The sequence below is a fragment of the Shinella zoogloeoides genome, assembly GCF_003574625.1.
Classification (GTDB): Bacteria; Pseudomonadota; Alphaproteobacteria; order Rhizobiales; family Rhizobiaceae; genus Shinella; species Shinella zoogloeoides_A.
Genome location: NZ_QNUJ01000003.1, coordinates 56,762 through 111,387, shown reverse-complemented (window position 1 = coordinate 111,387; position 54,626 = coordinate 56,762). Strand labels below are relative to the sequence as shown.

57 protein-coding genes and 1 riboswitch (1 of these 58 cut by a window edge) are annotated in these 54,626 nt (G+C 65.4%); of the genes, 29 read left to right on the top strand and 28 right to left on the bottom strand.

Annotated features, from left to right (window positions below; translation table 11 throughout):
• Positions 1-78: 78 nt before the first annotated feature.
• Both DSD28_RS06590 and DSD28_RS06585 read right to left on the bottom strand, forming a co-directional pair.
• Positions 79-609, bottom strand: coding sequence for a gluconate 2-dehydrogenase subunit 3 family protein (locus DSD28_RS06590; RefSeq protein WP_119255586.1), 531 nt, complete (start codon positions 607-609; stop codon positions 79-81).
• 56 nt (positions 610-665) lie between these two features.
• Positions 666-1,061, bottom strand: coding sequence for a VOC family protein (locus DSD28_RS06585; protein WP_119255585.1), 396 nt, complete (start codon positions 1,059-1,061; stop codon positions 666-668).
• A gap of 212 nt (positions 1,062-1,273) precedes the next feature.
• Between DSD28_RS06585 and DSD28_RS06580 the strand changes: the two genes are divergently transcribed.
• Positions 1,274-1,582: a ribbon-helix-helix domain-containing protein gene (locus tag DSD28_RS06580; protein ID WP_119255584.1), complete on the top strand. Its 309-nt coding sequence runs from the start codon at positions 1,274-1,276 to the stop codon at positions 1,580-1,582.
• 3 nt (positions 1,583-1,585) lie between these two features.
• Here DSD28_RS06580 and DSD28_RS06575 read toward each other — a convergent pair whose 3' ends face one another.
• On the bottom strand, positions 1,586-2,401 hold the full coding sequence (locus DSD28_RS06575) for a MerR family transcriptional regulator (protein ID WP_119255583.1): 816 nt from the start codon (positions 2,399-2,401) through the stop codon (positions 1,586-1,588).
• Between the two features lie 202 nt (positions 2,402-2,603).
• Here DSD28_RS06575 and DSD28_RS06570 point away from each other — a divergent pair, with 202 nt between their 5' ends.
• Both DSD28_RS06570 and DSD28_RS06565 read left to right on the top strand, forming a co-directional pair.
• A complete protein-coding gene (locus DSD28_RS06570) occupies positions 2,604-3,881 on the top strand; it encodes a 4-aminobutyrate--2-oxoglutarate transaminase (protein ID WP_119255582.1) in 1,278 nt (425 codons plus the stop codon).
• Positions 3,882-3,977: 96 nt separating this feature from the next.
• The gene (locus tag DSD28_RS06565) at positions 3,978-5,459 is read left to right on the top strand and encodes an NAD-dependent succinate-semialdehyde dehydrogenase (protein WP_119255581.1); all 1,482 of its coding nucleotides are present in this window, start codon (positions 3,978-3,980) and stop codon (positions 5,457-5,459) included.
• Positions 5,460-5,494: 35 nt separating this feature from the next.
• Here the strand turns inward: DSD28_RS06565 and DSD28_RS06560 are convergent, their stop codons facing one another.
• Genes DSD28_RS06560 through DSD28_RS06545 form a run of 4 tightly spaced genes read right to left on the bottom strand, consistent with a single transcriptional unit; the run spans position 5,495 to position 7,856 of the window.
• Entirely contained in the window at positions 5,495-5,890 is a 396-nt protein-coding gene (locus DSD28_RS06560; protein ID WP_119255580.1) for a type II toxin-antitoxin system VapC family toxin, read from the bottom strand.
• A 3-nt stretch (positions 5,891-5,893) separates the two neighbouring features.
• A complete protein-coding gene (locus DSD28_RS06555) occupies positions 5,894-6,133 on the bottom strand; it encodes a type II toxin-antitoxin system VapB family antitoxin (RefSeq protein ID WP_119255579.1) in 240 nt (79 codons plus the stop codon).
• A gap of 57 nt (positions 6,134-6,190) precedes the next feature.
• Entirely contained in the window at positions 6,191-6,835 is a 645-nt protein-coding gene (gene maiA / locus DSD28_RS06550) for a maleylacetoacetate isomerase (protein WP_119255578.1), read from the bottom strand.
• Between the two features lie 4 nt (positions 6,836-6,839).
• The gene (locus tag DSD28_RS06545; RefSeq protein ID WP_119255577.1) at positions 6,840-7,856 is read right to left on the bottom strand and encodes a fumarylacetoacetate hydrolase family protein; all 1,017 of its coding nucleotides are present in this window, start codon (positions 7,854-7,856) and stop codon (positions 6,840-6,842) included.
• A gap of 113 nt (positions 7,857-7,969) precedes the next feature.
• Between DSD28_RS06545 and DSD28_RS06540 the strand changes: the two genes are divergently transcribed.
• Positions 7,970-8,530 (top strand): DUF2585 domain-containing protein, encoded by a 561-nt coding sequence (locus tag DSD28_RS06540; protein ID WP_119255576.1) that lies wholly within the window; start codon positions 7,970-7,972, stop codon positions 8,528-8,530.
• Between the two features lie 2 nt (positions 8,531-8,532).
• Here DSD28_RS06540 and hmgA read toward each other — a convergent pair whose 3' ends face one another.
• Entirely contained in the window at positions 8,533-9,861 is a 1,329-nt protein-coding gene (gene hmgA, locus DSD28_RS06535) for a homogentisate 1,2-dioxygenase (RefSeq protein WP_119255575.1), read from the bottom strand.
• Positions 9,862-9,942: 81 nt separating this feature from the next.
• Here hmgA and DSD28_RS06530 point away from each other — a divergent pair, with 81 nt between their 5' ends.
• Positions 9,943-10,401: a MarR family winged helix-turn-helix transcriptional regulator gene (locus DSD28_RS06530; RefSeq protein WP_119255574.1), complete on the top strand. Its 459-nt coding sequence runs from the start codon at positions 9,943-9,945 to the stop codon at positions 10,399-10,401.
• Positions 10,402-10,445: 44 nt separating this feature from the next.
• On the opposite strand, the gene DSD28_RS06525 is transcribed toward DSD28_RS06530, so the two are convergent.
• The gene (locus DSD28_RS06525; RefSeq protein ID WP_119255573.1) at positions 10,446-11,006 is read right to left on the bottom strand and encodes a DUF488 domain-containing protein; all 561 of its coding nucleotides are present in this window, start codon (positions 11,004-11,006) and stop codon (positions 10,446-10,448) included.
• Complete coding sequence (locus tag DSD28_RS06520; RefSeq protein ID WP_119255572.1) at positions 11,006-11,467, bottom strand: DUF1810 domain-containing protein; 462 nt, start codon at positions 11,465-11,467, stop codon at positions 11,006-11,008. The genes DSD28_RS06525 and DSD28_RS06520 overlap by 1 nt, the downstream gene beginning before the upstream one ends.
• Before the next feature lie 371 nt (positions 11,468-11,838).
• Between DSD28_RS06520 and DSD28_RS06515 the strand changes: the two genes are divergently transcribed.
• Positions 11,839-12,432, top strand: a complete 594-nt coding sequence (locus DSD28_RS06515) for a dihydrofolate reductase family protein (RefSeq protein WP_119255571.1) — start codon at positions 11,839-11,841, stop codon at positions 12,430-12,432.
• A gap of 113 nt (positions 12,433-12,545) precedes the next feature.
• Complete coding sequence (locus DSD28_RS06510) at positions 12,546-12,851, top strand: hypothetical protein (protein WP_119255570.1); 306 nt, start codon at positions 12,546-12,548, stop codon at positions 12,849-12,851.
• 96 nt (positions 12,852-12,947) lie between these two features.
• Here the strand turns inward: DSD28_RS06510 and DSD28_RS06505 are convergent, their stop codons facing one another.
• Positions 12,948-13,139, bottom strand: coding sequence for a DUF3008 family protein (locus tag DSD28_RS06505; RefSeq protein ID WP_119255569.1), 192 nt, complete (start codon positions 13,137-13,139; stop codon positions 12,948-12,950).
• Between the two features lie 222 nt (positions 13,140-13,361).
• Positions 13,362-13,832, bottom strand: coding sequence for an Lrp/AsnC family transcriptional regulator (locus DSD28_RS06500; RefSeq protein ID WP_119255568.1), 471 nt, complete (start codon positions 13,830-13,832; stop codon positions 13,362-13,364).
• 138 nt (positions 13,833-13,970) lie between these two features.
• Between DSD28_RS06500 and putA the strand changes: the two genes are divergently transcribed.
• The 3 genes from putA (at position 13,971) to purN (ending at position 19,760) form a co-directional block, all read left to right on the top strand.
• Positions 13,971-17,633 (top strand): trifunctional transcriptional regulator/proline dehydrogenase/L-glutamate gamma-semialdehyde dehydrogenase, encoded by a 3,663-nt coding sequence (gene putA, locus DSD28_RS06495; protein ID WP_119255567.1) that lies wholly within the window; start codon positions 13,971-13,973, stop codon positions 17,631-17,633.
• 391 nt (positions 17,634-18,024) lie between these two features.
• Entirely contained in the window at positions 18,025-19,098 is a 1,074-nt protein-coding gene (purM, locus tag DSD28_RS06490; RefSeq protein ID WP_119255566.1) for a phosphoribosylformylglycinamidine cyclo-ligase, read from the top strand.
• A complete protein-coding gene (gene purN, locus DSD28_RS06485) occupies positions 19,095-19,760 on the top strand; it encodes a phosphoribosylglycinamide formyltransferase (protein ID WP_119255565.1) in 666 nt (221 codons plus the stop codon). The genes purM and purN overlap by 4 nt, the downstream gene beginning before the upstream one ends.
• Positions 19,761-19,942: 182 nt before the next feature.
• Here purN and DSD28_RS06475 read toward each other — a convergent pair whose 3' ends face one another.
• A complete protein-coding gene (locus tag DSD28_RS06475; RefSeq protein ID WP_119255564.1) occupies positions 19,943-20,719 on the bottom strand; it encodes a L,D-transpeptidase in 777 nt (258 codons plus the stop codon).
• A 234-nt stretch (positions 20,720-20,953) separates the two neighbouring features.
• On the opposite strand from DSD28_RS06475, the gene DSD28_RS06470 reads away from it, so the two are divergent.
• The 4 genes from DSD28_RS06470 (at position 20,954) to DSD28_RS06450 (ending at position 26,344) form a co-directional block, all read left to right on the top strand.
• A complete protein-coding gene (locus tag DSD28_RS06470; protein WP_119255563.1) occupies positions 20,954-22,348 on the top strand; it encodes a methylmalonyl-CoA mutase family protein in 1,395 nt (464 codons plus the stop codon).
• Between the two features lie 205 nt (positions 22,349-22,553).
• Complete coding sequence (scpA, locus tag DSD28_RS06460; protein ID WP_119255561.1) at positions 22,554-24,683, top strand: methylmalonyl-CoA mutase; 2,130 nt, start codon at positions 22,554-22,556, stop codon at positions 24,681-24,683.
• Between the two features lie 325 nt (positions 24,684-25,008).
• Positions 25,009-25,968, top strand: coding sequence for a glutathione S-transferase family protein (locus tag DSD28_RS06455; protein WP_119255560.1), 960 nt, complete (start codon positions 25,009-25,011; stop codon positions 25,966-25,968).
• 1 nt (position 25,969) lies between these two features.
• Positions 25,970-26,344: a hypothetical protein gene (locus DSD28_RS06450; protein WP_119255559.1), complete on the top strand. Its 375-nt coding sequence runs from the start codon at positions 25,970-25,972 to the stop codon at positions 26,342-26,344.
• On the opposite strand, the gene DSD28_RS06445 is transcribed toward DSD28_RS06450, so the two are convergent.
• From DSD28_RS06445 to DSD28_RS06430, 4 genes are all read right to left on the bottom strand, one after another.
• Positions 26,341-27,966, bottom strand: a complete 1,626-nt coding sequence (locus tag DSD28_RS06445) for a cisplatin damage response ATP-dependent DNA ligase (RefSeq protein WP_119255558.1) — start codon at positions 27,964-27,966, stop codon at positions 26,341-26,343. The genes DSD28_RS06450 and DSD28_RS06445 overlap by 4 nt on opposite strands.
• 187 nt (positions 27,967-28,153) lie before the next feature.
• A complete protein-coding gene (locus tag DSD28_RS06440; RefSeq protein WP_119255557.1) occupies positions 28,154-29,164 on the bottom strand; it encodes a ligase-associated DNA damage response exonuclease in 1,011 nt (336 codons plus the stop codon).
• A gap of 50 nt (positions 29,165-29,214) precedes the next feature.
• Complete coding sequence (locus tag DSD28_RS06435) at positions 29,215-29,661, bottom strand: MarR family winged helix-turn-helix transcriptional regulator (RefSeq protein WP_119255556.1); 447 nt, start codon at positions 29,659-29,661, stop codon at positions 29,215-29,217.
• 63 nt (positions 29,662-29,724) lie between these two features.
• Entirely contained in the window at positions 29,725-32,025 is a 2,301-nt protein-coding gene (locus DSD28_RS06430; protein ID WP_119255555.1) for an EAL domain-containing protein, read from the bottom strand.
• 232 nt (positions 32,026-32,257) lie between these two features.
• Here DSD28_RS06430 and DSD28_RS06425 point away from each other — a divergent pair, with 232 nt between their 5' ends.
• Positions 32,258-33,628, top strand: a complete 1,371-nt coding sequence (locus DSD28_RS06425; protein ID WP_119255554.1) for a TIGR03808 family TAT-translocated repetitive protein — start codon at positions 32,258-32,260, stop codon at positions 33,626-33,628.
• A 95-nt stretch (positions 33,629-33,723) separates the two neighbouring features.
• Here the strand turns inward: DSD28_RS06425 and DSD28_RS06420 are convergent, their stop codons facing one another.
• Positions 33,724-34,224, bottom strand: a complete 501-nt coding sequence (locus DSD28_RS06420) for a copper chaperone PCu(A)C (protein ID WP_205536180.1) — start codon at positions 34,222-34,224, stop codon at positions 33,724-33,726.
• Between the two features lie 107 nt (positions 34,225-34,331).
• The gene (locus DSD28_RS06415) at positions 34,332-34,703 is read right to left on the bottom strand and encodes a hypothetical protein (protein WP_119255552.1); all 372 of its coding nucleotides are present in this window, start codon (positions 34,701-34,703) and stop codon (positions 34,332-34,334) included.
• Positions 34,704-34,919: 216 nt separating this feature from the next.
• On the opposite strand from DSD28_RS06415, the gene DSD28_RS06410 reads away from it, so the two are divergent.
• Positions 34,920-35,579 carry a glutathione S-transferase family protein gene (locus DSD28_RS06410; protein ID WP_119255551.1) on the top strand — a complete coding sequence of 220 codons (660 nt, stop codon included), beginning with the start codon at positions 34,920-34,922 and terminating at the stop codon, positions 35,577-35,579.
• Here DSD28_RS06410 and DSD28_RS06405 read toward each other — a convergent pair.
• Positions 35,539-36,480: a LysR substrate-binding domain-containing protein gene (locus tag DSD28_RS06405; RefSeq protein ID WP_119255550.1), complete on the bottom strand. Its 942-nt coding sequence runs from the start codon at positions 36,478-36,480 to the stop codon at positions 35,539-35,541. The genes DSD28_RS06410 and DSD28_RS06405 overlap by 41 nt on opposite strands.
• A 103-nt stretch (positions 36,481-36,583) precedes the next feature.
• Between DSD28_RS06405 and DSD28_RS06400 the strand changes: the two genes are divergently transcribed.
• The gene (locus tag DSD28_RS06400) at positions 36,584-36,781 is read left to right on the top strand and encodes a hypothetical protein (protein WP_119255549.1); all 198 of its coding nucleotides are present in this window, start codon (positions 36,584-36,586) and stop codon (positions 36,779-36,781) included.
• A 53-nt stretch (positions 36,782-36,834) separates the two neighbouring features.
• Positions 36,835-37,179, top strand: coding sequence for an MmcQ/YjbR family DNA-binding protein (locus DSD28_RS06395; protein WP_119255548.1), 345 nt, complete (start codon positions 36,835-36,837; stop codon positions 37,177-37,179).
• Between the two features lie 12 nt (positions 37,180-37,191).
• On the opposite strand, the gene DSD28_RS06390 is transcribed toward DSD28_RS06395, so the two are convergent.
• Positions 37,192-37,587, bottom strand: a complete 396-nt coding sequence (locus tag DSD28_RS06390; RefSeq protein WP_119255547.1) for a VOC family protein — start codon at positions 37,585-37,587, stop codon at positions 37,192-37,194.
• Positions 37,588-37,696: 109 nt separating this feature from the next.
• Positions 37,697-38,704 carry an asparaginase gene (locus DSD28_RS06385; RefSeq protein ID WP_119255546.1) on the bottom strand — a complete coding sequence of 336 codons (1,008 nt, stop codon included), beginning with the start codon at positions 38,702-38,704 and terminating at the stop codon, positions 37,697-37,699.
• 81 nt (positions 38,705-38,785) lie between these two features.
• Between DSD28_RS06385 and DSD28_RS06380 the strand changes: the two genes are divergently transcribed.
• A complete protein-coding gene (locus DSD28_RS06380; protein WP_119255545.1) occupies positions 38,786-39,523 on the top strand; it encodes a DUF3750 domain-containing protein in 738 nt (245 codons plus the stop codon).
• A 74-nt stretch (positions 39,524-39,597) separates the two neighbouring features.
• Entirely contained in the window at positions 39,598-40,023 is a 426-nt protein-coding gene (locus DSD28_RS06375) for a GFA family protein (RefSeq protein WP_119255544.1), read from the top strand.
• Positions 40,024-40,041: 18 nt separating this feature from the next.
• On the opposite strand, the gene DSD28_RS06370 is transcribed toward DSD28_RS06375, so the two are convergent.
• Positions 40,042-40,905: a sigma-70 family RNA polymerase sigma factor gene (locus DSD28_RS06370; protein ID WP_119255543.1), complete on the bottom strand. Its 864-nt coding sequence runs from the start codon at positions 40,903-40,905 to the stop codon at positions 40,042-40,044.
• A gap of 108 nt (positions 40,906-41,013) precedes the next feature.
• Between DSD28_RS06370 and DSD28_RS06365 the strand changes: the two genes are divergently transcribed.
• A complete protein-coding gene (locus tag DSD28_RS06365) occupies positions 41,014-41,472 on the top strand; it encodes a carboxymuconolactone decarboxylase family protein (protein ID WP_119255542.1) in 459 nt (152 codons plus the stop codon).
• 106 nt (positions 41,473-41,578) lie between these two features.
• Positions 41,579-43,003, top strand: a complete 1,425-nt coding sequence (locus DSD28_RS06360; protein ID WP_205536179.1) for an MFS transporter — start codon at positions 41,579-41,581, stop codon at positions 43,001-43,003.
• A 6-nt stretch (positions 43,004-43,009) separates the two neighbouring features.
• Here DSD28_RS06360 and DSD28_RS06355 read toward each other — a convergent pair whose 3' ends face one another.
• The 5 genes from DSD28_RS06355 to DSD28_RS06335 form a co-directional block, all read right to left on the bottom strand.
• The gene (locus DSD28_RS06355) at positions 43,010-44,011 is read right to left on the bottom strand and encodes an NAD(P)H-quinone oxidoreductase (RefSeq protein ID WP_119255541.1); all 1,002 of its coding nucleotides are present in this window, start codon (positions 44,009-44,011) and stop codon (positions 43,010-43,012) included.
• Positions 44,012-44,106: 95 nt separating this feature from the next.
• The gene (locus DSD28_RS06350; protein WP_119255540.1) at positions 44,107-45,897 is read right to left on the bottom strand and encodes a GGDEF domain-containing protein; all 1,791 of its coding nucleotides are present in this window, start codon (positions 45,895-45,897) and stop codon (positions 44,107-44,109) included.
• Between the two features lie 122 nt (positions 45,898-46,019).
• The gene (locus DSD28_RS06345) at positions 46,020-46,457 is read right to left on the bottom strand and encodes an EamA family transporter (RefSeq protein ID WP_119255539.1); all 438 of its coding nucleotides are present in this window, start codon (positions 46,455-46,457) and stop codon (positions 46,020-46,022) included.
• A complete protein-coding gene (gene crcB / locus DSD28_RS06340) occupies positions 46,454-46,843 on the bottom strand; it encodes a fluoride efflux transporter CrcB (protein ID WP_119255538.1) in 390 nt (129 codons plus the stop codon). Before crcB ends, DSD28_RS06345 begins: the two co-directional genes overlap by 4 nt.
• A gap of 99 nt (positions 46,844-46,942) precedes the next feature.
• A riboswitch (Fluoride riboswitch) is annotated at positions 46,943-47,006 on the bottom strand.
• 62 nt (positions 47,007-47,068) lie between these two features.
• Positions 47,069-47,617 carry an HdeD family acid-resistance protein gene (locus tag DSD28_RS06335; protein ID WP_119255537.1) on the bottom strand — a complete coding sequence of 183 codons (549 nt, stop codon included), beginning with the start codon at positions 47,615-47,617 and terminating at the stop codon, positions 47,069-47,071.
• Positions 47,618-47,768: 151 nt separating this feature from the next.
• Here DSD28_RS06335 and betI point away from each other — a divergent pair, with 151 nt between their 5' ends.
• The 7 genes from betI to DSD28_RS06300 form a co-directional block, all read left to right on the top strand.
• Positions 47,769-48,404 (top strand): transcriptional regulator BetI, encoded by a 636-nt coding sequence (gene betI, locus DSD28_RS06330; protein WP_119255536.1) that lies wholly within the window; start codon positions 47,769-47,771, stop codon positions 48,402-48,404.
• Between the two features lie 38 nt (positions 48,405-48,442).
• Complete coding sequence (betC, locus tag DSD28_RS06325) at positions 48,443-49,972, top strand: choline-sulfatase (RefSeq protein ID WP_119255535.1); 1,530 nt, start codon at positions 48,443-48,445, stop codon at positions 49,970-49,972.
• A gap of 1 nt (position 49,973) precedes the next feature.
• Positions 49,974-51,437, top strand: coding sequence for a betaine-aldehyde dehydrogenase (gene betB / locus DSD28_RS06320; protein ID WP_119255534.1), 1,464 nt, complete (start codon positions 49,974-49,976; stop codon positions 51,435-51,437).
• Positions 51,438-51,640: 203 nt separating this feature from the next.
• Entirely contained in the window at positions 51,641-53,293 is a 1,653-nt protein-coding gene (gene betA / locus DSD28_RS06315; RefSeq protein ID WP_119255533.1) for a choline dehydrogenase, read from the top strand.
• A 169-nt stretch (positions 53,294-53,462) separates the two neighbouring features.
• The gene (locus DSD28_RS06310; RefSeq protein WP_348627904.1) at positions 53,463-53,717 is read left to right on the top strand and encodes a toxin-antitoxin system TumE family protein; all 255 of its coding nucleotides are present in this window, start codon (positions 53,463-53,465) and stop codon (positions 53,715-53,717) included.
• Positions 53,692-54,051: a transcriptional regulator gene (locus tag DSD28_RS06305; protein WP_119255531.1), complete on the top strand. Its 360-nt coding sequence runs from the start codon at positions 53,692-53,694 to the stop codon at positions 54,049-54,051. The genes DSD28_RS06310 and DSD28_RS06305 overlap by 26 nt, the downstream gene beginning before the upstream one ends.
• A 201-nt stretch (positions 54,052-54,252) precedes the next feature.
• Positions 54,253-54,626, top strand: partial view of a phosphoadenylyl-sulfate reductase gene (locus tag DSD28_RS06300; RefSeq protein WP_119255530.1) — the beginning only. The gene runs 379 nt beyond the window's last position; the window shows 374 of its 753 coding nt (coding positions 1-374); the start codon lies at positions 54,253-54,255; its stop codon lies off the right edge, out of view.

Here is a 54,626-nt window from a genome sequence, read left to right as displayed (position 1 = left end):
CCTCCCGAAACATGTGCGGTCGGCGTCGTGGACGCCCTGCGGCCGCGCCTCCTCCGGCGCGGGGCCGTCAGACCGCCGTCAAAGCCATTCGATGTCGTTGAAGCCGCGGGCGATATAGCCGCCCTTGGAATAGGATTCGCCCTCGTAGCCGAAATGCGGCCAGAGCTCCTTCTGGTTATAGAAGGAGACGACGAGATCGCCGCGCACCGCCTGGAAGAAGGGCGTCGTCTCGATGTCGCGCAAGATTTTCACGCGGTCGTCTTCCCAGCCGAGGCCACGATAGCCGCCCTCGCCCGCCCGCTTGTCGAGATCGGCGATGCCCGCCTCGATCAGTTCCTTGTGCTTGGCGTCCGTGCCGGCCTTGGTCTCGTGCCCCTTGACCGCGATGGCGTAGAAGCGGTCGGGGACCGCGTCGTGCGGGTAGATGTCGCGGGCAAGCTTGATGAGGGTCGCCATGGCCTCGGGCTTGAGGGCCGTCGTCTCCATGCCCCAGGCCCGGTCGGGGCTGATCACCGCATTGCCGGTGATGATGAGCGCCGCGCCGAGCGTGCCGCGCTTGAGAAGCTCGCGCCGGGAAAGCCCGGGGCGCTGCTCGTAGATGGTCGTCATGTCACGTTCCTCCCATTGCATCTGAGAGCGGCGGCCTCCTCCGGCCGCGGCTCCGTTCATTTGAAGCGGCCGTGCCGTTGCAGGACCTCGATCTTGTAGCCATCCGGATCGGTGACGAAGAAGAAGCGGGCGAGAAGGCCGCCGTCGCGATTGAACTCGACGATCTTGCCCAGCGTGTAGCCGAGAGCCGCAAGGCGCGCGTGCTCGCCGTCGAGATCGGCCACCGAGACGGCGAGATGGCCATAGCCGTCCCCGAGGTCGTAGGGTTCGGTCCTGCCCTTGTTGATCGTCAGCTCGAGCTCGAATTCGCTTTCCGCATTGCTCATGTAGACGAGCGTGAAGGTCTCGAAATCGAGCCGGTCGGCGATGGCGAGGCCGAATGCCTTGCCGTAAAAATCCACGGAACGCCCCTCGTCGAGGACACGGATCATGGAATGAATGGTCTTTGCCACGCTGGCCTTCCCCTGCTTGCAGTTCGACTTGTAGGAGGAAGTTTGCGCCCGGATCGGCGGGGGCGGGTAGCAGCCCGCTACCGCACGCTGATTTTCATTTCCGGAGTTTTAAACGAAGGATTTTGCGTGCTTTTCGCCGCTACGGGATGATTTGACCAAAGCCGGCCCCCACCGCATAATCGCATCATAAAAACACGACTGGAGGATATGCCATGTGTGAGGTCTTTGCGGGCCAGGATCCGCAACGCTACCGGCCCGTCAACCGTTCGGTGCGAATCGGGGGGCATTCGACGAGCATTCAGATCGAGGCAGCCTTCTGGGACCTGATCGACGAGATGTCGGCAAGCCAGGGAATGTCGACCTCCCGTTTCCTCTCGACGCTCTATGACGAGGCGCTGGAGATCAACGGTTCGGTGCCGAACTTCGCCTCGCTGCTGCGGACGAGCTGTCTCATCTACATTATTGGCGGGGCGGCCAAGGGCGACCAGCCGCGGGAGTTCCATATCGTCGCGGCGGAATGAAGCCTAGAATGTCGGGGGCGTGTTGATCCAGATCAGCACGGTCTCGCCATCGTGGCGATTGCGCCAGGCGTGGCGGCGGCAGCTTGAGAAATAGAGGCTGTCGCCGGGGCCGAGGTCGTGAAATTCATGGCCGTCGAGCACGATTTCGACCTGCCCGGAAAGCACGTGCACGAATTCCTCGCCATCATGCGTGTAGGCGCCGTCGCTCGACGCGCCGGGCGCCAGCACGAAGCGGTGGCAGTCCATCATGTTGCGCCCGTCCGCCAGCACCTGCACGGTGACGCCCGGAGACGTCTCGGGCCAGAATTTCCACTCCCCCGCCCGGACGACGGAGCGGTTGTCCTCTTCCTCCTCGCCGGAGAGCTTCGAGACGGTCGTGCCATAGTAATCGGCAAGGTCATGCAGCACGCGGAAGGTCACGCCTAACGAGGTGCGCTCGAAGGTGGAGAGCATCGAGGTCGCGATGCCGATATCGCCTGCGACCTGTTCGAGCGTCTTGCCAGCGGCATGGCGCAGGCTCCGCAGCTTGCGCCCGACGCCCTGAGGCGCATCGCCCTCCGAGGCTCCCGTATCGGCGGTCGGCTCCTCGGCCTCCAATGCCTCGCGGATGGCGGCGGGGTTGAGGCCACGTTCCGTGCGGTACCAGGCGATGCGCTTCAGCCGGGTCACGTCTTCGGCGCTATATTGCCGGTGCCCCGTTTCCGAGCGGCCGGGCACGACGAGCCCCTGCGTTTCCCACAGGCGCAGCGTGGAGGCCGAAACGCCGGCAAGCCGCGCGGCTTCCGCCACCTTGTAATGCACCGGTTCGCCGGAACCCATCGCGCCAAATCCCTGATTCTTTATTATCCTTCGTATAACATTCCGGGCGCGCCGGCCGGTTGGAAAATCCGTCGCATTGCGCGCGTAGAATGCCGTTGCATTCTTGCAGAAAAAATGTAGGAATTCCACATGAGACTTGCAGAAAAAATGTAAGTTAATGCAAGCCCAGCGAAACGAAGCCTCCAGATCCAGGAACAGCGCCATGACCGCCACGCCTCTGACAGACCGCAAGAACGCCGCCATTTCCCGCGGCGTCGGCATGACCACGCAGATCTACGCCGACCGCGCGGAAAACGCCGAGATCTGGGACAAGGAAGGCAACCGCTACATCGATTTCGCCGCCGGCATCGCCGTGGTCAATACCGGCCACCGCCATCCGCGCGTCATCGAGGCCGTCAAGAAGCAGCTCGACCGCTTCACGCACACCTGCCACCAGGTCGTTCCTTACGAGAACTATGTCGAGCTCGCCGAGCGCCTGAACGCCATCACCCCCGGCAACTTCGCCAAGAAGACGATCTTTGTCACGACCGGCGCGGAAGCCGTCGAGAACGCCGTGAAGATCGCCCGCGCCGCCACCGGCCGCCAGGCCGTCATCGCCTTTTCGGGCGGCTTCCACGGCCGCACCTTCATGGGCATGGCGCTGACCGGCAAGGTCGTGCCCTACAAGGTCGGCTTCGGCGCCATGCCGGGCGACGTCTTCCACGCGCCCTTCCCCGTCGAGATGCACGGCACGAGCGTCGAGCAGTCGCTGGGCGTCCTGAAGAAGCTCTTTGCCGCCGACGTCGATCCGAACCGCGTCGCTGCGATCATCGTCGAGCCCGTGCAGGGCGAAGGCGGCTTCTATCCCGTCCCGGTCAATTTCATGAAGGCGCTTCGCGAGATCTGCGACCAGCACGGCATCCTGCTCATCGCCGACGAGGTGCAGACCGGCTTTGCCCGTACTGGCAAGCTCTTCGCCATGGAGCACTACGGCATCGCGGCTGACCTGATGACCATGGCCAAGGGCCTCGGCGGCGGCTTCCCGATCGCGGCCGTCACCGGCCGCGCGGAAATCATGGACGCCCCCGGCCCGGGCGGCCTCGGCGGCACCTATGCCGGCAACCCGCTCGGCGTTGCGGCGGCCCATGCCGTGCTCGACGTCATCAAGGACGAGGACCTGTGCAACCGCGCCGAAAATCTCGGTGCACGCCTCAAGCAGCGCCTGGCCTCGCTGCAGGACAAGGTGCCGGAAATCGTCGACATCCGCGGCCCGGGCTTCATGAACGCCGTCGAGTTCAACGACGTCACCACGAAGCAACCGAGCGCCGACTTCGCCAACAAGGTCCGCCTGAAAGCCCTCGAAAAGGGCCTGATCCTGCTCACCTGCGGCGTGCATGGCAACGTCATCCGTTTCCTCGCGCCGATCACCATCCAGGACGAGGTCTTCGCCGAAGCGCTCGACATCCTCGAAGCGGCGATGGTCGAGGCCCGCGCCGCCTGACCGGCGGCGCAAGAGACCGAACGACTTTATTTCAAGGCAACACCCGGGGCATAGGCTCCGGGTGAACGGCCTTTTCTGCCCGAAAGGAATGCAATCATGGCCTTTTACGACGCTCTGACCAGGCACCTGAAATCGACCGAATTCCTGCGCGACGCCGGCTATGTCAACGGCAACTGGATCGGCGGCAACGGCGCCGCGACCTTCGATGTCCTCAATCCCGCGACGGGCGAAAAACTGGCGACGCTGCCGGAAATGGGCGCGAGCGAAACCGCCGCCGCCATCGACGCCGCCTACAAGGCGCAAGGTCCATGGGCCGCTCGCCCCGCCAAGGACCGCAGCACCCTGCTGCGCAAGTGGAACGACCTGATCGTCGCCAATGCCGACGAACTGGCCGCCATCCTCACCGCCGAAATGGGCAAGCCCCTGCCGGAAGCGCGCGGCGAAATCCTCTATGCCGCCTCCTATGTCGAGTGGTACGCGGAAGAGGCCAAGCGCATCAACGGCGAGACGATCCCGGCCCCCTCGCCGGACAGGCGCATGCTCGTCATCAAGCAGCCGGTCGGCGTCGTCGGCGCGATCACGCCGTGGAACTTCCCGGCCGCGATGATCGCGCGCAAGGTCGCCCCGGCGCTCGCCGTCGGCTGCACGGTGGTCTCCAAGCCGGCCGAGCAGACGCCGCTTTCGGCCATCGCCCTTGCGGTGCTGGCGGAAAAGGCCGGCATTCCGGCCGGCGTTTTCAACGTCATCCTCGGCGCCGATGGCCCCGCCATCGGCAAGGAGCTCTGCTTCAATCCGAAGGTGCGGAAGATCTCCTTCACCGGCTCCACGGAGGTCGGCCGCATCCTCATGCGCCAATGCTCCGACCAGATCAAGAAGGTGAGCCTGGAACTCGGCGGCAACGCGCCCTTCATCGTCTTCGACGACGCCAATCTCGACGCCGCCGTCGAGGGTGCGATGGCCTCGAAATACCGCAATGCCGGCCAGACCTGCGTTTGCGCAAACCGGCTCTACGTCCAGTCGAACGTCTATGACGCCTTTGCGGAAAAGCTGGCGAAGAAGGTCGCCGAGCTCTCCGTCGGCAACGGCTTCGACAAGGGCACGACCATCGGCCCGCTGATCGAGGAAGCCGCTATCGACAAGGTCGAGGCCCATATCGCCGACGCTGTTTCCAAGGGTGCCACGGTGATCGCCGGCGGCAAGCGCATCGAGGGCAAGGGCACCTTCTTCGAGCCGACGGTGCTGAAGGGCGTCGTGCGCGGCATGACGGTGGCGAAGGAAGAGACCTTCGGCCCCGTCGCCCCGCTCTTCCGCTTCGACACGGTCGAGGACGTGATCGAACAGGCCAACGATACCGAATTCGGCCTCGCCGCCTACTTCTTCGCCGGCGATCTCAAGAAGGTCTGGAAGGTGGCCGAAGCGCTGGAATACGGCATGGTCGGCGTCAATACCGGCCTCATCTCCTCCGAAGCCGCCCCCTTCGGCGGCATCAAGCAGTCCGGCCTCGGCCGCGAGGGCTCGGCCCACGGCGCGGAGGATTATCTGGAGCTGAAATATGTCTGCATGGGGGATGTGGCCTGACGATCCCGGATCGCCCCGCTTCGGCGGGGCGGTTTCTATGCAGCTTCGATATCCGTTTTGGAGAAGTCGTCGCCTTTGTAGAGTAGCGGCATGTTGAGATGTCGGGCGCAGGCATAGGCGAAGCAATCGCCGAAGTTGAGGCCTGCGGGATGACGCCCCTTGCCGAAGCGTTGATAGGCATCGACGGCCAGCTCAGTGGTGGCGTTTTCGATGGGGTCGACCTTGACTGGGAGCAGCTTCAAAAAGTCAGTGACAAGAGCAAGCGCGTCCATCGGCGCTATCCGCCGCTGGCGCCCCAGGGCAAGCGATGTTTCCCAGATGGCCATAGGCGACGTATAGCGTATTTCAGTCTGCTGAAGTTTTGTCAGAAGGGCATCCGCGTCATCTTCGGAAGCCAGAATCGCGACGAATGCCGATGCATCGACAAACATCAATCATTCCTCATAGAGGCTATCGATGAAGGCCTTGTCGGCGGCCGGCCCGACCTTCGGATATTTCGCGTCGATATCGCGGATGAAGGCCTTCGCCCTGTCCACCAAAGTCGGCTCGCTTTCCGCCCGCTCCAACTCATGCGCCAGCGCCTGCCGCACTGCCTCGGTCTTGCTGACCTTGCGCAACGTGGACAGTCGATCGGCAAGCCTGTCGACTTCCTGATCCTTGACGTAAAGCGGCATGGTATATCCTTCTCTGCGAGGAAGTATATATAGCATGCAGCACGCGGCTTTCAAAGCCTAAGCCACCTTCACTGTTTCCGGGTGCGCCGCCTTGAAGGCCGGCAATGCGAGGCAGGTTTCGGTGATGCGGCGCACCTGCTTCAGGCCGGATATGTCAGCGCCCCACCGGTCAGCGTTATAGACCTGTGGGACGAGGCAGAAGTCGGCCATGGTGGGGGTGTCGCCGTGGCAGAAGATGCCGGTGGCGGGATTGCCGAGCAAGGCCTCGACGGCGGCGAGGCCTTCGCCGATGAATTTCTTCATCCATTCGGCGCGGACCTCGTCTCCACCGCCGGTGATCTCCATGACATGGCCCACAACGCCCGTATTGCAGACGGCGTGGATCTCCATGGCGATGGCGTAGGACAGCGTGCGCACGCGCTGCCGGCCGAGCGGGTCGGCGGAGAGGAAACGCGCCTGCCGGCGCGTTTCGCAGAGATATTCGATGATCGCGAGGGACTGCGTCAGCATCTCACCGTCGATCACCAGTGCCGGCACGAGACCCTGCGGGTTGCGGGCGCGATGTTCCGGCGCGCGCTGCTCGCCGGCAAGGAGATCGACGGAGACCCGACGATAGGCAAGGCCGAGACTTTCGAGCGCGATGCGCACGCGGTAGCTGGCGGAGGACCGCCAGTAATCGTAGAGGACGATCTCCTCGCTCATCGGGTCACTCCTTCTCGTAGCGCGTCACCGTCTGCTCGATGGCGCCGAAGATGGAATGGCCGGCCTTGTCCTTCATTTCGATGCGCACGATATCGCCGAACTTCATGAAGGGGGTCTTCGGGGCGCCTGTGGCGATCGTCTCGATGATGCGGACTTCGGCGATGCAGGAATAACCCGCACCGCCTTCGGAAACCGGCTTGCCGGGGCCGCCGTCGAGCTTGTTGGAGACCGTGCCGGAACCGATGATCGAGCCGGCGACAAGCGGTCGGGTCTTTGCCGCATGGGCGACGAGCTGGCCGAAATCGAAGGTCATGTCGACGCCGGCATCGGCTTTGCCGAAGGGTTTGCCGTTAAGCGAGACGAGGAGCGGCAGGTGCAGCTTGCCGCCGTCCCAGGCATCGCCCAGTTCATCCGGCGTGACGGCGACGGGGGAGAAGGCGGAGGAGGGTTTGGACTGGAAGAAGCCGAAGCCCTTGGCGAGTTCACCGGGGATGAGGCCGCGCAGCGAGACGTCGTTGACGAGCATGACGAGGCGGATCGCATCGCGCGCCTCTTCCACGCTCGCGCCCATCGGCACGTCGTCGACCACGACGGCGATCTCGCCCTCCATGTCGATGCCCCAAGCCTCGTCGGATGCGAGGATCGGGTCGCGCGGGCCGAGGAAGCTGTCGGAGCCGCCCTGGTACATCAGCGGATCGGTCCAGAAGCTTTCCGGCATCTCGGCATTGCGGGCCTTGCGGACGAGTTCGACGTGGTTGACATAGGCCGAGCCATCCGCCCACTGGTAGGCGCGCGGCAAGGGAGAGGTCGCGTCGTGCTCGTGGAAGCGGGTGGTCGGCTGCGAGCCGGTCTCCAGCCCTTCGGCAACCCGTTCCAGCCGCGGCGCGACATGCGCCCAGTCGTCGAGCGCCGCCTGCAGGCTGCGGGCGATATGGCCCACTTCCGAGCAGCGCGTCAGGTCGCGCGAGACGACGACCAGACGGCCGTCGCGGGTGGAATCCTTCAGTGTCGCAAGTTTCATGCGTGTCGCTCCCGATCTTGTTTCCGGCCGGCGGATCGTGTCATCTTCCGGCCACCTGTCTCCACCCGCATGCGCCGCATCCGCGCCGCATCGCCTCTCCAAGGAAATCCCGCTTGAACCGCACGGTCCGAAATTCCCTGCTGATCGCCGCCGGCTTTATCGCCGTGACGGCCGCTATCCTTTATACGATGGGTCAGCCGCTCATCTGCAAGTGCGGATATGTGAAACTGTGGCATGGCGTGGTGGTTTCCTCCGAAAATTCGCAGCACCTTTCCGACTGGTACACGCCGAGCCACATCATTCACGGCATCCTGTTCTTCGGTTTCTTCACGCTGGTCCTGAAAAAGGCGGGCATAAATGTGCGTCTCGCCCTCGCGCTCGTCGTGGAATGCGCCTGGGAAATCCTCGAAAACACCGACATGGTGATCAACCGCTATCGCGAATCGACGGTCTCGCTCGATTATTTCGGCGACAGCGTGATCAATTCCAGCGCGGATATCCTCGCCATGGTCGTCGGCTTCTTCCTCGCCTCGCGCCTGCCCGTCTGGGCGAGCATCGCGCTCATCGTGATCTTCGAGGCGACGACCACCTACCTCATCCGCGACGGGCTGGCGCTGAACATCCTGATGCTCGTCTGGCCCATCGAAGCGGTGAAAGCCTGGCAGGGCGGCTGAATTCATTTCACGCCCGGCGTACCGTCGAACCGGCGCTCCAGCCCGTCCCAGCAGTCGAGATAGTTGTCCTGCAGCGTTTCCAGCTCGGCCGCGAATTTCGTGAGTTGCTGCGGAAAGCGCGTCTCGAACATGAAGGCCATGGTTTGGTCGAGCTTGACGGGCTTCAGCTCGCTGTTGGAGGCCTTCTCGAAGCCGGTGGCGTCGGGGCCGTGCGGCAGCATCATGTTGTGCAGGCTCATGCCGCCGGGCACGAAGCCCTCCTCCTTGGCATCGTACTGGCCATGGATGAGGCCCATGAACTCGCTCATGATGTTGCGGTGATACCAGGGCGGGCGGAAGGTGTGCTCGGCGACCAGCCAGCGCGGCGGGAAGATGACGAAGTCGATATTCGCCGTACCCGCCTCCTCGGTCGGGGCCGTCAGCACCGTGAAGATCGACGGGTCGGGATGGTCGAAGAGGATCGCGCCGACGGGGGAATAGGTTCTGAGATCGTATTTGAACGGCGCGTAGTTGCCGTGCCAGGCGACGACGTCGAGCGGCGAATGGCCGATCTCGGTGACGTAGAACTTGCCGCACCATTTGACATGGACGCGGCAGGGCGTCTCCTTGTCCTCATAGGCGGCGACAGGGGTCTTGAAGTCGCGCGGATTGGCGAGGCAGTTCGCGCCGATCGGCCCGCGATCCGGCAGGGTGAATTTCGCGCCGTAGTTCTCGCAGACATAGCCGCGCCACACATCGCCCTCGCCGATACGCGAGACCTTGAACATCATGCCGCGCGGGATGAGGCAGATCTCCAGCGGCTCGACATCCATGATGCCCATTTCAGTAAAGACGCGGATCGCGCCCAGCTGCGGCACGACCAGCAGCTCGCCGTCGGCATTGAAGAAGTAGTCGTCCACCATGTCGGCGTTGAACGTATAGGCGTGCGCCGCCATGCCCACCTGGGTCAGCACGTCGCCGGCCGTCGTCATGGTGCGGATGCCTTCGAGGAAGTTCAGCGTTTCCTTCGGCGCGGGCAGCGGGTTCCAGCGAAGCTGGCCGAGCGGCAGGGAATGGTCGTCGAGGCAGGGCGCGGTCTTCCAGTGCGGGTAGCTCGCATTGGAGAAGCGGCGGGTGTGGCGCACGCTCGGGCGGATGCGGTAGAGCCAGGAGCGCTCGTTGGTGCCGCGCGGAGCGGTGAAGGGCGAACCGGAAAGCTGCTCGGCATAGAGGCCGTAATTGCACTTCTGCGGGCTGTTCTGGCCCTGCGGCAGGGCGCCGGGCAGGGATTCCGTCTCGAAATCGTTGCCGAAGCCCGGCATGTATTTCAGGCTGTTGGTGCTGTCAGGCATGGCTTGCCCTCCTCCGCAAGGCTCCTTATCAGATAGTTACAAGCGTAACTGTCCATTTTGTAACCATCAAGGCGACCGGCCATGGACTTCAAGCTCGAAACCTTCCTGCCCTACCGGCTGAACCAGGCGGCCGAGCGAGTGAGCCAGCGCTTCGCCGCGCAATACCGCAGCCGCTACCGGATGACCCGGCCGGAATGGCGGGCGCTCGCCGCGCTCGGCTCCTACGGCCGCCTGACGGCGACGGAGATCGGCGCCAATTCCAGCATGCACAAGACCAAGGTCTCCCGCGCCGTCCGGGCGCTGGAGGAAAAGCGCTGGCTGAAGCGCAGCGAAGACGCCGACGACCGCCGCTTCGAGCATCTGGAACTGACCCCGGCCGGCCGGCGCATCTTCACCGAGATGATCGAACTCGCGCATGGCTACGAGCGGGAAATGGCGCAACTCCTCGGCGCCGGCGCCCTTGCGCAACTGGAGGCCGGCCTTACGGCGATCGAGGCAAGGCTGCCGGGCACGATGCCTTTGCGATCGTCCCGCGAATGACTGGTCATGGGCTTTCACCGGCATGATAGACGAGCGGGTCATCGCTATGAGCCGGTATTATCAACCGGCTCGCCTGCAGCGGGATAGATCACCGTTCCGTCCGCCTGGGGCTCGGCGCCGGGCGTAAGATGCGCTTCCTCGAACCGGCCTTCGCCCATGATGTGGAAGACGGTTTCGCCCTGCGCGATCAGGTAGTCGGAAACGATGCGGCGGTGGCAGCGCCACCAGACCGCCTCCGCGCACATCATCGCGCAGCGCTTCCGATGGCCTTCCGCGCGAAGATGCTCCAGTCCCTTCCGGAAGGCATCGGACAGCGCATAGTCGGCGTAGTTGTGGAAGCTCCTGTTTTGCCAGAGGCCATTGATCTGCGATGGCAAGGCCGGCAGACGGCCACGAAGTCCGCCGAGCGCCGCGACATGCTCATAGCCTATCTGCACCTCGGCCAGCGCGGCGGACAGCTCATCGTGGTTGAACTGCGGATTGGCGCGCGACATCGGCATCTTGCGGATATCGACGACCCGTTCGATGCGCGCGGAGCGCAGCAGGGTGATGAACTCCGCAAGGCTGCGGTTGGAATGGCCGATGGTGAAGAATGGCAGCGTCATCATCGTCTCGCAGGATCGTGGGCGCCGCCGTTGCGGATGAGGTCAAGCGTATGCCGGTCGGGCTCGCCGGCAAAGAAGCGCTCAAGCGCAAGCCGGAACCTTTTCTCCCCGCCGCCCGCCGCCTTATCGAACAGGGTCATCGAGGAGCGGAATTTCAGATCGTCGGGCGATCCGAAAATGTCATGGACGGAACGCCCCTCCACGGCGAGCACCGCATCCACCGCGTCGGCCAGCCTCCCGGCAAGGACGGGATGTTCGAGATAGGCCCTCGCCTCGTCCAGAGACCCGATGCCGTAGAATTTCGCGGTGGGGGATCGTCCGAGCGCACGCAATTGCGGGAAAACGAACCACATCCAATGGCTTTCCTTGTGCCCGGCCCGCAATTCCGCGAGAACCGTGTCGAAGACATGGTCCTGTGCCGCGACGAAGCGGGAAAGCTCGAACCGGTCATCCTCCGCCATCGCATCCTCTCCCTGATACCCGGACGTATCCTATCACAGCGGCCATCGGCCGATGGCGTATCCGTCCAACGACCGAGCGCCTCGTGTTGTTTCGCCCTTCCTGATCGTTTGCCACGGTTCTGCGAAGACGCGCCATCGGCGCTCTTGAATTCCCGCCGCCCTCTCCCCATCTCTCGCTCACTGCCCGTATTCGACGACTGCCTGCAGCGACGGCCCCCTGTCGCGCGTTCGTAGTTGTCCGGGCTCGAAGGGCGCTCCCCGAAAGGGTCGAGCGCCCTTCGTCATTTCAGGACTTCGGTAGCGCGCGCGAATTGTCGGATTCCGCCGCTCTGCGCCGTCCTTGGTGGGAAGACCGCAAGGAGGAGAAAGCCATGAGAGACCTCATCTTGAAGATGTCCATATCGATCGACGGTTTCGTGAGCGATCCGGATGGCCGGAACGCGTGGATGTTCGGCACCGATCAAGAGGCGAAGGCCTGGTCTGTCGAGACCCTGTGGAGCGCCGGCCTGCACATCATGGGCAGCCGCACCTTCCGGGACATGGCCGCCTATTGGCCGACCTCCACCGACATGTTCGCGCCGCCGATGAACCGGATTCCCAAGGCCGTCTTTTCGCGGCAGGGACCGGCAATCCTGACGAACGACGGCAATGCGGCAACCGGGCAAATGCAGACCGGTGCGGAAAGCTGGGCGGAGGCCTACGTTGCCAGTGGCAGCCTGGCGGAGGAAATCGCCGATCTGAAGGCCCGGGACGGCAAGCCGATCATCGCCCATGGCGGCGTCGGCTTCGCTCGCAGTCTCGTGGCGGAAGGCCTAGTAGACCAATTCATCCTATTGGTGGCTCCCGTCGCGCTGGGCAACGGGCTGCCGCTGTTCTCCGGCCTTGCAGCCCCAAAGCGCCTGAAGCTCCTGAGCTCAAGGGCATTTCCGGGAGGCGCGGTCGCGCAGGTCTATCGGGCCGCATGAGCCGTCGCGCAAGTCCGTGCCACGCAAAAGAGGTGGGGCTTCTCAAAGTTTGAGTTGACCCGTGTTGTCGGTGAGGTGACACTTCGCTTCACGGCAAGACGGGAGGACAGACGATGGACGAACCAGAACGCTGGCGCCAGATGGCGAGCGCGCCGAAGGACGGTAGCCGGATCCTCGTCACGGTGCGCTCCTCCGAGCAGGGCCCGGCGGAAGTCGATGTCGCCTACTGGTCGCATGGCGACCGCTTCAGCGGCGAAGGCTGGCGCGCCTCCGATTCCGCGCCCGGCTGCATCATCGAATATGCCGAGCCGGAGCTGAAGTGTTGGATGCCGATGCCCTCGGCCAATTTCGGCCGCGCCGCCGCGCCCTCTCCATGGCAGGGCGACGATGCCCAGCAGCTGGATGGATCGGGAATCTAGGCCGCCCATATTTGAGGAGTAGCGCAGCCTCGGCTGCGCAAAACGCGCGGTTAGGCAGCCGTCGCCGGGACTGAAGCTCGGACTGGCGGAAGAACGTCAGTCGGATTTCGACTTGTGCTCCGGCTTGCCCTTGCGCTTGGTCGAAGCCATTTCCTCCAGCTCCTTTTCCGACATGGATTTCTCCATGCCCTTCGAGGCGCCCTTGAGCTCGCTCTTCTTCATGTCGCCGCGCTTTGCGGCAAGGGCCGCACCGGCGGCCTTCTGCTGCGCTTTCGATTTTGCCGGCATGACAGCCTCCTTTGTCGATAGGAGCGCAAACGCGGGCGGCCGTGCGATGTTCCCGGGGCATGCTTGGCCCCCTCATCTCCCTGCCGCGACCTTCTCCCCGCAAGAGGGGAGAAGGGGATATGCCGAACCGGCTTCCCCAACCAACAACTGCGCGTGGGGCACGTCCCCTCTCCCCGCTTGCGGGGAGAGGGCTAGGCTGAGGGGCAGACCACAGGCGATACCTCACCCCCGTTCCTTCACCGTCTCCATCGCCACATTGGTCGAGGTGTTGGCGACATAGGGCAGGTTCGAAATCCTCTCCCCGAGCACCAGCCGGTATTTCTTGATGTCCCGGGTGCGGATCTTCAGGAGATAGTCGAAGCGGCCGGCGATCATGTGGCACTCCTCGACCTCCTTGATCTTCTTCACTGCCGCATTGAAGCTGGTCAGCGCTTCTTCCTGCGTGTTGGTCAGCTTCACCTCGGCGAAGGCGATATGATCAAGGTTCATCTTCGAGGGGTTGAGGATCGCCTTGAAGCCCTGGATGAAGCCTTCGGCGATCAACCGCTTGAAGCGGTTCTGGCAGGGCGTCTTGGAAAGACCCACCTTCTCGGCCAGCTCCGCGACGGGAATGCGGCCATTTTCCGTGAGTTCCTCGAGAATTTTTCGGTCGAAGGCATCCAACGACCCATCCGCATGGGAAATATCGGGCAAATCACCCTCCAATCTTCAGAAAATAGATGCGATCAGCCTAATCGAAGGCAATTTGAAGTCCATTTGTTTTTTAGCACCGTGATATTGTCCGCGCCAGTTTCCCGGATATCATGCAAACCGCTTCTCATAGGTCCCGCCATGCAGAAACCCTTCGCCGATTTCGCCCCGCCGATCCGTCCCCAGAGCGCGCTGCGCCAGGCGATCACCGCCGCCTATCGCCGCCCCGAAACCGAGTGCCTGCCGCCCCTCGTCGCGGCCGCGCGCGTGACCGAAACGCAGCGCTACGACATCCGCAGCACCGCCCGCATGCTGATCGAGGCGCTGCGCGCCAAGCACAAGGGCACGGGCGTCGAGGGCCTCGTGCAGGAATATTCGCTGTCGAGCCAGGAAGGCGTGGCGCTGATGTGCCTTGCCGAGGCGCTGCTGCGCATTCCCGACACCGACACGCGTGACGCGCTGATCCGCGACAAGATCGCCGAGGGCGACTGGACCTCCCATATCGGCGGCGGTAAGTCGATGTTCGTCAACGCCGCCACCTGGGGCCTCGTCGTCACCGGCAAGCTCACTTCGACCGTCAACGACCGCGGCCTTTCCGCCGCGCTGACGCGCCTCATCGCGCGGGCCGGCGAGCCGGTCATCCGCCGCGGCGTCGACATGGCGATGCGCATGATGGGCGAGCAGTTCGTCACCGGCGAGACCATCGAGGAAGCGCTGAAGCGCTCCAAGCCGCTCGAAGCCCGCGGTTTCCGTTATTCCTACGACATGCTGGGCGAGGCCGCGACCACCGCCGCGGACGCCGAGCGCTATTACCGGGACTACGAGAAGGCGATCCACGCCATCGGCAAGGCCTCGGACGGCCGCGGCATCTATGACGGCCCCGGCATCTCCATCAAGCTTTCGGCGCTGCATCCGCGTTATGTCCGCGCGCAGGCCGAACGCGTCATGGGCGAACTGCTGCCGAAGGTGAAGGCGCTCGCCGCCATCGCCAAGAGCTACGACATCGGCCTCAACATCGACGCCGAGGAAGCCGACCGGCTGGAGCTTTCGCTCGACCTGCTCGAAGGCCTCTGCTTCGACGAGAACCTCAAGGGCTGGAACGGCCTCGGCTTCGTGGTGCAGGCCTATGGCAAGCGCTGCCCCTTCGTGCTCGACTTCATCATCGACCTCGCCCGCCGCTCCGGCCGGCGCGTCATGGTGCGCCTCGTCAAGGGCGCCTATTGGGACGCCGAGATCAAGCGCGCGCAGCTCGACGGCCTCGAAGGCTTCCCGGTCTATACACGCAAGATCTACACCGACGTCGCCTATGTCGCCTGCGCCCGCAAGCTGCTCGCCGCGCCGGATGCCGTCTTCCCGCAATTCGCCACGCACAATGCGCAGAGCCTCGCGACGATCTACCAGCTCGCAGGCCCCGATTTCGCCGTCGGCAAATACGAGTTCCAGTGCCTGCACGGCATGGGCGAGCCGCTTTACGACGAGGTCGTCGGCAAGGACAAGCTGGATCGGCCCTGCCGCATCTACGCTCCCGTCGGCACACATGAGACGCTGCTGGCCTATCTCGTTCGCCGCCTCCTCGAAAACGGCGCGAACTCCTCCTTCGTCAACCGCATCTCCGACCCGAAGGTCTCGGTGGAATCGCTGATCGCCGATCCGGTCGATATCGTCGCCGCCATGCCCGTCGTCGGCGCGCAGCACGACCAGATCGCCCTGCCGGACAATCTCTTCGGCAAGAGCCGTGAGAACTCCAGGGGCCTCGACCTCTCCAACGAGACGACGCTTGCGGAACTCGCCGGCGAGCTTGCCGGCAGCGCCGCGAAGCAGTGGCACGCCGCGCCGCTTCTGGCGGACGGCTCCACGGCCGGCGAGACGAGCGACGTGCTGAACCCCGCCGACCATCGCGACGTCGTCGGCCGCGTCACCGAGATCAGGGCGGAAGACGCCGAGCGCATCGTCGGCATGGCGGCGGACAGCGTCGCTGCCTGGGCCGCGACCGCCCCCGCCGAGCGCGCCGCCTGCCTCGACCGCGCGGCAGACCTCATGGAAGCCCGCATCGAACCGCTGATGGGCATCATCATGCGCGAGGCCGGCAAGTCGGCGGCCAACGCCATCGGCGAGGTGCGCGAGGCCGTCGATTTCCTGCGCTACTATGCCGAACAGGCGCGCCGCACGCTCGGCCCGTCTCACCTGCCGCTCGGCCCGATCGTCTGCATCAGCCCGTGGAACTTCCCGCTCGCCATCTTCACCGGACAGGTCGCCGCCGCCCTCGTCGCCGGCAATGCCGTGCTGGCGAAGCCCGCCGAGGAGACGCCGATCATCGCGCATGAGAGCGTGAAGATCCTGCACGAGGCCGGCGTTCCGGCCGGGGCTCTGCAATTCGTGCCCGGCGCGGGCCGCGTCGGCGCGGCGCTTGTCGGCGCCTCCAAGACGGCCGGCGTCATGTTCACCGGCTCGACGGAAGTCGCCCGCCTCATCCAGGCCCAGCTTGCCGAGCGCCTTTCGGAAACCGGCAAGCCGATCCCGCTGATCGCCGAGACCGGCGGCCAGAACGGCATGATCGTCGATTCCTCGGCACTCGCCGAACAGGTCGTCGGCGACGTCATCGCCTCGGCCTTCGACAGCGCCGGCCAGCGCTGCTCGGCGCTGCGCGTGCTCTGCCTGCAGGACGATGTCGCAGACCGGACGCTCACCATGCTGAAGGGCGCGCTCAAGGAACTGACGCTCGGCCGCACGGACAGCCTCAATGTCGATATCGGCCCGGTCATCACGGCCGAGGCCCGCAACGGCATCGTCAAGCACATCGAGCACATGCGCGACCTCGGCAACAAGGTCGAGCAGCTTCCGCTGTCGGCAGGCACGGAGAACGGCACCTTCGTTCCGCCGACGATCATCGAGCTGAAGACGCTTTCCGACCTCAAGCGCGAGGTCTTCGGCCCCGTACTGCACGTCATCCGCTTCCGCCGCGCCGATCTCGACCGGCTGATCGACGACATCAACGCCTCGGGCTACGGCCTCACCTTCGGCCTGCATACGCGCCTCGACGAAACGATCGCGCATGTCACGAGCCGCATCAAGGTCGGCAACATCTACGTCAACCGCAACATCATCGGCGCGGTCGTCGGCGTGCAGCCCTTCGGCGGACGCGGCCTTTCCGGCACGGGTCCCAAGGCCGGCGGCCCACTCTATATCGGCCGCCTCGTGCAGAAGGCCCCGGTCCCGCCGCAGCAGGATTCAGTGCATACCGACCCGGCGCTGCGCGACTTCATCACCTGGCTCGACCGCAAGGGCAAGACCGCTGAAGGCGAGACGGCGCGCGGCTTCGCCAACCGCTCCGCGCTCGGTCTCGAGCGGGAACTGCCAGGTCCGGTCGGCGAGCGCAACATCTACGCGCTCCATCCGCGTGGCCGCATCCTCCTCGTGCCGAAGACGGAAGCCGGCCTCCTGCGTCAGGTCGCGGCGGCGCTGGCGACGGGCAACCAGATCGCCATCGACAGCGTCGAAGCCCTGAAGCTCGCCCTCGCCGATCTCCCCGCCTCCGTCGCCGCCCGCCTGACATGGACGGCCGACTGGGCAAAGGATAGCCCGTTCGCCGGCGCGCTCGTCGAGGGCGAGGCGGGAGACGTCGAACGCGTCAACCGCAAGATCGCCGGCCTTCCCGGCCCGCTGGTGCTGGTGCAGGCAGCGACGGCGGCGGAACTTTCGAGCGATCCGGAAGCCTACTGCCTCAACTGGCTGCTGGAGGAGGTCTCCACCTCCATCAACACCGCTGCCGCAGGCGGCAATGCCAGCCTGATGGCGATCGGCTGACAGATAGTCGCGGCGGGTTTCGCCGCGACACTCCTTCCCGTGGTCATGATGCCCCTCATCCGGCCTGCCGGCCCCCTTCTCCCCCGCGAGCGGGAGAAGGGGATATGCCGCGCTGGTTTCCCTTTCCCGCATCGCACACGGATGCATCCCTCGCCTCTTGTGGGTGAGGAACAATCGTCACGCCCGGCCAGCAATTCGGTGAAAAAATCCCCGCTTTCCCGGCATTCTTCTTGCACTTGCGGCCCCGTCATGCCAATCGGGCGCGAACAGCTCAGAGCAGCCGGGCCCGCCTTCATCCGCTCACCTGCTCTGTCCATTTGTTTTGCCGCATTTGTGCGACGGCAGGCGGAAGTGCCTGCCTGCAGAATGCTCCAGCGCCGGAGACGAGAGCATGAGCCAGTCGGAAAAGAACGGTCTGACCTATAGCGATGCGGGCGTCGATATCGACGCAGGCAACCTGATGGTCGAGAAGATCAAGCCGGCGGTGCGCTCTACGCGCCGCCCGGGCGCGGACGGCGAGATCGGCGGCTTCGGCGGCCTCTTCGACCTCAAGGCGGCCGGCTTCAAGGATCCGGTGCTCGTCGCGGCAAACGACGGCGTCGGCACCAAGCTGAAGATCGCCATCGACGCGGACCGCCACGACACGGTCGGCATCGACCTCGTCGCCATGTGCGTCAACGACCTCGTGGTGCAGGGCGCGGAACCCCTCTTCTTCCTCGACTATTTTGCCACCGGCAAGCTCGATCCCGAACAGGGCGCGGCCATCGTCGAGGGTATCGCCGAGGGCTGCCGGCAGGCAGGCTGCGCGCTGATCGGCGGCGAGACCGCCGAAATGCCCGGCATGTATTCGCATGGCGACTATGACCTTGCAGGCTTCGCCGTGGGTGCGGCCGAGCGCGGCCAGCTCCTGCCGGCGGGCGACATCGGCGAAGGCGACGTCATCCTCGGCCTCGCCTCCTCGGGCGTCCATTCCAACGGCTATTCGCTGGTGCGCAAGATCGTCACGCTCTCGGGCCTTGCCTGGGATGCGCCTGCCCCGTTCGACAGCGCGAAGAGCCTTGGCGAAGCGCTGCTGGCGCCGACGAAAATCTATGTGAAACCGCTCCTCAAGGCGATCCGCGAGACGGGCGCGATCAAGGCGCTGGCGCATATTACCGGCGGCGGCTTCCCGGAGAACATTCCGCGCGTGCTGCCGAAACACCTTGCCGCCGAGATCGACCTCGATGCCGTCAAGGCCCCTGCCGTCTTCTCCTGGCTCGCCAGGACCGGCGGCGTGGAAGCGAAGGAAATGCTGCGCACCTTCAACTGCGGCGTCGGCATGATCGCCGTCGTACCCGCTGACAAGGCCGATGCGGTCTCGGCCGCGCTTGTCGCCGAAGGTGAAAACGTCTTCCGCCTCGGCCGCATGGTCGCCCGTGAAGAGGGCGCACCCGGAACGATCTACAAGGGCACGCTCGCCCTATGACGTCGCCCCGCAAGCGCGTCGTCGCCTTCATCTCCGGCGGCGGCTCCAACATGCTGGCGCTGGCGAAGGCGGCCGAGGCGCCGGACTTCCCGGCCGAGATCGTCGCGGTCTTCTCCGACAAGGTGGAGGCGGGCGGGATTGCGAAGGCCGAGGCGCTCGGCATTCCGACCCGCACCTTCCTGCGCAAGGACTTCGCCAGCAAGGAAGCGCACGAGGCGGCGATCCTCGATGCACTGGACGCGCTCTCGCCCGACATCATCTGCCTCGCCGGCTACATGCGCCTGCTCTCCGGCACCTTCATCAACCGCCATGAAGGCCGCATCCTCAACATCCACCCCTCCCTGCTGCCGCTCTTCCCCGGCCTCCACACGCACCAGCGCGCCATCGACACCGGCATGCGCCTTGCCGGCTGTACGGTGCATTTCGTGACGGAAGGCATGGATGAAGGTCCGGTGATCATGCAGGCCGCCGTGCCGGTGCTGCCGGCCGATACGGCGGAGACGCTGGCCGCGCGGGTGCTCACCGTGGAGCATCGCAGCTATCCGCTGGCACTGCGGCTCGTCGCGGAAGGCAAGGTGCGGATGGAGGGCGGCAAGGCCGTTGCTTCCGGCGACCTGCCGCAGGCGGACGGCGCGTATTTGATTTCGCCGGCGGTGCTTTAGGGCGGCGCCCCCCCTCTGCCCTGCCGGGCATCTCCCCCACAAGGGGGGGAGATTGGATTGGGGGACTGTTTCGCCCATCTCTGACATTGCTGCTGAAGCACGGTTCCCGCCTCTTGCCGATCTCCCCCCTTGTGGGGGAGATGCCCGGCAGGGCAGAGGGGGGTATGCCACAGGCACGCCCCTCAGATCACCAGGATCGGCGCCTTGCCCTTCACGCGATCATAGAGGTCGATCACATCCTGGTTGAGCATGCGCACGCAGCCCGACGAGACGGCCTTGCCGATGGACTTCCATTCCGGCGAGCCGTGCAGGCGGTAGAGCGTATCCTGCCCGTTCTGGAAGATATAGAGCGCGCGGGCGCCGAGCGGGTTGTTGAGCCCACCGGCCATGCCGCCGTTTGCGCCGGAATATTTGACGAGTTCCGGCTGGCGCTTGACCATCTCGTCCGGCGGCGTCCATTTCGGCCACGCCTGCTTCCACTGGATGACACCGCGGCCCGACCAGGCAAAACCCTGCCGGCCGATGCCGACGCCGTAGCGCATGGCGCGGCCCGACGGCAGGATGAGATAGAGGAAGCGATTGCCCGTATCGACGATGATCGTGCCCGGCTTTTCGGCGAAGGGGCTTTCGACCTCCTGCCGGTAGAAGCGCGCGTCGATCTGCTGGTAGGGCACGGCCGGCACCTGGAAGCCGCCGTCGTTCAAAGGGCCATAGATCGAGGCATAGCGCGAGGATTCGGGCAGCAGGCCCGAGGGCGGCGTCTGGCCGTAGAGGCCGATGGGCTGCCGGTTGTCGATATATTCCGGCCGACCTTCCAGCGCGGGATTGCGGAAATAGGGCCGCGTCTCGTAGCGGAACTGGTCCGTGTTCATGGACGAGGTGCAGCCGGCAAGGCCGCTTGCCATGGCGAGGCCGGAAAACTGGAGGAAGCGGCGGCGGGAAAGCGCGGTATCGGTCATGAAAGCGTGGGCACCCGTTTATCGGAAAGACAGGATGAACGAAGAGGCTGAATCACCAACTAACAAAAGGCGAATTGGGTCCGCAATCCTGCCCTAATTGTGGCAGCCGCGACTGGCCCGAGGCTTGCGCGCCGGAATTTTCACCCGCTGTCGCCTGAAGGTCACTCTACCAAAGTGGCCCTTTACGCTGTATCCCGGATGGAAGAAATTCCGGGAAACGGAGAACGCGACGGGATGGACGCGAGCATATTGACGGATGCGGGCTTTGCGCCGCTCGACGAGGCGGATTGGCGCAAACTGGCCGAAAAGGCGCTGAAAGGCGCGGATTTCGAGGCGACGCTCGTCTCGCATAGCGACGACGGCCTTGCCATCCAGCCGATCTACAGCCGCCGCGAAGGCGCGGCGCCCCTCGCCCACAGCCATGCCGATACGCCGCACGCGGGCGGCGCATGGACCGTCAACCAGCGCCGCGACGATGCAGACCTTGCCCGCGCCCGCGCGCAGATGGCCGATGACCTCGAAAACGGAGCGACCGGCGTTTCCCTCGTCTTCCGTGGCAGCGCCGCAGCGCACGGCACGGGCATCGCAGCCGGCAGCGAGACCACCTTCCGCAAGGCCGTCGCCGCGCGCGCCGCAGCCCCCTTCTCGCTTCGCCTCGAAGCCGGCTTTGCCGACCGGGCGCTCGCGACGACGCTTGCCCGCTCGCTCGCGGAGGCCGGCGCGCAGACGGCGCCGGTGCATTTCGGCCTCGATCCCTTCACCACGGCGCTTGCCGGCGGCCACGGCGAAAGCAGCGCACTAGCCAACCTCGCCACGGAGCTGATCGGCTTCGGCTTTTCCGGCTCCCTGCTGAATGCCGACGGGCGGCTGGCGCACAATGCAGGGGCGAGCGAGGCGCTGGAGCTTGCCATTATCGCGGCGGCGCTGGCGGAAAGCCTGCGCCTGCTCGATGCGGCGGGCGTCGCGCCTGAAGACATCTTCGCGGCGACCTCGCTGTCGCTTGCCGCCGACCAGGACCAGTTCCTCACGACGGCGAAGATGCGCGCCGCGCGGCTGATCCATGCCCGCATGCAGGCGGCCTGCGGCATTTCCGAGCCGAAGCCGGCGCATATCCACGCCGAGACGAGCTGGCGCATGCTGACGCGGCGCGACCCGGAAACCAACATCCTGCGCAACACCATCGCCGTCTTTTCCGCCGGCACCGGCGGAGCGGACGAGATCACCGTACTGCCGCACACGCTGGCGCTCGGCCTGCCCGATATCCTCGCCCGCCGCATCGCCCGCAACACGCAGGTCGTGCTGATCACCGAAAGCAACCTCGCCCATGTCGCCGACCCCGCCGCCGGCGCGGGCGGCATCGAGGCGCTGACGGAGGGGCTGGCGGAAAAGGCGTGGGAGATCTTCACCGGGATCGAGAAGACGGGCGGGCTTTCCGCCGCCATCGCCTCGGGCACGGTACAGGCCATGGTCGAGGCAGCGCGCGGCGCACGGAAGGCAAGAGCTATCGTGGGCACGACGCTGTTTCCGCTGAAGGACGAGCGGCCGGTGACGGTGCTCGGGCCGCTCGACGAGACAACACCGGCGGGGCTTCGGCCGGTGCTGCTGGTTGATTGCGTGGAGACAGCATGATGGGCACAGCCTATCCCCCTCTGCCCTGCCGGGCATCTCCCCCACAAGGGGGGAGATCGGCAAGACGCGAAAGCCTTGCTCAATCAGCGACGCTGGAGGTGGGCGAGACGGCGCTTCATCCAATCTCCCCCCTTGTGGGGGAGATACCCGGCAGGGCAGAGGGGGGTGAAGCCGCTGCGCAGTACCGTATCAAAGGAGCCGCCGCATGAGCCGGATTCCCGACTTCTCCTCCATCGCATGGTCGAAGCCGGCGGCGCCCACTGCTGCCAGCGAGGCCGTGTGGGCGACGCCCGAAGACATCGCCGTCGCCGGCGCCTATGGCGAGGCGGACCTTTCCGGCCTTTCCTATCTCGACACCTGGCCGGGCGCGGCGCCCTATCTGCGCGGCCCCTACCCGACCATGTATGTCCAGCAACCCTGGACGATCCGGCAATATGCCGGCTTCTCGACGGCAGAGGAATCGAACGCCTTCTACCGGCGCAATCTGGCGGCCGGGCAAAAGGGCCTGTCCGTCGCCTTCGACCTTGCCACCCACCGCGGCTATGACAGCGACCATCCGCGCGTGGCGGGCGACGTCGGCATGGCGGGCGTCGCGATCGATTCGATCCTCGACATGCGGCAGCTCTTCGACGGCATCCCGCTCGACCAGATGAGCGTGTCCATGACCATGAACGGCGCGGTGCTGCCGATCATGGCGCTCTTCATCGTGGCGGCGGAGGAACAGGGCGTTTCCGAGGACAAGCTGTCCGGGACCATCCAGAACGACATCCTCAAGGAGTTCATGGTCCGCAACACCTATATCTACCCGCCGCAGCCCTCGATGCGGATCATCTCCGACATCTTCAGCTATACCAGCCGGCGCATGCCGAAGTTCAACTCCATCTCGATCTCCGGCTACCACATGCAGGAGGCCGGGGCGACGGCGGACCTTGAGCTCGCCTATACCATCGCAGACGGCATCGAATATGCCCGCGCCGGGGTCGCCGCCGGGCTCGATATCGATACCTTCGCGCCGCGCCTTTCCTTCTTCTGGGCGATCGGCATGAACTTCTTCATGGAAGTCGCCAAGATGCGCGCGGCGCGCCTCATCTGGGCTGCGCTGATGAAGCGGAATTTTTCGCCGAAGGATGCCCGATCGCTGGCGCTGCGCACCCATTGCCAGACCTCCGGCTGGTCACTGACGGCGCAGGACCCGATGAACAACGTCATGCGCACCATGGTGGAGGCGATGGCAGCGACGCAGGGCCATACACAGTCGCTGCACACCAACTCCTTCGACGAGGCGCTGGCGCTGCCCACCGACCATTCCGCCCGCATCGCCCGCAACACGCAGATCCTTCTCCAGAAGGAGAGCGGCACGACGCGCATCATCGATCCCTGGGGGGGCTCGGCCTATGTCGAGCGGCTGACGCACGACCTTGCCGCCCGCGCGCTTTCCCATATCGAGGAGGTGGAGGCGCTCGGCGGCATGGCGAAGGCCATCGAGAAGGGCATTCCCAAGCTGCGCATCGAGGAGGCCGCCGCCCGCACGCAGGCGCGCATCGATTCGGGCCACCAGACCGTCGTCGGCGTCAATTTCTCGCGGCCCGAGCGCGACATCGAGGTGGACGTGCTGAAGGTCGACAATTCCGAGGTGCGCGCCCGCCAGCTCGCAAAGCTCCAGCAGCTCAAGGGCACGCGCGACACCGCGGCGGCCGAAAGCGCGCTCGACAGGCTGACGGAGGTCGCCCGCAGCGGCGACGGCAACCTCCTGGAATTCGCGGTGAAGGCGGCGCGGGCGCGGGCGACCGTCGGCGAGATCGCCTTCGCGCTGGAAAGGGCCTTCGGCCGGCATGTCGCGGAGATCCGCACGATCTCCGGCGTCTACCGCAAGGAGATGGGCGCGGACGACCGGGCCTTCAACACCGCCGCCGACAAGATCGCCGCCTTCGAGAAGCTCAGGCAGGAGAAGCCGACCATCCTCGTCGCCAAGATGGGGCAGGACGGGCACGACCGCGGCCAGAAGGTCATCGCCAGCGCCTTCGCCGACCTCGGCTTCCATGTGGTCGTCGGGGCGATGTTCCAGACGCCGGAAGAAGTGGCGGAGCTGGCGATCCGCGAGGGCGCGCATATCGTCGGCGCCTCCTCGCTCGCCGCCGGGCACCTGACGCTGGTGCCCGAACTGAAAGCCGCCCTCGTCAAGCGCGGCGCGCGCGACATGCTGATCGCCGTCGGCGGCGTCATCCCGCCGCAGGATTTCCCGGCGCTGGAAAAGGCCGGGGCCGATGCGATCTTCCCGCCGGGAACCGTCATCGCGGACGCCGCCTCGGCGCTGATCGACCGGCTGATGGCTTGAGCGGTCGCCGCCTTGCGGCTGGCCGGCGCATTCGGAGTTTGCCCCTCACCCTAACCCTCTCCCCGCAAGCGGGGAGAGGGAACTTGCCCCACGCATCGTTAGAGGTTGAGGAGAACGGCGCGGCATATCTCCTTCTCCCCGCCTGCGGGGAGAAGGTGGCCGGCAGGCCGGATGAGGGGCATTCCCAACATGCCAAGCCTCCGGTTTCTTCCAAGCAGAAGGCGACCATCCGGCCTTTGTGAACGCTGTGTCAATCCATCGGGCAATTGCGGTTTGCGCGTGCGAGGGGTACGCCAGTCCTACACAACCGAAAAGAGGTGACGCGATGCTCGTCAACGGCAAATGGACGGAAGACTGGCAGCCTGTTCAGGCGACGGACGCCAAGGGCGGCTTCGTGCGGCAGGTATCGAGCTTCCGCAACTGGGTGACGCCGGACGGCAGCGCCGGCCCGACGGGCGAAGGCGGCTTTGCCGCCGAACGCGGCCGCTACCACCTCTATGTCGCGCTCATCTGCCCCTGGGCCTCGCGCACGCTGATCGCCCGCAAGCTGAAAAAGCTCGATGACGTCATATCCGTTTCCGTCGTCGAGCCCTCGCTTTCCGACCAGGGCTGGCGCTTCGGCGACTTTCCGGGCTCGAACCGCGACGACCTCAACGGCGCGACCTATCTCCACGAGCTCTATTCCCGCGCCGAGCCGACCTTCACCGGCCGCGCCACCGTTCCCGTCCTGTGGGACAAGCAGAAGAAGACCATCGTCAACAACGAGTCCGCCGATATCGTGCGGATGCTCAACACCGGCTTCGGGGCGCTGGCGGACGAGAGTGTCGACCTCTATCCCGAGGACCTGCGCAACGAGATCGACGCCCTCAACGAGCGCATCTATCCCGCGCTCAACAACGGCGTCTACCGCGCCGGCTTCGCCACCACACAGGTGGCCTATGAGGAAGCCTATCAGGGCGTCTTCGCCACGCTGGATGAGCTGGAAGCGCGCCTTGCCGACGGCCGGCCGTTCCTGACGGGCAAAACCTTCACCGAGGCCGATATCCGCCTCTTCGTCACGCTCATCCGCTTCGACGCCGCCTATTACGGCCTCTTCAAGTGCAACCGCCAGCGCCTTGCCGACTATGCGGCGCTCTCGGCCTATACGAAGCGCGTGCTCGACCTCCCCGGCGTGCGAGACACGGTCAACATCGACCACATCAAGCACGGCTACTACTCGATAAAGTCGCTGAACCCGAACCGCATCGTACCGCTCGGGCCGGATCTTTCGGCGCTGGGTCTCTGACATGCCGGTGGTGGCGTGGGCGGGGCTAGCCCTTGGTCTTGTCGCAACCTTTACCGAGGCCCGGCGGATCCATCGTAAATACGGGCTGCTGCTGGCCTCCGTGGTCTGGTTGCTTCTTGCAGGGACCATCGCGACCTGGCTCTTCTGCGTAACGGTGAACAACTACAATTTCGGCAGCCCGCGCCTTCCCGTCTTTTTCCACGTCTATCATTTCCTGCTGATCGTCGTGGCACCCGTAGCGTTAGCGGTCATGCTGGGACGGAAATTTAACGCTTCGGCCGGAATTTTCACAGGTGGGGTGGTTCTGGCTTGCACTTCCGTCCTCTGGATTTCCATGCTTTTCGCCTACGGCACCAGCGCGGCGGCCTACGGCTAGCTTTCCTTCGCCTCCACCATCGCCATCAGCGTTTCCAGCCGGTCGGCATCGGCCGGCAGCTTGTCCTGCCGGAGGCGGGCGATGCGGGGGAAGCGCATGGCGACGCCGGACTTGTGGCGGGTGGAGCGGTTGATGCCCTCGAAGGCGACTTCCAGCACGAAGCCATAGCCGGGCTCGGCGCGGACGGCCCGCACCGGACCGAAGCGCTCTGTCGTGTTGTTGCGCACATAGCGGTCGAGCACTTCGAGCTCGGCATCGGTGAAGCCGAAATAGGCCTTCCCGACCGGCACCAGCACGTCGCCGTCCGGCCCTTCCGTCCAGACGCCGAAGGTGAAGTCGGAATAGTAGCTGGAGCGCTTGCCGTGGCCGCGCTGGGCGTACATCATCACCGCGTCGATATTGTAGGGATCGCGCTTCCACTTGAACCATGGCCCCTTCATGCGGCCGGCCTGGTAGGCGCTGTCGCGGCGCTTGATCATCACGCCCTCGATGACGGGGTCGGGCGGCGCGCGGCGCAGGCTGTCCAGCGCCTCCCAGCTTTCGAAGGGAACGAGCGGGGAAAGGTCGAAACGGTCGTGCGGAGCCTTGCCGATGACATCCGCAAGGCGGGCGCGGCGTTCGAGGAAGGGCGCCGGGCGGATGTCGGCCTCACCGTCGAAGAGCATGTCGTAGGCGCGCACGAAGGCGGGGTATTCCTCCAGCATCCGCGCATTGACGGTCTTGCGGTTTAGGCGCTGCTGGAGGTCGGAGAAGGTGCGCGTCGGGCTGTTCATGCGCGCCGTACCGCCGACCAGAAGCTCGCCGTCCACCACGCCCTCGAAATCGATCGCCTCCAGCACGTCCGGGAAGGCGGCGGAAATGTCATCGCCGGAGCGGGAATAGAGCCGGCGCGTCGCACCCGATGACGAGAGCTGCACGCGGATGCCGTCCCATTTCCATTCCGCGGCGAAATCGCCGGGGTCGAGCGCGTCGAGGTCGCCCTCGCCCACCGGATTGGCGAGCATGACGGAATGGAAGATCGCGGGCGTCGCCAGCACCGGGCGTTCCGCCCTGCCCTCCAGCCAGGCGAAGAGCGGCTCGTAGGGCGGCTGGAGGCCGTGCCAGAGGGTTTCGATCTCGGTGACGTCCCGGCCGGAGAAATCGGCGAGCGCCTGCTTGGCGAGCCGGGCGGAAACACCGATGCGCAGGCCGCCGGTCGCCAGTTTCAGGAAGGCGAAGCGGGCGGAGGGATCGAGCCGGTCGAGCAGGTCCCGCACCGCGCCGCGCACCTCGGTACGGCCGAGCGCGTTCATGCGGGCGACGACCGCACCGAGCCGCGGCTGGTCGCCGTCGGCCACGCGCTCCTTGCGCTCCTGGTCCCAGACGAGCGCGATGGTCTCGGCAAGGTCCCCGACATAATCATAGGAATAGCGGAACAGCTCCTCGTCCATGCGCTCCAGCACCAGTTCGCGCAGCAGCGCCGGCTTGACGCTCTTCAGGTCCAGCGTGCCGGCGATGGCGGCAAGACCGTAGCCCCGGTCGGGATCGGGCGTGTCACGGAAATAGTCGGCCAGCAGCTTCAGCTTGCCGTTGCGCGAGGGGGTGAGGACGAGGCGGTCGAGGAGGGTGGCGAAGGCTCTCATGGGCGGGAGCTTTCGGGAGGCCGGCGCGGGTATACCCCCCTCTGCCCTGCCGGGCATCTCCCCCACAAGGGGGGAGATTGAGATGTGGTAGCGCCTTGCCCCCAACCGATCTCCCCCCTTGTGGGGGAGATGCCCGGCAGGGCAGAGGGGGAGGTGCCGCAAGGTTGACGCCGAATGCCAAACACCATCAATCCCCCTCATCCTCATAGCCCACCAGATGCAGCGGGCGCGCCGGAACGCCGGCGAGTTCGCACCAGCGCACCAGCGCCTCCTCGCGGCCATGCGTCACCCAGACCTCCTGCGGCGCGAGTTCGCGGATCGTCTCGGTCAGTTCCGGCCAGTCGCAATGGTCGGAGATGACGAGCGGCAGCTCGACGCCGCCCTGTTTGGCGCGCTGGCGCACCATCATCCAGCCGGAGGCGAAGGCGACGAGCGGTTCGTTGAAGCGCCGCGCCCAGCGGTCGGCGAAGGCCGAGGGCGGGCCGACGATGACGGCGCCGCGGAAGTCGGCGGGGCTGCTCTTCTCGATCGTCGCGGGGCGCAGGTCGCCGAGATCGATGCCGCGGCTGACATAGTAGTCGCACAGATGGGCAAGCGAGCCGTGGATATAAATCGGCGCATCGTAGCCGCAATCGCGCAGCAGGCGGATGACGCGCTGCGCCTTGCCGAGCGAATAGGCGCCGAGAAGATGGCTGCGCTCGGGAAACTGCCGGAGCGAGGTCAGGAGCTTGCCCATCTCGGCCTTCGGCTCGGGGTGGTGGAAGACCGGCAGGCCGAAGGTCGCCTCGGTGATGAAGATATCGCAGGGCACCGGCTCGTAGGGCGTGCAGGTCGGGTCGGCGCCACGCTTGTAGTCGCCCGAGGCGACGATCCGCACTCCGTCCTTCTCGACGGCGATCTGCGCGGAGCCCAGCACATGGCCCGCCGGATGGAAGGAGACGGTGACGCCGGCAAGGTCGATGCGCTCGCCGAAGCTGGCGGCCTGCATGGAACCGCAGAAATCCTCGCCGTAGCGGATCGCCATGATGTCCAGCGTTTCCCGCGTTGCCAGCACCGCGCCGTGGCCGGCGCGGGCATGGTCGGAATGGCCATGGGTGATCAGCGCCCGTCCGACGGGGCGGATCGGATCGATATAGAAATCGCCTGCGGGGCAATAGAGGCCGGCGGGCGCCGGACGAAGGAGCTGGTCGGGCTTCATGACGGGAAAGATAGGCGTTTTCGCGCCGTCTGCCAGTGGGAGGCCGGCTTCTATGCGATCGCCAGCATGCCCGCCCGCAGCGCCTTCATGTCGACGGCGGAAAGCTGGGCGTCGACTTTCTCATGCGTTTCCTTCCAGATGGGAAAGGCCTGTGTAAGCAGACCGCGACCATCCTTCGTCAGGCGCAGCAGACGGCCGCGGCGGTCGCGCGGGTCGGGTTCGACGGTGACGAGGCCGCGGCGTTCGAGGGGCTTGAGGGCGGCCGTCAGGGTGGTGCGGTCCATGGCGAGCACGGCGGCGACCGGGCCCATGGGCGGCGGCTCGGGACGGTTCAGCGCCATCAGCAGGGAAAACTGGCCGTTGGTCAGGCCGAGCGGGCGAAGCGCATCGTCGAAACGGCGGGCAAGCGCCCGCGCCGCGCGCTGGGCATGCAGGCACAGGCAATGATCACGGACGAAAAGCGTGGTCTCGAAGGGAATCATGACATCATCGGACATGATTCTTACTGTTGATATCAACATAACAAAGTCAAGAGGCACGCGCGGAAAGCGCGAAGAATATCAGAGACTGGGAATGCAGAGGAGCGCCTGGAGCGCGCGGGGATCGACGGGACGGCTGAGGTAGAAGCCCTGTATCTCGTCGCAGCCCGCCTCGCGCAGAAAGTCGATCTGCTCGCGCGTCTCCACCCCTTCGGCGATGACGCGCAGCTGCAGCGAATGGGCGAGCGAGATGACGGCGCGGGCGATGGCGGCGTCGTCGCCGTCATCCGGCAGATCCTGCACGAAGGACCGATCGATCTTCAGGCGGCCGACGGGAAAGCGCTTCAGCGAGGCGAGGCTGGAATAGCCCGTACCGAAATCGTCGATGGCGAGATGCACGCCGAGCTGCTCCAGCCGGTGCATGGTCCCTACCGCCTGCTGCACGTCCTCCATGATCATGCTCTCGGTCAGTTCCAGCTCGAGATAGCGCGCCTCCAGCCCGCTTTCCGAAAGAGCGGCGGCAACGCGCTCCACCCAGTCCTTCTCCTGGAACTGCCGGGCCGAGACGTTGACGCTGACGACGATGGACGGCAGGCCGGCATCCTGCCATGCCTTGTTCTGCCGGCAGGCCTCGCGCAACGTCCAGTCGCCGATCGGGCCGATGAGCCCGGTCTCCTCGGCAAGCGGAATGAAATCGCCGGGCGCGACGAGACCGCGCTCGGGATGGCGCCAGCGGATCAGCGCCTCGACGGCGAAGATGCGGCCAGTGGCAAGGTCCATCTGCGGCTGGTATTGCAGGAAGAGTTCGGATCGGGCGAGCGCGCGGCGCAACTCCTCCTGCTGCACCAGCTTCTCATGAGCGCGGTTGGCGAGCTCGGCGGTGAAGACCTGCACGGCATCGCGGCCAATCTCCTTGGCGCGGTACATGGCGGCATCTGCCCTTGCCAGGAGCTCGGTGGCGTTGCGGCCGTGCTCGGGATAGGCGGCGACACCCATGCTGCAGGTGACCTGGAAGGCGCGGCCCTCGATCTCCACCGGCTCGGCTACGGCATTGCGCACGGCATGCAGGCGATCTTCCACCGTCTCGCCCCGGCGCATCGCACCGCTGATCAGCACCACGAACTCGTCACCGCCGAGGCGCACGATGCTGTCGCTCGCCCGCACGCAATTCATCATGCGCGTCGCGACGATCTTCAAAAGCTCGTCGCCGGCATGGTGGCCGAGGCTGTCATTGACCAGCTTGAAATTGTCGAGGTCGAGGAAGGCGAGCGTCATCGTGCCACCGCACTCGTCCGCCGCCTCGATGGCGGAGGCGACGCGCTCGTCGAGCATGCTGCGGTTCGGCAGGCCCGTCAGCGTGTCGTGGTGGGCCATGAACTGGATGCTGTCTTCCGCCTCCTTGCGCTCGATGGCGATGCCGGCGATATGCGTCGCCATGCCGACGAGCTTGGTGCACTCGGCGGAAGGTTCGCCCGGCGTTCGGGAATAAAGCGCGAAGCTGCCCAGCACCTTACCCTGATAGGAGCGGATCGGCGAAGACCAGCAGGCACGGAAGCCGTAGGGCAGGACCAGCGCCTTGAAATTCGCCCAGAGCGGATCGGTCGCAATATCGCTGACGATGACGGGCTCTCCCCGCCACATGGCCGTGCCGCAGGAACCCGTGGCCGGGCCGATCTCCGCGCCCTCGATCAGCTGGCAGAAGGCCGGGTCGAGGTTCGGCGCTGCGCCATTGACGATATGCCTGCCATCGGGCGCCAGCATGAGGATCGAGCCGGTGACATCGGGCACATGGGCTTCGATGAGCAGGATAAGAGAGGAGAAGACCTCGACCAGCGGCGCCCCGAGCGCAATCATCTTCAAAAGGTGCGCCTGACCGAGATGCAGGCTTTCCGAGCGCTTGCGCTCGGTGATGTCGCGGGCGATGCCGACGATGCCGATCACGTCGCCGCCGGCATTGTGCACCGGTAGCTTGGAGGTGAGCAGCCATTTGAGCGTGCCGGAGGAATCGCGGATCAGCTCCTCCATGTCGAGCATGGCCTTGCCGGTGCGGATGATCTCCTGCTCGGTGTTGAAGAAGCCGCGGGCGACATGCTCGGGATGGATGTCGAAATCGGAAAGCCCCTCCAGGCTGTCGATCCCTTCCCTGAGGTTGTCGCTGACGATGGCGCGGTTGGCCACGACGAACCGGCTGTTGCGGTCCTTGAAATAGAGATAGTCCGGAACCTCGTCGATCATGGCCTCGAGCCAGAGGGTCCGGTCGTTCTGCGCCACCGCCAAGGGGAAGAGACGCGCTGCCTCGTCGATGAGGCGCTGGCTCGCGGACATCAGGCGCGCCGTCTCGTCGGCGTCCTCATTGCCAAGGTGGGACAGTTTCATCGACATGGATGCTGCAATTCCCCAACGCAAGGATCGACACGGCGGGTCGCAATCTCTCTCCGGACACCTGAAGCTACACCCGAAGTCGTTATCCAACCTTAAAGGAAACCGGCGAAATGCGAGTGATCCGGCATTCTTGCGGGACAAAAACAACCCAGGCGGGCAAGCCGAAAAGCGTGCCATTCCTGCACAGATCCGGCTGGCACGGTTCCTGCTCCTCCGGCAGCAAGGAGCTTGCATGGTTACCAGACGGTTATTTCTTTCGAGTCTCGGTCTCGGCGCGGCGGGCGTCGCCACGACGGCCGCGGGCCAGGCGCAGCGGCTGCCGGTGATCGACGTCGACCTGCGCGGCAGCATCGACGCGGCGACGCACGGCATCCGCCCCGGAGCCGGCGACCGCAAAAGCAAGGCCTTCGCCAAGTTGCTGCGCGAGGCCGCCGCGAAGAACATGCCGGTCTTCCTGCCGCCCGGCGACTACGTGATCTCGAACATCACGCTGCCGGACAACACGCGAATCACCGGCGTGCCGGGCGCAACTCGCATCGTCTACGGCGGCGACGGCCACCTCTTCGCCGCCGACGGCGTCGGGCGGATCGAGCTTGCCAACCTCGTTATCGACGGGGCCAACCGCTGGCTGGACGACACGGTGCAGGGCCTCGTGCATCTGAGCAACGCGGCGACCGTCACCATCGAGAACTGCGAGATCAGGGGATCGTCGAAGACGGCGGTCTATCTCGAGCGCTCGGGCGGGCGCATCGAGCGCAACCGCCTTTCGGGCGCGGCCGACCATGCGCTCCTTGCCGTGGAGAGCCATGACCTCTCCATCACGGGCAACCAGGTCTTCGACTGCGGCAATGGCGGCATCCTGATCCATCGCTGGCAGAAGGGTCGCGACGGCACCATCGTCTCCGGCAACCGGATCGCGCGCATTTCCGCGACGCGCGGCGGCACCGGCCAGTACGGCAACGGCATCAACGTCTTCCGTGCAGACGACGTAATGGTCTCGGGCAACCACATCTCCGGCTGCGCCTTCTCGGCCATCCGCTCCAATGCCGGCTCCAACGTGCAGATCGGCGGCAATACCTGCCTCGACAGCGGCGAAACGGCCATCTATTCGGAATTCGGCTTCGAAGGCGCCGTCGTCACCGGCAACCTCGTCGACGGCGCGGCCAACGGCATCGCCGTCGTCAACTTCAACGAGGGCGGGCGCCTTGCCAGCATCACCGGCAATGTCGTGCGCAATCTCAGGCTCGAAGGGCCCTATGTGCATGACGGGGCCGGCTTCGGTTTCGGCATCGCCGTGGAGGCCGACACCGCCGTCTCGGGAAACACCATCGAGAACGCGGCGAAATGGGGGCTGATGCTCGGCTGGGGTCCCTATATGCGCGGCCTCGTCGTCAGCGGCAATCTCGTGCGCAAGAGCCCCGTCGGCTGCGGCGTGACGATGGTGGAACAGGCCGGCTCGGCGCTGATCTCCGGCAATGTCTTCGAGGAAACGCCGGAGGCGGCCATCGCCGGCTTCCGCTGGAACGAACGCGTCACCGGCGACCTTGCAAAGGACGGGTCACCGCAAGGGCATCTGACGATCGAACGGAACCGGACGGGCTAAACCCGTCCCGCAATGCGCCCCTCCTTCTTGCCCGAACGGAGAGGCGCCATGGTGGATGAGGGGGCATCCTTCCGCACGCCCCCTCATCCGCTTTATCAGCCGCCGTGGGCTTCGTGGCCGCCTGAAGCGTCCCCGCCCTGCTTGGCAGCCGGCTTTGCGGCCTCGATCTTGAAGTCCACGTCGAGCTTGCCGGCCTTTTCGAAGTTCAGCGTCGCCTTGAAGGTCTCGCCCTCCTTGAAGGGATGCTTGATCTTCATGAACATGACGTGGAGGCCGCCGGCCTTCAGCTCGACGGTGGCGCCGGCGGGGATTTCGATGCCGTCAGGCAGATGGCGCATCTTCATCACGTCGTTCTCCATGGCCATTTCATGGAGCTGCACGTCGTCGGAAACGTCTGGCGCGGTGATGGAAACGAGGCGGTCGGCTTTAGTGCCCTTGTTGGTGATGGTCAGGAAACCGCCGCCGACGGGCTGGCCGGGAAGGGTCGCCCTGGAGGCCGGATGATCGACCAGCAGGTTTCCGACCATGAACTCATGGGCGAAGACGGCGGAAGCGGAAAGCGCGAGCGCGGCGAGGGTTGCGAGAATGCGTTTCATGGACATGTCCTTTGTGACGTCTGTATCGAGAAAGGCGCGACGGACACACGAGGTCCGCCGGGCCGGATTTCCAGCGCAAGGCGGCAAGCCGTCGCGCGGGCGGTCGATCAGGCGGACAGGAAGGGCGGAGCGCGGGGCGGAGCGCCGGGGCGCTCACGGCGGGGATGAAGCGCCTCCTCCCCGAGCGGAAGGGCTGAGACGCGGCGGAAGGCGAGCGCGGCACCGACGGCATCGGACGGCGTGGGCATCAGGAGGCTGCCGCCGATGCGGCAGGCCTCACATTTGGTCGACAGATGATGCCTGACCTTGCCGTCGACATGGTCGTTGAGGCAGATGTCGCCGATCGTGCCGTCCGGCAGGACGTATCGGGAAAGCTCGAAGACGTTCGGTCCCGCGGCAGAGACCGGCTGGTGCGCAAAGCCGACGAACAGCAGGGCGACCGCGCACAGAATGCGCAGGCAAAGAGCCCGGCCTGTCATGCCTCGTGCCATCGTGCACCCCCAACCGCGTCAATGCGGATATTTCGCCATTAGCCCCCTGCCCCCGGAAGGTCAATGCGGCAAGAGGCCCCCGCCATCACCACAATTCATGGATCGATCAGGCGCGTGCCCTACCTTTCGGTCCGGCCGCCGCCTAAGGTGACGACATGGCCCGTCTCGTTCTAGCAAAGCCGGACGGCCGCTCAGGAGGATTTCATGCTGACGATCTATGGCGTCTACCGCTCCCGCGCCTCGCGCAACTACTGGATGGCGGGCGAGCTCGGCCTTTCCTTCGCCTCCGTGCCGGTGATCCAGGCCCGGCGCGTCGACGACCCCACGGCGGCGGATGCGCCGCTCAACACGCAATCGCCGGATTTCCTCTCGGTGAACCCGACCGGCCTCATTCCCTGCGTGGACGACGGCGGCTTCGTGATGACCGAGTCGCTGGCGATCAACCTCTACCTCGCCCGCAAGCACGGCGGCCCGCTTTCCGGCCAGACGCTGACGGAAGAGGCTGAAATGCTGCAATGGACGATGTGGGCGGCGACCGAGGTCGAGCCCCATGCGGTGAAGATCGTACTGACGATGGATGCCAGGGCGGCCGAGAGCGAGCAGGGCCGCCTTGCGATCCGCGGCGCCGTCAAGGCGCTGAAGAAGAGCTTCCGGCGGCTCGACCAGCATCTTGCCGCCAGCGGCCATGTCGTCGGCGGCCGCTTCACCGTGGCCGACCTCAACCTTGCCGAGGTGTTCCGCTACGCGATGAGCCAGCCGCAGCTCTTCGAGGAGGCGCCGCATGTCAAGGCGTGGCTAGCGGCCTGCCAGGCGCGCCCGGCCTTCAAGGCGATGATGGCCGCGCGGCTCGCCGAGCCGGAATGACCGCGCCGGCAAAGCCGTCCGCATCCTCCGCCATCGCCGCGCGCAGCCAGCGCTTGAAGGCCGAGACCTTGCGCGGTTCCGGCACGCTCGGGGCCGCGACGAAGTAATAGCCCATGCCGGTTTCCACCCGGATCGGGAACGGCGCGACGAGCCGCCCCTCCTTCAGCGCCCAGGAGGCGAGCACCGGATAGGCGAGCAGCACGCCCTGCCCCGAAAGGGCCGCATCGAGGCAGAGCGAGGCATCGGAAAAGACGTGCCGCGCCCGCGGCGGCGGCACGTCGAGCCCCGCCGCCTCCAGCCATCGCTCCCAGGTGAAAGGGTCGTGCCCGTCGATGACGGCCGGCTGCTCGGCAAGGTCCTGCGGCTTGCGCAGGCTCTCCGCCAGCGCCGGCGCGCAGACCGGGAACATCACCTGCGGCATCAGGAACTCGGCCGTCACGCCCGGCCAATTGCCCGGCCCGACGCGGATGCCGAGATCGACATCCGAACGCGCCAGGTCGACGAGGTTCGTCGTCGCCTCGATGCGCAGGCCGATATCCGGATGGACGGCGCTGAAACGGTCGATGCGGTGGATGAGCCAGCGCGAGGCGAAGATCGGCGCCACCGAGATCGTCAGGATGTCGTCGTCGCGCCGCCGCGTGGTGGTGACGGCCTCGGAGAGCTGGCGGAAGCCGGCCGAAAGCCGCGCGAGGAATGGCCCGCCGAAGTCCGTCTCGCGCATGCCCCGGGCGGTGCGCTCGAAGATCGTGCGGCCAAGCTGCTCCTCGGCTTTGATGACCTGCTGGCTGACCGCCCCGACGGTGACGCCCAGCTCTTCCGCCGCCGCCTGCAGCGAGCCAAGCCGGCCGACCGCCTCCAGCGCTCGCAGGCCGTTGAGGTGCACGCGGTTGAGGTTCTTCATATAGATTTCCTATAGCCTTCTCTTGAACTACTCGATTGCGGAAGCGGCACGAAAGCGCGATTATCAACGATACTCAATCGTAACGAACCGCAAGGAGAAGGCAATGTTCAAGATTTTCTCCAGGCTGACCGGCGCACTTCTGGCGAAGATCGACGCGACGGAAGCGCCGGTCTGGATGCGCGATCCGCTCGCCCATCCCGAGATCGAGGCCATGGATTCGCGCCGGCTCGGCGACCTGCCGTTCGGCCTGTTCCGCATGCCGGCCGAGGCCGGCCCCTGCCGCCGCGGTCGCGCCGCCTGATCCTCCCTCGAATATCCGCCCTCCCCGGTCTATGCTGGCCGGGGAGGATTTTCATGCCGGATGAAAAGGATCTGCTGTTCGCCCGCCTTCAACGGCTCTGCGAAGGCCTGCCGGGCGTCGAGGCCGGCACATCCTACGGCACGCCCGCGCTCAAGGCGGGCGGCAAGCTCTTCGTGCGCGTCAAGGACGCCGGAACGCTGGTGCTGATGGCGCCGATGGACGAGAAGGAGCGCCTGATCGAGATGGCACCCGGCACCTATTACGAAACCGATCACTATAGAGGCTGGCCGGCCCTTCTCATTCGCGCCGCGGCGATCGACAATGAGGACCTGAGCCGCCGGCTTGCCGAGGCCTGGCATTTCAAGGCCCCGGCGAAACTGCGCAAGATGCGCGACTGAAGGCGCCGCGGATCAGCCGCCCGACTGGTCCATGTGCATGAACTCCCAGACATTACCGTTGATGTCCTGGAAGGAGCAGCCGTACATCGGGCCGAATTCGATATTCGGCTTCCATTCGCGCCCACCGGCGGCGAGCGCCCTGGCCTTGAAGTCATCGACTTCCTGGCGGCTGACGGCGGAAAGGCAGGTGAGCACCTGGGTCTGCTGCTCCGGATCGCCGACCTTGCCGGTCACGAACTGCGCGAACTTCTCCTCCGTCAGGTGCATGACGAAGACATTCTCGTCCACCACCATGCAGGCCGCCGTGTCGTCGCTGAACTGCTCGTTGAAGGTGAAGCCCAGCGCGTTGAAGAAGCGGCGGGTTGCCGGCAGGTCCTTGACCGGCAGGTTGACGAAGATCATGCGCATGGAAGTCCTCCTGTGTGTTTCATCATGCGGGCAAAGGCCCGTCATGCCACAAGGACGTCACGCTACACGCATTCCCGACAGGGCGGCCGCATTTTTTTGGCGACTCACATCAGGCGGCGAAGGCGTCCGTCACGCGGATATCGCCGACATGGATGCCGTTCCAGTTGGACATGGAGCGGTTGGCCATGGCCATCAGCGTCGCATGAATGGCCAGCTCTTCGGTGAAGAAGCGGGCGAGCGTGGCCGCAACCATGCTCTCGGCGGCGCGCGTCGTGCCGTCCTCGCATTTGAGGGCGACGGCGATGCCCTTTTCCGGGATGGCGGCGCAGAAGACGCCCTCGGCACCGGTCTTGGCGAAGATGCGCCCGGGCGCGGCCTCCATCAGGCGGGTGCAGGCCCTGCGCGTGCCGGCGACGTAGAAGGGTTCGGCCATGCAGGCATCGATCAGGCGGCGCGAGGCCTTCGCGCGCACCGGGTCGAGGCCAACGCCGGTCGCCATCTTCGCAAAGCCGTGGGCGAGGCTCTTCAGTGGCACGGCATAGGTCGGGATCGAGCAGCCGTCGGTGCCGCAATTGTCCACCGCAAGCGCCGCGCCCGTCAGGCTCTCCATGACGCCGCGGATCTCGGCCTGCACGGGATGCTCGCAGCGGACATAGCCTTCGAGGTCCTTGCCGGTGTGGCAGGCGGCGCAGACGAAACCGGCATGCTTACCGGAGCAATTGTTGTGCAGCGCCGTCGGGTGGTCGAGAAGGCGCGCCTGATTGATGAGAACCGGCTGCTCGAAGGACCAGTGCGAACCGCATTCCAGCACGCTTTCATCCACGCCCGCAGCGGCGAGCATGGTACCGGCAAGGCGCACATGCGCCGGCTCGCCGCTATGCGAGGAACAGGCCAGCGCCAGTTCCCGGTCGCCGAAGACATGGGCGTCCGCCGCGCCGCTCTCGATCAACGGCAGCGCCTGCATGGCCTTGCAGGCCGAGCGCGGGAAGACGCCCGCATCGATATCGCCCTGCGAGAACACCACCTTGCCATCGCCGTCCACCACGACGACCATGCCGCGATGGCGACTTTCGACGAGATTGCCGCGCGTGACTTCGACAAGGACGGGGTTTGCCATGATCGTGCCCTCAAATTTCCGATTTCCGCTGCGGTATTATCCGAAATTCACGATCCTGCCCACTCGGTTTCGGAGCACCCCATGAAATTGCTGAGGAACGTCCTTGTCCTCTTTCTCGTGATCTATCTCATGCCGGCGCTCGGCGCGGCGGGCTACTGGTACATCAAGGACCGCCCGGCGAACTGGCGGGAGGCGGACTGGTCCTCCGCCGGCATCCTGCCGAAGGCGAAGGATGCTCCGCAAGCGACCATCCACATCTTCTCCGCCGCGACGGGCGGCATGAAGGGAGCGGTGGCGAGCCACGCCTGGATCGTCACCAAGGAAGCGAACGCCCTGGCCTACAATCGCTACGACAAGGTGGGCTGGGGCACGCCGGTGCGCAAGAACGCCTATGTGCCGGATGCCTACTGGTACTCCAACACGCCGCGCGTGGTGGTCAGCGTCAGCGGCGAGGAAGCGGCCCGGCTGATCCCGAAGATCGAAAAGGCGATCGCCGCCTATCCCTATTCGAAGCCCGGCGCCTACCGCATCTGGCCGGGGCCGAACTCCAACACCTTCGTCGCCCATGTGCTGCGTTCCGTGCCGGAACTCGGCGTCGTCCTGCCGCCGGATGCCGTGGGGCGCGACTACCTGCCGGAGGGCCGGCTTTTCGCCATCGATGCCGACGGCCGGGACATGCATGCGACGCTCTACGGCCTCCTCGGCATCTCGGCGGGCGTTCGCTCGGGGCTGGAGCTGCATATCATGGGTCTCGTCGCCGGTGTCGACCTGGCGCGGCCGGCGATCAAGATACCGGCGATCGGGCGGATCGGGATCTAGCGGGCGCTGGACATGCCGGCGTCATCAACCGATTGTAAGCCGCAGCACGGTTGAGGCAGGAGCGGGAGACGGCCATGAGCGACGAGAGAAAACAGCACGCAGCGGCCTGTCACTGCGGCACCGTCCGCTTCCGCGTGCGGCTGACGGACGAATTCAACACGATCCGCCGCTGCTCCTGTTCCTACTGCCGCATGCGCGGCGCGATCGCCGTCTCCGCAGCGCTCGCGGATATCGAATTCAAGCAGGGCGAAGACAACCTGACGCTCTACCAGTTCAACACCGGCACGGCGAAACACTACTTCTGCAGGACCTGCGGCATCTATACCCACCACCAGCGCCGCTCCAACCCGAACCAGTTCGGCATCAACGTCGCCTGCATCGAAGGCATCAGCCCCTTCGACTTCGCGGCGGTGGAGGTGATGGACGGCGTTTCCCATCCTTCGGATTCCGGCGCCGGCCCGCGGGTCGCCGGGATCCTCCGGTTCGAACCGGCGGCCTGACGCCGCCGGCTTGCGGCATCAAAGATACGCCACCTCCATGGCGGCGATCCGCGCCGGGCCGGCGATCGATTCGATCTCGACGATCCGGTCGCCCTCCACTTCCATGAGCACGACCACCTTGAGCTGACCGCCGAGAATGACGGCAAGGCCGAGAGCGCCGTCGATGAGCGCGAGTCTCGCGGCGGTCGCCTTGCCCTTGAAGTTGGTGGCGACGGCCTGCGCGCCGGTGATTTCGGCCAGCGAACCGAGGCGCACCGCATCGGCATCCGCATGGAAGACGACTTCCGGGTCGAGCACTGCGAGCAGGCCCGAGAAATCGCCGTCGCGCGAAGCGGCGAGGAAGGCGGCGACGACGCCCTTGCGACGCTCGTAATCGGCCGACGGCGCTTCCGGCAGGCCCTGCACGCGGCGGCGGGCGCGGCTTGCGAGCTGGCGGGTGGCGACGGGCGAACGATCCACGATGCGGCCGATCTCTTCGAAGGGCACATCGAACATGTCGTGCAGCACGAAGGCGAGGCGCTCGGCCGGCGTCAGGCGCTCCAGCACGACGAGAAGGGCAAGGCCGACGCTATCGGCCAGCGCCGCCTGCTCGTCGGCGCTCGCCGCCGGATCGGCATGCTGCATCTCCCCCTCCTCGCCATCGATCGGATCTTCGCGGCGCCTGCCGCGGGCACGCAGCATGTCGAGGCAGATGCGGCCGACGACTGTGGTCAGCCAGCCGGAGGGATTGTCGATGCCCTCGCCCGCGCGCTGCAGGCGCAGCCAGGCCTCCTGCACCGCATCCTCGGCCTCCGCGCGCGAGCCCAGCATGCGGTAGGCGACGGCGCCGAGACGCCCCCGTTCGGCCTCGAAACGCTCGGCCCAGAATTTTTTCGCGCTCATCGGTCACACTCCTTCGTCCAGCGGCGTCATGGCCATGACGAACGAAGCCGCACCGGTGTGACAGGGCTCGCAACCGTCGACGCGAAAATCATTGCAAGGAGCAACAAAATGCAATCCCGTATGAACAACATCGTTACCGTTCTCCCCGATGTCATGACCGCCATGCAGGCGCTGCAGGGTGCCGCACAGACATCCGGCCTGCCGGAAAAGACCGCCCATCTCGTCCATCTGCGCGCCAGCCAGATCAACGGCTGCGGCTTCTGCGTCGATCTCCACCCGCGCATGATGAAGAAGGCCGGCGAGACGGACCGGCGCATCCTTTCCGTCGCCGCCTGGCGGGAGGCACCGTTCTATACGGATGCGGAACGCGCCGCGCTGGCGCTGACCGAAGCGCTGACGCGCATCGCCGACCGCGAGGAGCCGGTTCCGGACGCGATCTGGAACGAGGCCGCCCGCCACTATGACGAAAAGACCCTCGCCGCCCTCGTCGTGGAGATCGCCGCGATCAATGTGTGGAACCGCTTCAACGTCGCGACGCGGCAGGTCGCAGGGGAATGGAACCCGTAAGAGCGCCCTTCGCCACCCCGTTTCAGTGAAAAGTCACGGCTTGAACTACAGTTTGGGCCGTGCCACCTCTGCCGCAACCTCTTTTTGCATCGCAAGGCCGCATTCCATGTCCGATAGCGTCGTCACCCCGAAGGAAGCCACGCCGCGGCTTTCCAGCCTCTTCCGCCGCGCCAGCCTGTTCGGGACATTGATGCTCGGCGGCGGCATCATGCTGCATGCGGTGGAGACCTATATCACCGCGACGCTGATGCCCTCCATCGTGCGCGACATCGGCGGCCTTTCGCTCTTCGCCTGGGCGACGACGATCTATGTCGCGGCCTCGGTGCTCGGTTCCACCTTCGTCGCCGTCCGGCCGGAAAGCGTTACGCTGAACCGCTGCTATGTCGCAGGCGCAGTGCTGTTCGGCATCGGCAGCCTCGTCTGCGCCATCGCCCCGACCATGGAGACGGTGCTTGTCGGCCGCGCCGTGCAGGGGCTCGGCGCGGGCTTCCTCGTCGCGCTCGGCTATGCCTTCATACGCTTCGTCTATCCCGAGCCGCTGTGGAGCAGCGCCTCGACGCTCTATGCCGCCGTCTGGGGCATCGCGACCTTCCTCGGGCCCACCATCGGCGGCATCTTTGCCGCCGGCAGCGCCTGGCGCGAGGCCTTCGCGCTGCTCGTGCCGCTGTCGATCGTGATGGCGCTCGCCGCGCCGAAGCTGCTGCCGTCCGGCGAAGGCGAGCGGGTGACAACGAAGACGCCCTTCGCGCAGATCCTCCTGCTGGTGGCGGCCGTGCTCGTGCTGTCGCTCGCAAGCTCGGTGACGGGCGAAGCGCTGCGCGCCCTCCTCGCCGTCGCCGCAATTGCCGGTGTCGTCGCCACCGTCGCCATCGAGCGGCGGGCGGAAGCGCGGCTGCTGCCCGCCGGCACGATCCGCCTCGCCTCACCGCTCGCCCGCGTCTACCTCATCATGCTGATGCTGCTGGTGACGATCTGCTCGGATATCTACATCCCCTATTTCCTGCAGGTGCTGCACGGCGTCACGCCCATCGTCTCGGGCTATCTCGTGGCGCTCCTGGCGCTCGGCTGGACGACGGCGGCCTTCACCACCGCGCGGCTCAAGGGCCGGAGCGCCAACCGGGTCATCGTCGCGGGCGCGGCGGTGGAGGCGTTGGCGACGGCCATGCTGATCTTCGCGCTCGCCCGGCACAATCCCGAAAGCGAGTTTCTGGTGCTGGCGACCGCCACCCTCTTCATCTTCCTCATGGGCTTCGGCATCGGCATGGGCTGGGCGCATCTCGTGACCCACGTCCTGCATCTCGCGCCGGCCGGCGAGACGGACAAGGCCTCGGCGGCGATCACCACCATGCAGGCACTAGGCGCCGCCTTCGGCGCGGCCCTTGCCGGCATCATCGTCAATTCGACGGGTCTGCTTCATCCGGGCGGCGTTGCGGGCGCGCTGACGGCGGCGCACTGGCTCTACGGGCTGCTGGCGCTTCCCGCAGCCGTCGCGATCCTCTTCGCCCTCCGCCTGCCGAGTGAGGGCGGCTGACCCCGCTCAGCCGAAGGTCAGCACGATCTTGCCGATATGGTCGCCCTCTTCCATCATGCGATGGGCGGCGGCGGCCTCGCCATAGGGCATGACGGCGTGGATGACCGGGGCGACGCGCCCCTCCTCCAGCAGCGGCCAGACCTTTTCCAGCAGTTCGTCGCGGACCGCCTGCTTTTCCGCCGCCGTGCGCGGGCGCATGGCCGAGCCCATCACCCGCAGGCGCTTGAGCATGATGGGGGCGAGGTTCACCCGCTCCGCCACCGCCCCGCCTAGGAAGGCGATGATCGACAGGCGCCCGTCGCGGGCGAGCGACTTCAGGTTCCGCTCGAAATAGGCCGCGCCGATCATATCGAGGACGACATCGACGCCGGCCTTGCCCGTCTCCTCAGCGATGACGGCGGCGAAGTCCTCGCTGCGGTAATTGATGGCGCGGCTCGCGCCGAGATCGAGGCAGGCCTTGCACTTCTCCTGCGAACCCGCCGTCGCGAAGACGCGCGCGCCGAGGGCGGCAGCAAGCTGGATCGCCGTCGTGCCGATGCCGCTGGAGCCGCCATGGATCAGCACGCTTTCGCCGGCCTTCAACTCCGCCATCATGAAGAGATTGGCCCAGACGGTGAAGAAAGTCTCGGGCAGCGCCGCCGCCTTCACGGCGTCGAACCCCTTCGGGAAGGGCAGCGCCTGTGAAGCCGGCACCGCGCAATATTGCGCATAGCCGCCGCCGTTGGCGAGCGCGCAGACCCTGTCGCCGAGCGAATGGCCGGTGACGCCCTCGCCGAGCGCGACCACCTCGCCGGTGATCTCGAGGCCGAGGATGGGGCTGGCGTCCGGCGGCGGCGGATACTCGCCCTTGCGCTGGAGAACGTCCGGCCGGTTGATGCCTGCCGCCTCGACGCGCACAAGGATTTCACCGGCGCGCGGCTCAGGGGTCCTGCCCTCCGTCACCGCCAGATTGTCCGGGCCGCCATGCTCGCCGAGCCCGACATAGGACATGGTCGATGGAACTGACATGGCTTTCCCTCCTGCGCTTCACGTAGAACTTCAATTCGACGGTTCTAGCCCAAAGCGCGTGTCTTTTGAATCGGTTCCGGAGGAAAGTTGAATCGTCACTCCAGCGTGGAGGAGAGGATGAGGCCGGCATCGCTGCCCTTGGCGGCGGCCTTGAGCGCGGCGATGCGGCTGCTGATCTGCGCCGCCTCGCCGATCATGTCGCCGAGCGGCACGACGAGCACCACGGCCGAGCAACGCATCAATGGAAAGCTTGTGGCATTGCCCGCCCGGTCGTGGCCGCGGATCTCACCGATGAGCCGATCCTCCAGCGAATAGAGCGAGCGCACCTCGCGGGCGAAATCGGCAAGCAACCGCTCCAGCGTTTCCCGCACAGCCTCGACCGGCCGGCCGCAGATGCCGGCGAAGAAATCGTCGCCGCCGACATGGCCGACGAAGACATCCTCGCCGACAAATTCGCGGCGCAGCAGCGAGGCGAAGAGCGAGAGGGCGAGGTCGCCCTTGTGGAAGCCGTAGTGATCGTTGAACGGCTTGAAATTGTCGAAGTCGAAATAGCACAGGCACCGGAGCTGGTCGCCGTCGAGCGCCTTGTCCTGCAGGTAGTCGCGGATCGAGCGGTTGCCCGGAAGGCCGGTCAGCGGGTTCTGGTCCTCCGCCGTCTTCAGCCGCTTCTCGTTGATGATCTTCAGGAGCGAGGAGGCCGAGAGGATGCCGGCATAGCGCATGTTCTCCGTCAGGATCACGCATTCGTTGCCGCCCATGCCGGTGAAGACGTCGAGAAGCTGCTCGGCGGGCGTATCGAGATCGGCGATGGGCGCGGCGGTGACGAAGTGCGACAGGCTCTTCTGGTAGAGCCTGTTCTTCAGGAGGTCGCGGCCGAACGGGTGATAGCTCAGTTCCTTGACGTGATATTCGTGCAGGATGCCGCGCGGCTCGTCATTGGCGTTCAGCACCGGGAAGAAGGTGCGCTTGGGATCTCGGCGGAAGAATTCGAAGACCGACTCCAGGCTTTCGTTCTCGCGCAGCACAGCGACATGCTCGATCTCGCGGCGGATGAGAATGCTGTCCAGCGTGCGGGAATTGCGGCGCGTGCCGCCGGCGCGGGCGGCCTGGGCATAGACGGGGCTCAGCGCCGAGAAATCCGTGACCGGGCGCGAGACGAACCAGCCCTGCACGAGGTCGCAGCCCGCCTCGCGGCAGGCGACGAACTCCGCCTCGGTCTCCACGCCCTCCGCGATGACGCGGATGCCGAGAACATGGGCGGCGTTGACAGTGTTGCGCACCAGATGGCGCTTGCGCGCATCGGCCTCCATGCCGGAGATGAAATGGCGGTCGATCTTGAGATAGTCGACCGGATGATCGCAGAGCAGTTTCAGGCCGTTATGGCCGACGCCGAAATCATCGATGGCAAGCTTGAAGCCGGCAAGGCGCAGCTTGCGCACGAGGATGGCGAAATCGGGCAGCGTATCGTTGTCGAAGCGCTCGGAAATCTCGAAGCAGATCGAGGAGGCCGGAATGCCGGCGCGGTTGAGGTGTCCGACGAGGCGCTCGACGAGATCGGCGCCCTCAGGAACGAGGCGGGAATCGAGATTGATGAAGAGCGTGCGCGAGCGGAAATCCGGCAGGGCGGCGAAGGCGGCAATGGCGCGGCTGTTGACCATGTGCTCGAGCGCCATGAGCTGGCCCGCCTCATACGCCCGGTCGATCAGGTCGAGCGGCGAGCGGAAGCCGAGGCGGTCGAAGCCGCGCATCAGCGACTCGTAGCCGAAGACCGCTCCGGTGGCCGTTTCCACGATGGGCTGGAATGCAGTCTCGATCACCAGCTTGGCGAGCGTGACGATCTCGCCATCGCCGAAGCGTCGAAGGGCTAGCAATTCGGCGGCGGACATGCGTGGCTCCGGGGCGTGAACGATGCCGCGAAGTCTCCGCCCGTATCCCTGAAGAATCCGTTTCCTCAGTATGACAATTTCATGAAAGTTCAATAACTACAAGGAGTTGATAAAGAACCCGCTCATATTGGAAGCGCCAGCAGCAAGGCCCCGCCGCCGATCATCACGACCGCGATCCAGTGGGCGGTCGAAAGCTGCTCGCCGAGGAAGAGAACGGCGAAGACGGCGACGAGCACGACGCTCAGCTTGTCGACCGGCGCGACCTGCGCAGCCTTGCCGATCTGCAGCGCCCGGAAATAGCAGAGCCACGATGCGCCGGTCGCCAAACCCGAGAGAATGAGGAAGATCCAGCTCTTCATCGGCACCGAGCCGGGCGCCTGCCAGTTGCCGGCAAGCGTCAGCATCAGGGCGATGGCGAGAAGGATGACGACCGTGCGGATGAAGGTCGCGAAGTCGGAATTGACTTCGGTGATGCCGATCTTGGCGAAGATGGCGGTGAGCGCCGCGAAGACGGCGGAGCCGAGCGCCCAGACCTGCCAGGATGTCAGAAGCCCTCTCACACTGCACCTCCTGCGAGCATCGCGCGCGCCAGTGCAAGTCCGGCCGCCACGGCGATGAGCGAAAAAATTACGGAAGCCCCGACATAAAGCGCCGCCAGCCCCGCCTCGCCGCGCTCCCAGAGCAGCGCCGCATCCAGCGAAAAGGCGGAAAAAGTGGTGAAGCCGCCGAGGACACCCGTCGTCAGGAACAGCCGCGCCTCCTGCGGCAGGTGGCCGCGAAAGGCGAAGAAGCCGGCGATCAGCCCCATCAGCAGGCAGCCCAGCACATTGATGACCAGCGTGCCCGCGGGAAAGGCCGTACCGACCAGCCGCGCCGCCAACACGTTCACCCCATGCCGCCCGGCCCCGCCGATGCCCGCGCCGAGAAAGACGATCAGATAGTTCATGCCCGTTGCCTCAAAGTCTGCGTTCGGTTTGCGGACAACAAAAAACCGCCCTCGGGCGGTCGCCAGAAACGCTCCCGCCGTCGACGGCCATCGCTGGCCGGTCTGGCAGGAGCTATCAGCCGATGAACGGCAGTTGTCGGGGAGCTCCATCCCCATCCCACACGAAATTTCTAGGCGCTGGCGGAGCGGCTGTCAAACCGCTCCGCCAGCTTAAGGGCGGGATGCCTACTTGCGCAGCGCCAAGCCGAAGGCGATGAGCGCCCAGCCTTGCATGGCAAGGTCGAAGGCGAGGAAGAGGCCGAGCAGCCAGAGGCTGTTGACCGGCCAGCCGAGGATGAAGACGATGCCGGCGAGCGTGGTGACCACGCCGCCCGCCATCAGCCAGCCCCAGCCGCTTTCCGGCCGCACGCGCCAGGCCGCGAAGATGCGGAAAACGCCGGCAACAAGGAGCGCGGCCGCCATCAGGAGGGTCAGCACGGCCGAGGTCAGCACCGGGTTGACGAAGGCCAGCACGCCGGCGGCAAGGTAGAGCAGCGCGCTCAGCGCCCAGGAGATCGTCTCCCGCCAGGCCTTGACCTGGAAGGCATGGGCGAGATGCACGGCACCGCCGACGATCATCAGCATGCCGACATAATAGACCGAGGCGACCGTCGCCATGAACAGATTGGCGGCGGCGATGCCGCCGAAGACGAGCAGGACGACGCCGAGGGCGACGAACCAGCCCCATTTCGCACGCACTTCGGAGAGAGGGTTCATTCCGGGGGAGAGGACCATGATGCACCTCGAAAAATGAATGAAAACAAAGTCAGCCTAGCACAGAATGGCGCGACTAAGCGACAGGCGATTGCGATGCCTTGGCGGCGTCAGATTTTTATTGATTGATCACTCAATTAAAAATATCCTTGATATAAATCAGGGGAACGACATGCCGAAGGTTGGGATGGAGCCGGTGCGGCGCAAGGCGCTGGTGGACGCGACGCTGCGGGCGGTCGGGGACCATGGCTCGCTGACCGTGACCATGTCGGAAATCGCCCGCCATGCCGGCGTTTCCCCTGCCCTTGCACATCACTATTTCGGCTCCAAGGAACAGCTCGTCATCGAGACGATCCGCAGCCTCCTGCGCACGTTGCGGGCGGATACGGTTTCGGCCTTGCGGGAGGCCACGACGCCGCGCGAGCGGCTTTCGGCGGTTATACGCGTCAATTTCCAGGCGCACCAGTTCGCGCCGGAGACGGTGGCGGCTTGGCTTGCCTTCTATTCGGAGGCGCAGCGTTCGGAAGCGGTCCGGCGGCTGCTCGTCGTTTATGCGCGGCGGCTGAATTCCAACCTGCTTGCCAGCCTCCGGCAGCTTTGCCCCGACGGGCGCGCCGGCGAGATCGCGGACGGGGCGGCGGCGATGATCGACGGACTCTACCTGCGGCAAGGGCTGAAATCGGCGCCCGTCAGCATCGAGTCCTCCATCGCGCTGACGGAGGGCTATCTCAATGCCCAGCTTGCCGCTGTCGCAGGCGCCGCTTCCACCGCCGCTGGCCGACGACCATCCGTCACACAGGCGCGCTAGAGATTCCGGATATTGCTCATTCATTTAAGGACCAGCCCGTGACCGCCAGCAAGCCGAACATCCTGATCGTCATGGTCGACCAGCTTAACGGGACCTTCTTCCCGGACGGGCCGGCGGAGTGGCTGCATGCGCCGCACATGAAGGCGCTCGCCGCGCGCTCGGCGCGGTTCCGCAACAACTATACCTCCTCGCCACTCTGCGCCCCTGCCCGCGCCTCTTTCATGGCCGGCCAGCTGCCGAGCCGCACGCAGGTCTACGACAATGCGGCGGAGTATATCTCCTCCATCCCCACCTTCGCGCATCACCTGCGCCGCGCCGGCTATTACACGGCGCTGTCGGGGAAAATGCATTTCGTCGGGCCGGACCAGCTGCACGGCTTCGAGGAGCGACTGACGACGGACATCTACCCCGCCGATTTCGGCTGGACGCCTGATTACCGCAAGCCGGGCGAGCGCATCGACTGGTGGTATCACAATATGGGTTCGGTGACGGGCGCGGGCGTCGCCGAGATCACCAACCAGATGGAGTATGACGACGAAGTCGCCTTCCTCGCGAACCAGAAGCTCTACCAGCTCTCCCGCGAGAACGACGACCAGTACCGCCGTCCCTGGTGCCTCACCGTCTCCTTCACCCACCCGCACGACCCCTATGTGGCCCGGCGGAAGTTCTGGGACCTCTACGAGGATTGCGCGCACCTGATGCCCGCTGTCGACATGCTGGAGGAACCGGACCCGCATTCCGCCCGCATCCTGCATTCCTGCGACTACGCCAAGTTCGCCATCAGCGGCGAGGACGTGCGCCGCTCGCGGCAGGCCTACTTCGCCAATATCTCCTATCTCGACGAGAAGGTCGGCGAACTCATCGACACTCTGACGCGCACGCGCATGCTGGACGAGACGCTGATCCTCTTCTGCTCCGACCATGGCGACATGCTCGGCGAGCGCGGCCTGTGGTTCAAGATGAACTTCTTCGAGGGGTCGGCCCGCGTGCCGCTGATGATATCAGGTCCCGGCGTGGCGCCCGGCCTGCACCTTGCCCCCACCTCCAATCTCGACGTGACGCCGACGCTGTGCGACCTCGCTGGCATCTCCATGGACGCCGTAATGCCCTGGACGGACGGGGAAAGCCTGCTTCCCGTCATCAACGGCGCAGAGCGCACGACGCCGGTGCTGATGGAATATGCGGCGGAGGCTTCCTATGCGCCGCTCGTCGGCATCCGCGAAGGCAAGTGGAAATACATCCACTGCGAACTCGACCCGGAACAGCTTTACGACCTCGAAGCCGATCCGCACGAGCTGACCAATCTTGCGACCTCCGACAATCCGGTGATGCGGGCGACGCTGGACGCCTTCCGCCAGATGCGCGAAGCGCGCTGGGACATGGCGGCCTTCGATTCTGCCGTGCGCGAGAGCCAGGCGCGGCGCTGGGTGGTCTACGAGGCGCTGCGCAACGGCGCCTATTATCCGTGGGACCACCAGCCGCTGCAGAAGGCATCCGAACGCTACATGCGCAACCACATGAACCTCGACAATCTCGAGGAATCCAAACGCTATCCGCGGGGAGAATGACATGAAAGCCCAACCGAAAGCCTCGCATTTCATCGACGGCGAATATGTGGAAGACGTCGCCGGCACGCCCTTCGAGAGCCTCTACCCCGCCACCGGCGAGGTGATCGCCCGTCTGCACGCGGCAACGCCGGCCATCGTGGAAAAGGCCATCGCCTCCGCCAAGCGCGCGCAGAAGGAATGGGCGGGCATGAGCCCCACCGCGCGCGGCCGCATCCTCAAGCGCGCCGCCGAGATCATGCGCGAGCGCAACCGCGAGCTCTCCGAATTGGAAACGCTCGACACCGGCAAGCCGATCCAGGAGACCATCATCGCCGACCCGACATCAGGCGCGGACGCGTTCGAGTTCTTCGGCGGCATCGCAGCGGCGGGTCTCAATGGCGACTATATCCCGCTCGGGCAGGACTTCGCCTTCACCAAGCGTGTGCCGCTCGGGGTGTGCGTGGGCATCGGCGCGTGGAACTATCCGCAGCAGATCGCCTGCTGGAAGGGTGCGCCGGCGCTCGTCTGTGGCAATGCCATGGTCTTCAAGCCCTCGGAAAACACCCCGCTCGGCGCGCTGAAGATCGCGGAAATCCTTGTCGAGGCCGGCCTGCCGAAGGGCCTCTACAACGTCATCCAGGGGGATCGTTCGACGGGGCCGCTGCTCGTCAACCACCCTGATGTCGCCAAGGTCTCGCTGACCGGTTCCGTGCCGACGGGCAAGAAGGTGGCGGGCGCGGCAGCTTCCGACCTCAAGCATGTGACGATGGAGCTCGGCGGCAAGTCGCCGCTCATCGTCTTCGACGACGCCGACCTCGAAAGCGCCATCGGCGGGGCGATGCTCGGCAACTTCTATTCGACGGGGCAGGTCTGCTCGAACGGCACGCGCGTCTTCGTGCAGAAGGGCATCAAGCAGAAATTCCTCGCGCGCCTGAAGGAACGCACGGAAAAGATCCTGATCGGCGACCCGATGGACGAGGCGACGCAGCTTGGGCCGATGGTCTCGAAGGCGCAGCGCGACAAGGTTCTCGACTATATCGAAAAGGGCAAGGCCGAGGGCGCGACGCTGCTGACGGGCGGGGGCATTCCCAACGCCGTTTCGGGTGAAGGCTACTACATCCAGCCGACGGTCTTCTCAGATGTCACCGACAGCATGACCATCGCGCGGGAAGAGATTTTCGGCCCGGTCATGTGCGTGCTCGACTTCGACAACGAGGAAGAGGTCATCGAACGCGGCAACGCCACGGAGTTCGGCCTTTCGGGCGGTGTCTTCACCACCGACATCACCCGCGCGCACCGCGTCGTCGACCAGCTCGAAGCCGGCACGCTCTGGATCAACACCTACAACCTCGCCCCCGTGGAAATCCCCTTTGGCGGCTCCAAGCAGTCGGGCTTCGGGCGCGAGAATTCACTCGCTGCGCTGGAGCACTACAGCGAGCTGAAGACGGTCTATGTATCCATGGGCAAGGTCGAGGCGCCGTATTGATTTGATCGGAACTGCTCCTCATCCCGCTGCCGCGACCTTCTCCCCGCAAGCGGGGCGAAGGGGGCAGGACGCTAAGTTTTCCGCCACATCGAGGCGATGCGGATCGGAATGAGCGCTCGCCACATCTTCCTTATCCCCGGCTTGCGGGGAGAAGGTGCCGGCAGGCGGATGAGGGGCTTAACCCACGCAGGAAAGAAGCGGTCATGCAGAATGCAGACTACATCATCATCGGCTCCGGCTCGGCCGGCTCGGCGCTCGCCTACCGGCTTTCGGAGGACGGCAAGCATACGGTCATGGTGCTGGAATATGGCGGCTCGGATATCGGGCCGTTCATCCAGATGCCGGCCGCGCTCGCCTGGCCGATGAGCATGAAGCGCTATAACTGGGGCTACCTCTCCGAGCCGGAACCGCATCTCAACAACCGGCGCATTACCGCGCCGCGCGGAAAGGTGCTCGGCGGTTCGTCGTCGATCAATGGTCTCGTCTATGTGCGCGGCCATGCGGAAGACTTCAACCGCTGGGAAGAGCTCGGCGCGCAGGGCTGGGCCTATGCGGACGTGTTGCCCTATTACAAGCGGCTGGAGACCTCGCTCGGCGGCGAGGCGGGCTGGCGCGGCACGAATGGGCCGCTGCATGTCCGGCGCGGGCCTGTGACGAACCCGCTCTTCCACGCCTTCATCCAGGCCGGCCGGGATGCCGGCTTCGAGACGACGGAAGACTACAACGGCTCCAAGCAAGAAGGCTTCGGCCTGATGGAGCAGACGATCTACAACGGCCGACGCTGGTCGGCGGCGAACGCCTATCTGCGCCCGGCGATGAAGCGGCAGAACGTTTCCCTCGTGCGCTGCTTCGCCCGGAAAATCGTCATCGAAAATGGCAGGGCCGTCGGCGTCGAGATCGAGCGCAACGGCAGGATCGAAGTGGTGAAGGCAAACAGGGAAGTCGTCGTCTCGGCCTCGTCCTTCAATTCGCCGAAGCTCCTGATGCTCTCGGGCATCGGCCCGGCGCAGCATCTGAAGGACATGGGCATCGAGGTGAAGGTGGACCGGCCGGGCGTCGGCGCAAACCTTCAGGACCATATGGAATTCTATTTCCAGCAGGTTTCCACCAAGCCGGTCTCGCTCTATTCCTGGCTGCCGTGGTTCTGGCAGGGCGTGGCGGGCGCGCAGTGGCTGCTCTCCAAGGGCGGCCTCGGGGCCTCCAACCAGTTCGAGGCCTGCGCGTTCCTGCGCTCGGCGCCGGGGCTGAAGCAGCCGGATATCCAGTACCACTTCCTGCCCGTCGCCATTTCCTATGACGGCAAGGCGGCGGCCAAGAGCCACGGCTTCCAGGCGCATGTCGGCTACAACCTGTCGAAATCGCGCGGCAACGTGACCCTGCGCTCGGCTGATCCGATGGCCGATCCGGTGATCCGTTTCAACTACATGAGCCACGAGGAGGACTGGATCAAGTTCCGCCATTGCGTACGCCTCACCCGCGAGATTTTTGGCCAGAAGGCTTTCGACGAGTTCCGCGGCCCGGAAATCCAGCCGGGCGACAAGGTGCAGACGGACGAGGAGATCGACGCCTTCCTGCGCGAGCATCTGGAAAGCGCCTACCATCCCTGCGGCACCTGCCGCATGGGCGCGGCGGACGATCCGATGGCGGTGGTCGACCCGCAGACCCGCGTGATCGGCGTCGACGGCCTGCGCGTGGCGGACTCGTCCATCTTCCCGCATGTGACCTACGGCAACCTCAACGCGCCGTCGATCATGACGGGGGAGAAGGCAGCCGACCACATCCTCGGCAAGCAGCCGCTGGCCCGCTCCAACCAGGAGCCGTGGGTGAACCCGCGGGCGGCGGTGAGTGATCGGTAGTCCCATTGCCATCAAGACATCGGGATCATTTCGGTGATCCCGGTGCTGCCCCACCTCGACGTTCCTCCACCATCCGTTGGTGTAATTGCCAACAAGAGCGCTTGATGGTATAAACACCAACATGCAGGCGAGGCTGATCCTCAAGACACGGCGACATATCGGCGAGGCCATGTTCGCCGACCTCGTGATATGGCGGGTGCCCGAGCCACTGCGCGGCAGCCCTCACCTCTTCAAGTATCGTCTGGCTTTCGTGGCCGATGGCATCTGCGTGATGCGCTACGACAACGAAGCCGGCAAAGGGGACCACAAGCATATCGGGGCCGAAGAGCACCCGTATGTCTTTCAGTCTATCGAGAAACTGCTGCTGGACTTTGATGCGGACATGAAAGGATGGATCGATGGAAACGCTGACCGTGAAGATTGAAAGCATGAAGGACGTGATCGCCTCCGCGGTCGATGCCGCGAAGCGGGCAGAGGCTGGCGAAGTCGTCGAGGCTCGATCCGTCCTGTCGTTCGACTCGTGGGAAGCAATGCACCGGACGCTGGCGCCCAAGCGGACGGAGATCGTCATGGCGATGGCCGGCCGGGGTTCGCTCACCGTGCGCGAAGTGGCGAAGCTGGTGAACCGCGACATCAAGAACGTCCACGGGGATCTCGACATGCTGGCGAAGAGCGGTGTGATCGACAAGACCGAAAACGGCTTCTCCTTCCCCTACGACCGGATTCACTTCGAGTTCGACATGGAGGCGGCCGCCTGAGCGCCTATCTACAACCACCCTATTGTCTACTAAATTTATAGAATAATATCAAAGCGTTCCCTGGCGGCAGGATTTCTGCCTTGGGGCTGAGATGGAGAGATATTTGCTCTTCGTCCTCACGCTTTGGAAATCCGTTTTGCTGTCTGCCCTCCCCCAAGCCTGCGATAATCCGGCAAATTCTCGCAAAGGCTTGGAAACGGAATGACTGCTCTTACCGGAAACGGGATCGCGGAAGCCCTGAACGACAAACTCGCCGGTCTCGACCTTGCCGGGCGCCTCGCGCTCGTGGCCGAACTTGGCGGGCGTGCCGTCTTCACCACCAGCCTCGGCATCGAGGACCAGGTGATCACCGCGGCCATCGGTACCGACCGGCTTGCCATCGATGTCGTAACGCTGGAGACGGGCCGGCTGTTCAAGGAGACCGTCGATCTCATCGACGAGACCGAGGGACAGTACGGCATCACCATCGTCCGCTACGTGCCCGTGCAGGACGATATCGACGCCTATGCGGCGCAGTACGGCCTCAACGGCTTTTACGAGAGCGTCGAGGCGCGGCATGCCTGTTGCAGCGTGCG

Coding starts and splice junctions, on each gene's coding strand:
- DSD28_RS06420 (WP_205536180.1), bottom strand. CDS start 34,224: ATGAAACGCATTCTCGCAACCCTCGCCGCGCTCGCGCTTTCCGCTTCC.
- DSD28_RS06415 (WP_119255552.1), bottom strand. CDS start 34,703: ATGACAGGCCGGGCTCTTTGCCTGCGCATTCTGTGCGCGGTCGCCCTG.
- DSD28_RS06580 (WP_119255584.1), top strand. CDS start 1,274: ATGTGTGAGGTCTTTGCGGGCCAGGATCCGCAACGCTACCGGCCCGTC.
- betA (WP_119255533.1), top strand. CDS start 51,641: ATGCAGAATGCAGACTACATCATCATCGGCTCCGGCTCGGCCGGCTCG.
- DSD28_RS06520 (WP_119255572.1), bottom strand. CDS start 11,467: ATGGCGGAGGATGACCGGTTCGAGCTTTCCCGCTTCGTCGCGGCACAG.
- DSD28_RS06555 (WP_119255579.1), bottom strand. CDS start 6,133: ATGCCGCTTTACGTCAAGGATCAGGAAGTCGACAGGCTTGCCGATCGA.
- purN (WP_119255565.1), top strand. CDS start 19,095: ATGACGTCGCCCCGCAAGCGCGTCGTCGCCTTCATCTCCGGCGGCGGC.
- DSD28_RS06390 (WP_119255547.1), bottom strand. CDS start 37,587: ATGCGCATGATCTTCGTCAACCTGCCGGTCAAGGACCTGCCGGCAACC.
- DSD28_RS06370 (WP_119255543.1), bottom strand. CDS start 40,905: ATGAGCGCGAAAAAATTCTGGGCCGAGCGTTTCGAGGCCGAACGGGGG.
- DSD28_RS06525 (WP_119255573.1), bottom strand. CDS start 11,006: ATGACGCTGCCATTCTTCACCATCGGCCATTCCAACCGCAGCCTTGCG.
- DSD28_RS06440 (WP_119255557.1), bottom strand. CDS start 29,164: ATGAAGCCCGACCAGCTCCTTCGTCCGGCGCCCGCCGGCCTCTATTGC.
- DSD28_RS06470 (WP_119255563.1), top strand. CDS start 20,954: ATGGACGCGAGCATATTGACGGATGCGGGCTTTGCGCCGCTCGACGAG.
- DSD28_RS06530 (WP_119255574.1), top strand. CDS start 9,943: ATGGACTTCAAGCTCGAAACCTTCCTGCCCTACCGGCTGAACCAGGCG.
- DSD28_RS06515 (WP_119255571.1), top strand. CDS start 11,839: ATGAGAGACCTCATCTTGAAGATGTCCATATCGATCGACGGTTTCGTG.
- scpA (WP_119255561.1), top strand. CDS start 22,554: ATGAGCCGGATTCCCGACTTCTCCTCCATCGCATGGTCGAAGCCGGCG.
- putA (WP_119255567.1), top strand. CDS start 13,971: ATGCAGAAACCCTTCGCCGATTTCGCCCCGCCGATCCGTCCCCAGAGC.
- DSD28_RS06560 (WP_119255580.1), bottom strand. CDS start 5,890: ATGTTTGTCGATGCATCGGCATTCGTCGCGATTCTGGCTTCCGAAGAT.
- DSD28_RS06570 (WP_119255582.1), top strand. CDS start 2,604: ATGACCGCCACGCCTCTGACAGACCGCAAGAACGCCGCCATTTCCCGC.
- purM (WP_119255566.1), top strand. CDS start 18,025: ATGAGCCAGTCGGAAAAGAACGGTCTGACCTATAGCGATGCGGGCGTC.
- DSD28_RS06305 (WP_119255531.1), top strand. CDS start 53,692: ATGGAAACGCTGACCGTGAAGATTGAAAGCATGAAGGACGTGATCGCC.
- DSD28_RS06335 (WP_119255537.1), bottom strand. CDS start 47,617: ATGGTCCTCTCCCCCGGAATGAACCCTCTCTCCGAAGTGCGTGCGAAA.
- DSD28_RS06430 (WP_119255555.1), bottom strand. CDS start 32,025: ATGTCGATGAAACTGTCCCACCTTGGCAATGAGGACGCCGACGAGACG.
- DSD28_RS06565 (WP_119255581.1), top strand. CDS start 3,978: ATGGCCTTTTACGACGCTCTGACCAGGCACCTGAAATCGACCGAATTC.
- DSD28_RS06385 (WP_119255546.1), bottom strand. CDS start 38,704: ATGGCAAACCCCGTCCTTGTCGAAGTCACGCGCGGCAATCTCGTCGAA.
- DSD28_RS06360 (WP_205536179.1), top strand. CDS start 41,579: ATGTCCGATAGCGTCGTCACCCCGAAGGAAGCCACGCCGCGGCTTTCC.
- DSD28_RS06505 (WP_119255569.1), bottom strand. CDS start 13,139: ATGCCGGCAAAATCGAAAGCGCAGCAGAAGGCCGCCGGTGCGGCCCTT.
- DSD28_RS06310 (WP_348627904.1), top strand. CDS start 53,463: ATGTTCGCCGACCTCGTGATATGGCGGGTGCCCGAGCCACTGCGCGGC.
- betB (WP_119255534.1), top strand. CDS start 49,974: ATGAAAGCCCAACCGAAAGCCTCGCATTTCATCGACGGCGAATATGTG.
- DSD28_RS06375 (WP_119255544.1), top strand. CDS start 39,598: ATGAGCGACGAGAGAAAACAGCACGCAGCGGCCTGTCACTGCGGCACC.
- crcB (WP_119255538.1), bottom strand. CDS start 46,843: ATGAACTATCTGATCGTCTTTCTCGGCGCGGGCATCGGCGGGGCCGGG.
- DSD28_RS06395 (WP_119255548.1), top strand. CDS start 36,835: ATGCCGGATGAAAAGGATCTGCTGTTCGCCCGCCTTCAACGGCTCTGC.
- DSD28_RS06455 (WP_119255560.1), top strand. CDS start 25,009: ATGCTCGTCAACGGCAAATGGACGGAAGACTGGCAGCCTGTTCAGGCG.
- DSD28_RS06425 (WP_119255554.1), top strand. CDS start 32,258: ATGGTTACCAGACGGTTATTTCTTTCGAGTCTCGGTCTCGGCGCGGCG.
- DSD28_RS06350 (WP_119255540.1), bottom strand. CDS start 45,897: ATGTCCGCCGCCGAATTGCTAGCCCTTCGACGCTTCGGCGATGGCGAG.
- DSD28_RS06365 (WP_119255542.1), top strand. CDS start 41,014: ATGCAATCCCGTATGAACAACATCGTTACCGTTCTCCCCGATGTCATG.
- DSD28_RS06450 (WP_119255559.1), top strand. CDS start 25,970: ATGCCGGTGGTGGCGTGGGCGGGGCTAGCCCTTGGTCTTGTCGCAACC.
- maiA (WP_119255578.1), bottom strand. CDS start 6,835: ATGAGCGAGGAGATCGTCCTCTACGATTACTGGCGGTCCTCCGCCAGC.
- DSD28_RS06380 (WP_119255545.1), top strand. CDS start 38,786: ATGAAATTGCTGAGGAACGTCCTTGTCCTCTTTCTCGTGATCTATCTC.
- DSD28_RS06405 (WP_119255550.1), bottom strand. CDS start 36,480: ATGAAGAACCTCAACCGCGTGCACCTCAACGGCCTGCGAGCGCTGGAG.
- DSD28_RS06575 (WP_119255583.1), bottom strand. CDS start 2,401: ATGGGTTCCGGCGAACCGGTGCATTACAAGGTGGCGGAAGCCGCGCGG.
- DSD28_RS06435 (WP_119255556.1), bottom strand. CDS start 29,661: ATGTCCGATGATGTCATGATTCCCTTCGAGACCACGCTTTTCGTCCGT.
- betI (WP_119255536.1), top strand. CDS start 47,769: ATGCCGAAGGTTGGGATGGAGCCGGTGCGGCGCAAGGCGCTGGTGGAC.
- DSD28_RS06510 (WP_119255570.1), top strand. CDS start 12,546: ATGGACGAACCAGAACGCTGGCGCCAGATGGCGAGCGCGCCGAAGGAC.
- DSD28_RS06445 (WP_119255558.1), bottom strand. CDS start 27,966: ATGAGAGCCTTCGCCACCCTCCTCGACCGCCTCGTCCTCACCCCCTCG.
- DSD28_RS06590 (WP_119255586.1), bottom strand. CDS start 609: ATGACGACCATCTACGAGCAGCGCCCCGGGCTTTCCCGGCGCGAGCTT.
- DSD28_RS06355 (WP_119255541.1), bottom strand. CDS start 44,011: ATGTCAGTTCCATCGACCATGTCCTATGTCGGGCTCGGCGAGCATGGC.
- hmgA (WP_119255575.1), bottom strand. CDS start 9,861: ATGCCTGACAGCACCAACAGCCTGAAATACATGCCGGGCTTCGGCAAC.
- DSD28_RS06475 (WP_119255564.1), bottom strand. CDS start 20,719: ATGACCGATACCGCGCTTTCCCGCCGCCGCTTCCTCCAGTTTTCCGGC.
- DSD28_RS06545 (WP_119255577.1), bottom strand. CDS start 7,856: ATGAAACTTGCGACACTGAAGGATTCCACCCGCGACGGCCGTCTGGTC.
- DSD28_RS06410 (WP_119255551.1), top strand. CDS start 34,920: ATGCTGACGATCTATGGCGTCTACCGCTCCCGCGCCTCGCGCAACTAC.
- DSD28_RS06400 (WP_119255549.1), top strand. CDS start 36,584: ATGTTCAAGATTTTCTCCAGGCTGACCGGCGCACTTCTGGCGAAGATC.